Below are 57,671 nucleotides of genomic sequence, written 5' to 3'. Positions count from 1 at the left end.
GCCTCGGAGTGAGCGAGCTGCAGTTCCGCCCTGAGGTCTCCGACGGATTGTTCCTGCGGCTGGCGGTCACCAGCGTAGAGACATTGGCCTGTGCGTACGCCGCGGTTCTCGCAGAGGCGAAACGCTATGAGGAAGCGGCGAAACTGATCGACGGCGTCGAACCCCGACAGCCCGTCGACGAGGAACTGGTCAGCTACGTGCGCGGCGTGCTGTACTTCCGCACCGCCCGGTGGCCGGATGTGCTGAACCAATTCTCCGAGGGGAAGACCTGGCGGCAGCCCGAACTGAAGGCCGCGGGCGCCGCGATGGCCACCACGGCGCTGGCTTCGCTGGGTGTGTTCGAGGAGGCTTTGCGCCGGGGTCAGGAGGCCGTCGAAGGCGATCGGGTGCCGGGCGCGGCCAACATCGCGCTGTACACGCAGGGCATGTGCCTGCGGCACCTGGGCCGCGAGGAGGAGGCCGTCGAGCTGCTGCGCCGGGTGTACTCGCGGGACCCGAAGTTCACGCCGGCCCGCGAAGCGCTGGACAACCCCAACTTCCGCCTGGTCCTGACCGACCCCGAAACGATCGAGGCCCGGACCGACCCGTGGGACCCGGACAGCGCGCCGACCCGGGCCGAGACCGAGGCCGCGCGCCACGCCGAAGAGGCGGCGAAATACCTCGCCGAAGGTGACGCCGAGCTCAACGCCATGCTCGGCATGGAACGCGCCAAACGCGAGATCAAGCTCATCAAATCGACCACCAAGGTGAACCTGGCGCGCGCCAAGATGGGCCTTCCGGTGCCGGTCACGTCACGCCACACGCTGTTGCTCGGCCCGCCTGGCACCGGAAAAACCTCGGTGGCAAGGGCTTTCAGCAAGCAGCTGTGCGGCTTGACGGTGCTACGCAAGCCCGTGGTGGTCGAAACCAGCCGCACCAAGCTGCTGGGCCGATACATGGCGGACGCGGAGAAAAACACCGAGGAGATGCTCGAGGGCGCGTTGGGTGGCGCGGTCTTCTTCGACGAGATGCACACGTTGCACGAGAAGGGCTACCAGCAGGGTGACCCCTACGGCAACGCGATCATCAATACGTTGCTGCTGTACATGGAGAATCATCGCGACGAGCTGGTCGTGTTCGGAGCCGGGTACGCCAAGGCCATGGACAAGATGCTCGAAGTGAATCAGGGTCTGCGACGGCGTTTTTCGACCGTGATCGAGTTCTTCAGCTACACCCCGGACGAGCTGGTAGCGCTGACCCGATTGATGGGCCAGGAGAACGAAGACGTCATCACCGACGAGTCGGCTCAGGCTTTGCTGCCGTCGTACACAAAGTTCTATCTCGACGAAAGCTATTCGGAGGACGGCGATCTCATCCGCGGCATCGACACGCTCGGCAATGCCGGTTTCGTACGCAACGTGGTGGAGAAGGCCCGTGACCACCGCAGTTTCCGTCTGGACGACGAGGACCTGGACGCGGTGCTGGCCAGCGAGGTGACCGAGTTCAGCGAACGTCAACTGCTGCGTTTCAAGGAGCTCACCCAGGAGGATCTCGCCGAGGGCCTCAGCGCGGCGGTGGCCGAGAAAAAGTCGGACTGACCCGGCCGCCATCGGGGTCGCGCCCCCCTGCGGACGGTCGCCATCGCGGATGCCATCCGAGGTGAGGACGGGTCAACCGCTGGGAATGCGTTGTACGTCAGCTTGACTCAACGCAGTCCGAGTGCCACCATTGCCAATGCAAGCACCTCGCTAGGTGAGGCGTCTGCACGGACACAGGCCACTGACCTCGAACGTCGAAAGACGCCCAGGGTCAGGACAGCTCTTCCCGGATTAAGGGTTGAGCCCAAGTGGCTTCCGGCTTTTGGTTTAGCCGGATACGCCGTGTGGTGCCGAAGCTCTGACGAGAGGGGTGCCGCGGCCGGCCGTTTCGCCTGGTTGCCTTCCCCGCGTGCACTGTGTGGCACCCCCGCGTGCCCTGGCCTGGAGGAGGTGAGAGCGAATTAGTCCCGATGACACTCCGTACGCCAGATCGTTGACCACTTCGCTTCGATCCGGCCTCGGCATCATATTTTCCTGAATTGGCTTGCATTTAGCCACTTCTCGTAGCACGCGCACCATCGTCGCGTCGATGCGCGCACTCGGCACGTCCACACTGTGGCTTGCCGACCTTTCCGTGGGGAGATTTGTGATGAACTTCGTTATCGCACAGCCGGAATCATTGTCTGTGGCAGCCGGACTGCTGCATGAGATCGGCTCGGCGCTGACCGCCCAGAACTCGGCCACCGCCGCTCCGATGACCGGGGTGGTGCCTGCCGCCGCGGATGTCGTGTCGATGCTGACCGCGGCGCAATTCGCGAGGCACGGCCAGATGTTCCAGGCGCTGAGCGCCCAAGCCGCCGCAGTGCACGAGAACTTCGTGAACACCTTGCAGGCGAGTGCAGGATCGTACGCGGCCACCGAGGCCATCAACGCCGCCTCCGCACGCTGAACATTTTGGGGGATCGTCATGCTTGACTTCGCGGCGCTGCCGCCGGAAATCAACTCGGCCCGAATGTATGCCGGGCCCGGATCGGGACCGATGCTGGCCGCCGCTGCCGCGTGGAACACGATGGCCGCGGAGATGCGCTCGGCCGCAGCCTCTTACGGCTCAGTGGTAACGGAGTTGACCGGAGCGGGCTGGCTGGGGCCTTCGTCGATGTCGATGTTGGCCGCGGCCACGCCCTATTTGGCGTGGTTGGACGGCACCGCCACCCAGGCCGAGCAGGCCAGCGGACAAGCATTTTCGGCTGCCACCGCATACGAGTCGGCCTTCGCGATGACGGTGCCCCCGCCGGTGATTGCGGCCAACCGCGCTCAGCTGGCGATGCTGGTGGCGACCAACGTCTTCGGTCAGAACACCCCGGCGATCGCGGCGACTGAAACGCAGTATGCCGAAATGTGGGCGCAAGACGCGGGCGCAATGAACGGCTATGCCAGCGCCGCGAGCACCGCGTCGCAACTGGCACCCCTGGTGCCGCCCCCGTCGACCACGAATACCGACGGCATTGGCGCGCAGGCGAACACCGTGGCGCAGGTTGCCCAGACACCCGCTGGTTCGGTGCAATCGGCGCTGTCGTCCGCGAGCGGCGGCTCTTCGTCGCCCGGTTCGCTGTCGTCATCGCTGGCGGGCCTGCTGAGCGGCTCGGACAATTCGGCCTTCGGCACCTTCACGAACGGCAACTTCTTCAGTACCGCGGTGGTCAACGGCGCCCTAGCCGGTGGCCCGTTCAACCCGCAGTTCATCATTTCGTCCCTCCAGGGCGTCCTGGCGGCGCAGCACGCCACGACCCTGGGGGGCCTGGGCGACTTCGCCGCCGACGCCGAAGGCGCCGCGAGCGCCGACCTGGCGTCGAACACGGTGGGGTCGGCCGGCCCCGGCGGCGCATCTGCCGGGGTCGGCAACGCGCATCTGGTGGGGTCGATGTCGGTGCCGCAGGGCTGGGCGTCGGCGGCCAATGTCAGCCCGGGCCAGACGGCCGTGCCGGCCACCGGCGTCACCGGGCTCACTGACACCGGGGCAGCCCCCGCGGCAGGCGGACCCGGAGGCGTCGCGGGGCCGATGGGCGGCACCGGTAGGCGAGCACGCCGCGCCATTCCCAAATACGGGTTCCGGCCCGTCGTCATGCCACGTCCGCCGGCCGCCGGCTGAGAACCCTGGAGAAGATGTCATGTCGCTCTATGTCGGATTGCCGCCGGAAATCAACTCGGCCAGAATGTATTCCGGCCCAGGCTCGGAGTCCATGCTGGCCGCCGCGGCCGCGTGGAACGCCATTTCTGCTGAAATGCGCTCCGCTGCAATCAATTATGAATCGGTGATTGCGGCGCTTAGCAGCGAAGGCTGGCTTGGACCGTCCTCGACGAAAATGTCGGCTGCGGTGGCACCTTTCGTCGAGTGGCTCAACACCACGGCCGCGCAGGCCGAGCAGGCCGGCGTACAAGCCAACGCGGCCGCGGCCGCCTACGAGGCCGCGTTCGCCGCAACCGTGCCGCCGGCCGCGGTCGCGGCCAATCGCACCCAGCTGACGAACTTGGTGGCGAGCAACATCTTCGGCCAGAACGCCGGGTTGATCGCAGCCAACGAGGTCCAATACGGCGAGATGTGGGCTCAAGACGCGGCCGCGATGACCAACTACACCGCCGCCTCGCGCGCGGCCACCGAAATGACACCGTTCCAACAGCCGCAAGCCGACACGACCAGCGACGGGACGGCCCAACAAACCGCCGCTGTTGTCAACGCCGCCTCGAGCGGCTCGAGCACCTCCTCGGGAAACGGCCTGCTGGAGTGGCTTGGCCTCGCGCCCGATACGAATACCTCCACCACCGGGCTTGCCGGGCTGATGAACTACCTGGATGGGAGCAACGGCTCACTGCTCGGCAGCTTCCTCAACAACGCCTCGGTCGCCAATCTTTCCAACGCGTTCACCACCAGCGGGCTGCTGAACCCTACGTCGTTCATCGATGCGGCGGTCAACATGAACTCCATCTCCTCCCTGAACGCCGTCGACTCGACCACGTCGGGACTGGGAGTCTTGGCCGCCGGCCTCGGGGGTACCGCGAACCTGGCGTCGGTGACCGCGCCCGGCGCGGCAGCCGCGGCGGGCGCGGGGCAGGCGAGCCTGGTTGGGGCCCTGTCGGTTCCGCCGGCCTGGGGTGCAACCGGAGCGGCGATCACGCCGCTGGCGGCGACGACTCAGGTCGGCCTCGGGGCGTACCACGGCTTCGGTTCCGCCACCCCGATGGTGATGGAAGAGGCTCAGGCAGTGGGCATGCCGGGTGTGCCGCTGGCGGGCATCCCCGGTGGGCATGAGGAGGAGTTCTCCGAGCCGATGTACGGGTTCCGCCTCCGCATCATGGGTCGCCCGCCTGCGGCCGGTTAGGAAAAGGGAAGTCCAGACATGAGATTCCTACCGTTTCTGGCCAGCGCCGTTGCCGTGGTCGGCATGGCGCTACCTGCGCACGCCGATTCCGATGACGACGCGTTCCTCGCCGCACTCAGCAAGGCCGGCATCACCTACCCGAACCCCGACCGCGCGGTAAAGGCGGGCCAAAAGGTGTGCGACTTGGCCAATTCAGGTGCCACGGAACTGGACATCATCAGGGATGTCCACGAGCTCAACCCGGCATTCACCACGGCGAAGGCCGCCCTGTTCGTCCAGGCCGCCGCCGGGGTCTACTGCCCCGACCGTCTATCCACCAGCGATGGGGGAACAAACCCCCACACCCCCAACTGACGGGCTCACCGGGGCCGCAGAACCGGGCGACCGATCGAATTTCAGCCATGCACACCAGAAGACCCGGGCCGTTCGGCAACTTCTCACATGTGGTTTTTGGCGCGGTGAGGGTACTGGAAAAAGCTAGTGATCAGCGCATAACGCCTCCCAGGAAATTGTCAGTAGCTAATCAGTGCTAGAGCAGACTGGTCACGTCTACTCGTATGAGGAAACCTGAGGAGAACGGTGTGACGATGAATGGCCGGTTCGGCCGCAGAGATGCCCGCGGTGCTCTGATCCGCGGCCGGGGCTTGTCCTCGAAGGCCCAACGTCAGGCCACCGCTCGTGGTGTGGTGGCCGTTGCCGGCGGCCCTCGGAGCGCTGCCGCTCCGGTCGGCTGTGTCGAGGTCATCAACGGTGGTGGGCCACAAGTCCGCGCGATCGACAAGCACGTCAATTGCCACGGGCAGAAGGTTCGCCGGGACCTGGGATGCGATTACAACGAACCGTAAATTATCCGGCTCAGTAATTTTCTAAAACCGATATAGGAGGCTGTCAAGATTCGCGATCGGACGCAACAACGGTAGTTTCTGAACCAGTTTATAACGCCACAACTGGCGTCGGTTTGTCGCAGAACCCACCCAATTAGCGGGCCAACGGATGAATGACGTTTATCCGGGGCTCGACGCTGCTCACAAATACCTTTCCGGGTGATTCACGCCACTAATTCGACTGCAGCTACGCCCGGTTCTCACACAGCTCACGAAGTCGCGAACATATTTGTTTTACAAGAGTTTACCCAACGGCTACGAACGACGAAATAACTGAACGGCACCATCGGCAGTGCAAAAGCAACGTGGCTTGACTAGTCGTTCGTACGCCATTCAGGCGCCGATTCAGAGCTAGGAGCAGGATGGCGTTGTTGTCTGCAGCACATGGGATCCGCACATGTATCTCGTAGCGGATTTGATGAATTCCCTTAGAGCTGCGACTTTCTCGATGCCGGGGTCGCAAGTGCGTGCCTACCATGGCCGCCAGAAGAGGGACCGGAGGTTTTAGATGTTGGATTTCGGGGCTTATCCGCCGGAATACAACTCGGGGCGGATGTACATCGGGGCGGGGCCGGGGCCGCTGCTGGCCGCCGCGGCTGCATGGGACGAATTGGCCGCGGAGCTGCAGAGCACCGGGGCGTCGTACAGCTCGACAATCGAAACTCTCGCGACGGGTCCGTGGACGGGCCCCTCGTCCATCGCAATGGCCGCCGCGGCGGCGCCGTACGTGGCGTGGATCCACGCCACCGGCGCGCAAGCCGAGCGGGCGGGTACCCAGGCCAAACTCGCGGCCGGCGCTTACGAGACCGCGTTCGCGGCAACCGTTCCGCCGCCGGTGATCGCCGCCAACCGCTCGCTGCTCGCGATGTTGGTCGCCACCAACATCCTCGGCCAGAACACCCCGGCGATCGCCGCCACCGAAGCCCACTACATGGAGATGTGGGCGCAGGATGCCGCCGCAATGTATGCATACGCGGCGTCCTCGGCGAGCGCCTCTCAGCTGACCCCGTTCGCCGAGCCGCCGCAAACCACCAACGACTCGGCCGGTCCGTCGCAGGCGGCCGCCGTAAGCCAGAGCACTGCGCAGTCAAGCTCGAACACCGCCGCTCAGGTGTCTCAGGTCAGTACCGGGATGCAGTCGGCGGTACAAGCCGCGACAACAGCGGCTGATCCGTCATCGGGTAGCGGACTTACCGTGCCGAGTTTCATCACCAACTGGAACGAGTTCTGGTCGGTGTTCACCGGGCCCTTCTCGCCCCAGTCATGGAGCACCATCCCAGGCGGTCCGTTCCTGTCGTTCGGCCAGGCGTACGCGTGGGGACAGAACGGTCAGGGCGCAGCCGCGTATCTGGCTGGGCCCAAAGCCATCTCCGGGGCGTTGGCGCCGCTGGCCAGTGGCGCCAACGCCGTCAAGCCGATGCTCAGCTCCGCTGTCGGGGCTGGGCAGGTGTCGGGATCGATGGGCAAAGCCGCTCTGGTGGGCGGCATGTCGGTGCCCCAGGGGTGGGCGGAAGCCGCCCCGGCGATCCGAATACTCGCCCAGGGGCTGCCCGCGAACGTGGCGGCGGTGCCCGCCGCCATGGCCGGTGAGGAGGGCGTCTTCAACCAGATGGCCCTGTCCAGCCTGGCCGGACGCGCCGTCGCGGCCGCCGCAACCCGGCCGGTCAGCGGCACCGCCTCGGTGGCGGGTTCGCTGGGCGGTGTTGCCGCCGAGGCTGATCCGGCCGCGGCCACCATCATCGTGATCCCGTGCGTCGAGGAGTGACCGTGATGGCCAGAACCTATGGCAGCCAAGCGCTGTCGATCCAGGCAGCCAGGTAGGGGGTACGAGCGATGTTCTACGGAGCCTTTCCGCCGGAATTCAACTCGGGCCGCATGTACAGCGGCCCGGGAGCGGAGTCGTTGGTGGCGGCCGCAACGGCCTGGCAGAGCCTGGCCACCGAATTGCAGTCCACCGCAACGGCGTATTCGTCGGTCCTCTCGAGCCTGACGGCAGGGCCCTGGGTTGGTCCGTCCTCGATTGCCATGGCGAGCGCGGCAGCCCCTTACGTGGCCTGGATGCAGGAAACCGCCGTGCAGGCAGCACAATCCGCGGCCCAGGCCACCGAGGCGGCCAGCGCCTATGAGACGGCATTCGCCGCACACGTTCCCCCGGCAGTGATCGCGGAGAACCGCACCCTGCTCGCGCAGCTGGTCGCGACAAACCTATTCGGACAGAACACATCGGCGATTGCCGCGAATGAGGCGCAGTACAGCGAGTTTTGGGCTCAGGACGCCACGGCGATGGACACGTACTTCGCCTCGTCGGCGACCGCATCCAACAACCTGACCCAGTTCAGCCCGGCGCCCAAGACCACCAACGAGGCCGCCGAACCGATGCAAGCGGCCGCGGTGAGTTCGGCGGCGAGCAGCCCGGCCGCCGATGTCGCCAATACGGTGACGTCGGCGGCGACCACTACCTTGCCGTACAGCGGGCCGTTCTCCATCCCGGCCAACTTGGCCTATCTCTACCAAACTTTCATGACGGATCTGTTCAACACCGTCCCAGGCGGCGCCAGCTTCTACACGGCTATGTACAACGCCGTCAAGGTGCCGCTGGGTCTGACCACGCAGTTCAACGACGTCGGCTTGTTGATCAACTTCCCGTTGTCACAGTGGCTCAAGTTCGCCCCGCCCGTCGGGTACGGGGCGCTGCCGAAGGATGCGTTGGGCGCCGGGCTGGGTGCGCTGGGTTTTGGCCGCGGCACCTTGTACAGCTCGATCAGCCCGATCGCCGGCATGGGCAACGCCGGCACCCTGGTCGGCAAGCTGTCGATCCCGCCGAGCTGGGCCACGTCCACCCCGGCCATCAGGACCGTCGCGGCCGCGCTGTCGGCCGCCGGGTCGGAGGCGGTGCCCGCGGCCGCACTGGGCCAGGGGAGTCTGTTCAACTCGATGGGGCTGGCCGGGATGATGGGCAGCGCAGTGGGCTCCGGCGGGCCCACCGTGGCGCGCGCGGGTGTGCGTAACCGGATGACTCCGATCAAGGATCTCAAAGACAAGCAATCGCCCGAACAGTTGAAACGCCTTGTCGCACAGATCTCGGAGAAGCCCGAGACCGTGCAGCACCACAACGTCGATCAAGAGAACCTCGACGCCCTTCTCGAGCAGCTGGCCAAGAAGCCGGGCATCCACGCGGTGCATCTGAAGAAGGGCGACAAGTCGAAAGTCATTCCGGCCGACGCCCAATTCGGTTGAGGCGCAGTCGAATCGGTCCCGCCAAGCACTAGATGCGAAACCGCTCACCACGGAAAGGGTGGCAAAGATGAAACGGATACTGGCGCTACTCGGCGTTTCGGCGATGATCGGCCTCGCCGCACCGGCGCACTCAGCGCCGCCGCCTGCGCCGGACGGCGACGACGGGGGTTTCGTCGCCGCGTTGCAGCAAGCCGGTTTCAGCTTCAACAGCCCGGGTTCGGCTGTTGCCGCCGGCAGGGCGGTGTGCTCGTGCCTGAACAACGGTGAGTCGGGCCTGGAGGTGGTACACGACGTGAAGACCCACAATCCCGGGATGGACATGGAGATGGCGTCGAACTTCGCCGTGCTTTCCGCGAAGTACTACTGCCCGCAGCAGCTCTCCAAGGCCTGAGCCGAGCCGACGCGGTGGTGACCGTGCTGGCGGCCCGACTCGGATGCTCAGGTGCTCAACGCATCTGCGGAACGCCGCTCGCCGCTGCGAACAACGCCGCGACATGGCACGATCACATGTTATGAAACTCCTGCTGGCGCTCGGGGTTGGCGTGTCGGCCGCGATCGCAATGGCCCCGCTCGCGCAGGCCGACCCGGTGACGCCCGGCGGCGACGAGGCAGGCTTCCTTGCCTCGCTGCGAAGTGCGGGCATCACCTACTCGACCCCCGAGGCGGCGATCACGTTCGCCAAATCGGTGTGCGTGTCAATGGGTGACGGTGAAGTCGGCCCCCAGATGGTTGACGAACTGAAGAGCCAAAACCCTGCGCTGACCAATGATCACGCGACGTCGTTCTTGGCGATCGCGGCGAAATACTATTGCCCGCAGCAACTTAACCGAAGGTAGCCTCGGGTCGGTCAGCATGACCGCCCGCCAGGTGGCTGGGGCGCAACCAATCGACGGCGCGCAGGTGTCGCGAATGTGGCGGCCCCGCGCCCGATTTGGCTCGGGTCCATCTCCCGTTCACCTGCGGGTGTTTAGCTGCACCGGACGGCACCACGCCGGCGCCGCAACCGTTGTCGCCCGGTGGGGCCGGGGATACTCGACAGCGAGGGGAAGGAGTTGAGTCGTTGGAGACGCTGAGCGCTCTCGATTTCGTGCTCCGGCTGGGGGTCGGCGTGGGCTGCGGCGCCCTCATCGGCCTGGAACGGCAATGGCGCGCCCGGCGGGCCGGCCTGCGCACCAACGCACTGGTCGCCGGCGGCGCGACGCTGTTCGTCCTCTATGCCGCGGCCACCTCCGATACCAGCCCCACCCGGGTCGCTTCTTACGTCGTGTCCGGCATCGGGTTCCTCGGCGGTGGGGTGATCCTTCGGGAGGGCGTCAACGTCCGGGGCCTGAACACCGCCGCCACCCTGTGGTGCTCGGCGGCGATCGGCGTGCTGGCGGCTTCCGGTCACCTGGTGTTCGCGCTGATCGGCACCGGAACCGTCATTGGCATCCATCTGCTGGGGCGCCCGCTCGGCCGGCTGATCGACCGCGACAACAGTGCCGAAGAAGACGAGAGCCTCTTGCCCTACCTCGTGCAGGTGGTCTGCCGCGCCAAGCACGAGAAGTACGCGCGGGCGCAGATCGTGCAGCACGCCGGCAGCAACGACATCACACTTCGCGGAATCCACACCGGCAACCCGTCCGGCGATGAGGTCACCCTGACCGCGCACCTGCTGATGAACGGCGACGCCCCGGCCCGTTTGGAGCGGCTGGTGGCCGAATTGTCGGCGCTTCCCGGCGTCCGCGCGGTCCAGTGGTATGCCGGCGACGAAGCGCAGTCCGACGATCGGCGCTGAGCGCGAACCGGCCCGCGGGCGGGCGTCGTAGTCTTACCTGTGTGAGTGCCCTCTCCGGCTTCCTGTCCGCGCTCCCGCCGCAGATGCGCGATCCCGTGCTGTTCGCCATCCCGTTCTTCCTGCTGCTGTTGACCCTCGAGTGGACCGCGGCCCGAAAGCTGGAACACCTCACGGCCGAGGCGGCCGACACGGCGAGACCGCCGTCGGGGGCGCACTTCACCCGCGACTCGGTGGCCAGCATCTCGATGGGACTGGTTTCGGTCGCGACCACCGCCGGATGGAAGACCGTGGCGCTGCTGGGCTACGCCGCGATCTACGCGTACCTGGCGCCCTGGCACCTGTCGGCGACGCACTGGTACACCTGGGTCATCGCGATTCTCGGGGTGGACTTGCTCTATTACGCCTATCACCGGATCGCGCACCGGGTCCGGTTGATCTGGGCGACGCACCAGGCCCATCACTCCAGCGAGTACTACAACTTCGCCACCGCGCTACGCCAGAAGTGGAACAACAGCGGTGAGATCCTGATGTGGATTCCGTTGCCGCTGTTGGGGATTCCACCGTGGATGGTGTTCTTCAGTTTCTCCTTGAACTTGATTTACCAGTTCTGGATCCACACCGAGCGGATCGACAAGCTACCGCGACCGTTCGAGTTCCTTTTCAATACGCCGTCGCATCACCGGGTGCACCACGGGATGGACCAGGTGTATCTCGACAAAAACTACGGCGGCATCTTCATCGTCTGGGACCGGCTCTTCGGAACCTTCCAGGCCCAGCTGTTCCGGCCGCATTACGGCCTCACGAAACGCGTCGATACCTTCAACATCTGGACGTTGCAGACGCGCGAGTACGTCGCGATCGCCCATGACTGGCGATCGGCGAGCCGCCTGCGTGATCGATTGGGTTACGTGTTCGGTCCGCCCGGCTGGCTGCCGCGAGCGGCCCGTCAAACCGACGCCACCACGCCGGTCGTGACCTCGCTGTAACATTTGCGCAGGCCGGCCCGAAAAGCTGAGCGGGGAGGACGGTTACGCCGTGACCTCGGCCTCCCGTCGGTATCGGCCCGATGGATCGGAGTTCAAGGTGCATCGTCGTCTGGCACGGCGCGCTTTTGCCGCGTCGACAACCCTCGCAGCGCTGGCCTCCCTGATGCCGGGTGCGCCGGCCCATGCCGACGTCGTCGTGTACCCGGGTATGGAAATACGTCAGGGCAACCGCGTGTGCACGCTGGGATACGTCGATCCCGCCCTGAAGATCGCGTTCACCGCGGGACACTGCCGGGGCGGCACCGGGGTGGTGACGGACCGCGGCGGCACTGTGATCGGCCAGATGGCGGCTTTCCGCGACAGCACCCCTTCCGGAACGACCGTGTCAACGACCCAGACGATCAGCGATTACGAGGCGATCGTGCTGGACAACAGCGTCATGGCGAACAACGTCCTGCCGGGCGGTCGTCCGCTGGTCTCGGACCCCGGCCTGGCGCTGGCGCCGGGTGAGCCGGTCTGCCATTTCGGCGTGATCACGGGGGAAACCTGCGGGACGGTGGAGAGTGTGAACAATGGCTGGTTCACCATGTCGCATGGCGTGCAGAGCCACAACGGCGACTCGGGTGGACCGGTCTACCTGGCGCCCAACGGCGGCCCCGGGCAGCTCGTCGGCATCTTCAACAGTGTGTGGGGTGATTTCCCGGCCGCGGTGTCGTGGGGAGCCACGACGCAGGAGGCTCGCGAGGATCTGGGAGTGCGCGACAACGCCCACTAGGCGCGGTCAGCCCGCAGTGCCCACCGGCGTCAGGGCGAACACCGGGATCGAAGGTGCGGCGGCGCGGAATTGCTCGTCGGTGCTGTCGGGCGTCAACCCGGCGACATAGCCCTTGACCTGCCAATACCACTTGGCCAGATAACGTCGCAGCACCTCGGGCTTGGCCGCATCGTCGATCTCACTTGCCCGCATGTGCCGCCGGCGCCAGCGGGGACCCACCTCGACGACGGATGCGGCCCGGACATTGCGCGCCCACTGGGTGTTGCCGCGCGGGGACACCAGGTAGTCCACGCCGTCAACGGTCAGCAAGTTGATCACCACCGCGCGTTGCTTCCCGGTTTTGCGGCCGCGGACGCGCAGCGCCCGTGTTCCGGCGATGCTGATCCCCGCTTCGGCGAGCCAGCGGATAACCCCGTTGGCGGCGCGGGCGGCCCGGTTCGGTTCTTCGTATCGGGTGGACATGATGCGGCCTCTCAGCGAATACTGGTCGAACATTCGAGAGCGGTGCTCTCTGATTTGAACACGCTGCCACACCCCGCGGCGGAAAGCAAGAGCGGTGTTCTCGCTTGTGTCAGACTGACCGCGTGGGCAAACGCCAGGAATCGCGTGAGCAGATTGAGGCACGCATCGTCGAACTCGGTCGCCGCCAGCTGGTGGAGCGCGGGGCGGCCGGGTTGTCGGTGCGGGCTATCGCCCGCGACCTCGGCATGGTGTCCTCGGCGGTGTACCGCTACGTGTCCAGCCGCGACGAATTGCTGACCCTGCTGCTGGTCGACGCCTATTCCGACCTGGCCGACACGGTGGATCGCGCCCGCGAGACGGTCGGAGACCTGTGGAGCGACGATGTCGTCGCCATCGCGCGGGCGGCCCGTGGCTGGGCCGTCGCACACCCGGCCGGCTGGGCCCTGCTGTATGGCAGTCCCGTTCCCGGGTACCACGCGCCTCCGGAGCGAACGGTCGCGGTGGGCACCCGGGTTGTCGCGGTGCTGTTCGACGCGGTGGCGGCCGGAATCGCCACAGGCGATATCCGGCTGACGAACGATCTTGCCCCGCAACCGATGTCATCCGACTTCGAACGGATCCGCGATGAATTCGGATTCCCCGGGGATGACCAGGTCCTGGCCAAGTGCTTCTTGCTGTGGGCGGGCGTGCTGGGCGCGATCAGCCTCGAGGTGTTCGGCCAATACGGCGCCGATACCCTGACCGATCCGGAATCCCTCTTCGAGGCCCAGCTGCGACTGCTGGTCGGCGTTCTAAGCCAGCATTGACGCCTTGCGGTGGCCTTGGGCAAACCGGAATTAGAACATGTTCACCCGCCGATCCGCCGACCGGACGAGCTCGCCACGGCAAAGTCGAATAGGCCCTTTCTGGCCGCGCCGAGAGTGGACTATTCTGCGAGACGATGACGCTCCCCGTTGAATCACCGACGCAGATCGCCTGGGTCACCGCCGACCTCGATGCCACCGAAACGGCCCTCACCGGCCTGTTAGGCGTGCGGAAGTGGATTCGCATACCCGACGTGCACTTTGCTCCGGACGCATGCAGCTACCAGGGCCGGCCCGCGGACTTCTTTGCCAGCATCTCGCTGAGCTACCTCGGCGACATGCAACTGGAACTGATCCAACCGGTACGCGGCGAGAACATCTATAGTAACTTTTTGGCCGATCATGGGCCGGGCTTGCACCACATTTGCATGGAGGTCGACAGCCCCGCGCAACTCGAGGCGGCGGTGACCGAGGCCGCCGAGCGCGGCGCCGCGGTCGTACAGCGAGGCGTGATGCCAGGCGGCATCCAATTCGCCTACGTGTCAGCGCCGCAGGCGGGCGTGCCGTACGTCGAGCTTGCGTACGTTTCGCCCGAGATGCGGGCGTTTTACGACTACATCAAACAGGAGCAGCGGTGAAGCGCGCCAGCGCCGATACACGCCAAGGAAGCGATGCGAAGACACGCCCCCACAAGTGGGAGGTACCCCCACCCGCGTGCAGGGGAGAGGAGTTGCGCCAGTGAGCACAGAGATACCGGCAACAGTCGGTGCGGACGAGGTGACCACGTGGTCCGATGAGGTCGACGTCGTGGTGATCGGGTTCGGCATCGCGGGCGGCTGCGCTGCGGTCAGCGCGGCAGCCGCCGGCGCGCGGGTGCTGGTGCTCGAACGCGCGGCCGCCGCGGGTGGCACCACTTCGCTTGCCGGGGGCCACTTTTACCTCGGTGGCGGGACCGCGGTGCAGCAGGCGACCGGTCAAGACGATTCCGTCGAGGAGATGTACTCCTACCTCGTCGAGGTGTCGCGTGAACCCGAACTCGACAAGATCCGCGCCTACTGCGAGGGCAGCGTCGAGCACTTCAACTGGCTGGAAGACTTGGGCTTTCAGTTCGAACGCAGCTACTACCCCGGCAAGGTCGTCGTTCCGCCGGGCACCGAGGGTCTGAGCTACACCGGCAATGAAAAGGTCTGGCCCTTCTGCGAGCGTGCCAAGCCGGCGGCGCGCGGGCACTCGGTGCCGGTGCCCGGCGAATTGGGCGGGGCGAGCATGGTCGTCGACCTGTTGCTCAAACGGGCCGACGCGCTGGGCGTGCAAATCCGCTACGAGACCGGGGTCACCAACCTGGTCCTGAACGACGACGGGACCGTGGTCGGCGTCGCGTGGAAGCACTTCACCGACACCGGAGCGATCAAGGCCAAGTCCGTCATCATCGCGGCGGGCGGATTCGCGATGAACCCGGAGATGGTCGCCGAGCACACGCCCGCGCTGGGTCAGGAGCGACGCACCAAGCATCACGGCGTCGTGGCGCCCTACATCCTGGGCAACCCGAACGACGACGGACTGGGCATCCGGATGGGCGTCTCGGCCGGCGGCGCGACGAAGAACATGGACGAGCTGTTCATCACCGCCGCGGCGTATCCGCCCGAGGTCTTGCTGACCGGTGTGATCGTCAACAAGGAGGGCCGGCGTTTCGTCACCGAGGACTCCTACCACTCGCGCACTTCGGCTTTCGTGTTGGAGCAGCCCGACCAGACGGCGTATCTGATCGTCGATGAGGCGCACACCGAGATGCCGGCCATGCCGTTGATCCGCTTCCTCGACGGGTACGAGACCATCGCGGAAATGGAGGCCGCGCTTGGCATTCCGGCGGGCAACCTCGCTGCCACGCTGGACCGCTACAACAAGCACGCCGCCGCGGGCGAAGACCCGGATTTCCATAAGCAGCCGGAATTCCTTGCGCCACAAGACAACGGTCCCTGGGCGGTGTTCGATCTGTCCCTGGGGCGCGCGATGTATTCGGGATTCACCATCGGCGGCCTCGCGGTGACACTCGATGGCGAGGTGCAGCGCGCCGACGGCACCGTGGTGCCCGGTTTATATGCGGCGGGCGCGTGCGCGTCCAACCTCGCCCAGGACGGCAAGGGCTACGCGAGCGGAACGCAGCTGGGCGAGGGGTCGTTCTTCGGGCGGCGCGCCGGGGCGCACGCGGCCGCACGGGCCGCCGGAGCGTAGGCGGCGCTACACCGGCGCAGGTTCCTTGTCGACCGGACCCAGCTGCCATGGGCCGCCGCCGAGCAGGTGCAGCTCCTGCTCGTGGTGCTGCTCGACGGTGGGCCGGTGGCTCACGCTGACCATGACGCACTCCGGCAGCTCGCCCCGAACCATCTGATAGAGCGCGAATTCCAGGCCTTCGTCCAGCGCGGAGGTGGCCTCGTCGAGGAAGACCGCCTTCGGTTTGGTGAGCAGAATACGCGCGAAGGCGACCCGCTGTTGCTCGCCGGGGGAGAGCACCTTGGCCCAATCGTGGTCTTCGTCCAGCCGGTTGATCAACGGCGCCAGCGCCACCTTGGTGAGCACGTCATGCAGCTGCTCATCGGAAACGTCGTCCGGTGAATTCGGATAGGCCACCACGGTGCGCAGGTTGCCGAGCGGCACATACGGCAGCTGGGACAGGAACATCGTCGCGTTGTCGCCTTCCGGGCGGCACAGGGTTCCCGAGGCGTACGGCCACAGTTCGGCCAGGCTGCGCAGCAGCGTCGTCTTGCCGGCCCCGGAACGGCCGGTGATCACCAGGGTGTCGCCGTGGTCGAGCTGAATGTCCAGTGAGTCGACCAGTTGGTCGCCCTCCGGCGTGCGCACCTCGATGCCGCGAAGTTCGACCGCCGTCTCTTCACTGGGTTTGACGAGAATGCTCGGCAGCGCGCGGCCCTTGCTGTTGGCGTCCACCAGCCCGTGCAATCGGATGATGGCGGCCCGAAAGGAGGCGAACGCGTCGTAGTTGTTTCGGAAGAACGACAACGACTCCTCGATCTGGCCGAAGGCCACCGCGGTCTGGGTGACATCGCCGAAATGAATCCGGCCGGCGAACAACCGCGGTGCCTGGATCACCCAGGGCAGCGGCACGATCGCCTGAGTCATCGACCAGTTCCATCCGTTGAAGATGATGGTTCGGCGAACGAACTTGCGGTAGTTGTCGATGATCGGCGTGAACCGGCGCCACAGCTGTCGGCGCTCGACTCGTTCACCGCGGTAGAAGCCCACCGCCTCGGCTGCATCGCGCAAGCGGACCAGGGCGTAGCGGAATGCCGCATTGAGCTTTTCGTTGTTAAAGCTCAGCCAGATCAACGGACGCCCCAGCCAGAACGCCACCACCGTGGCCACCAGCACGTAGATCAACACCACCCAGAACATGGCACGCGGCAGGTTGACGCCGGCAATGGTCAGGTCGCCGGACAGATTCCAGAGGATCGCGGCGAATGAGATCACCGAGGCCATCGCGTTGACGGCTCCGAAGAGCAACGTGTTGGTCGTACCGTTGGTCGGCGCGTTCGGAGTGCCGCCGGCGTTGGCGGTGAAGATGTCGATGTCCTGCTGGATGCGCTGGTCGGGGTTGTCGATGGTGTTGTCGATGAAGAGGTCCCGGTAGTACGCCCTGCCGCCGAGCCAGTCGTCGGTGAGGTTGCCGGTCAGCCAGACACGCCAGGCGATGACGAAGCGCTGGGTCAGGTAGATGTCCGCCATGACCCGGATGACAAACAGCGTCGCGAGCAGGACGAAGATCGCGATCGACATCCAAAAGCCGTGAACGCCAGACTGTTTGACGCTCTCCTCGCCCGCCGCCATGCCTTGCACCGCTATCTGTACCGCCGTGCTCAAGTCGTTGGACTGATAGCTGAGCAATACATTGAGACGCACGGACAGCACAACCGAGAACAGCAGCACGCCGAGCATCAGCCACACCTTGATGCTCGCCGAGCCGACGAAGTACCCGCGGGTGATCCGCCAGAACTGCTGACCCCATGGGGTGAGGTAGCGCAGGGCTACCAGCACGACCAGAAGGCAAACCGCGCCGATCGCCCACGCTATGGCGAGCCACCGCAACGAATCCATGAGTGCCGCCGACCAGTCGATCGATGGCGTGAACGGCTTCGAGCCCACGGTCGTGCCTCCTTAACCGGCGGTGGTCGGACTCTCCTCGACTTCAAATCCTTCGGCGAAGGTACCCGACGGATCTGGCTAGGCTGCGGTCATGACTACCGACGCCGTCCCCGCACAAACATTGCACGCCGGCCGGCTTGTCGCGCGTCGCTTGCGGGCGAGCGGTATCGACACCGTCTTCACGCTGTCCGGCGGTCACCTGTTCTCCATCTACGACGGATGCCGCGCCGAGGGGGTCCGGCTGATCGACACCCGCCATGAGCAGACCGCCACGTTCGCCGCCGAGGGCTGGTCGAAAGTGACGAGGTCGCCGGGCGTGGCCGCGCTGACCGCCGGGCCGGGCGTCACCAACGGGATGAGCGCGATGGCCGCGGCGCAGCAGAACCAGTCGCCGCTGGTGGTGCTGGGCGGCCGGGCCCCGGCGCAGCGCTGGGGCATGGGCTCGTTGCAGGAGATCGACCACGTGCCGTTCGTGGCGCCACTGGCCCGTTTCGCCGCCACCGCTCAGTCGGCGGACGAGGCCGGCCGGCTCGTCGACGACGCACTGCGCGCGGCGGTCGGTGCGCCGTCGGGCGTGAGTTTCGTCGACTTCCCGATGGACCACGTGTTCTCCATGTCCGACGATGACGGCCGGCCCGGCGCACTCGCCGACCTGCCGCCGGGGCCCGCCCCCGACGGCGACTCCCTGAGCCGCGCCGCCGCCCTGCTGTCCGCGGCGAAGCGGCCGGTGATCATGGCGGGCACCAACGTCTGGTGGGGGCGCGGCGAAGCGGCCCTACTACGCCTTGCCGAAGAACTCCAGATCCCGGTGCTGATGAACGGAATGGCCCGCGGCGCGGTGCCCGCCGATCACCCGTTGGCGTTCTCCCGGGTTCGCGGAAAAGCGTTGGGGGAGGCCGACGTCGCGTTGATTGTCGGCGTGCCCATGGATTTCCGGCTCGGCTTCGGCGCGGTGTTCGGGGCTCAGACCCAGCTCATCGTGGCGGACCGGGTCGAACCCGAACGGCGCCATCCGCGACCCGTGCAGGCCGAGCTCTACGGTGACCTGTTGACGATTCTCGCGGCGCTGGCGCCCGCCTCGGGCACCGGGCATCGGGATTGGATCGGCGAGCTGCGAACCGCCGAGACCGAGTCACGCGCCAAGGAGAGGGCCGAACTCGCCGACGACCGCAGCCCGCTGCACCCGATGCGGGTGTATGCGGAGCTCGCACCCATGCTGGATCGCGACGCCATCGTCGTGATCGACGCCGGTGATTTCGGGTCGTACGCGGGACGTGTGATCGACAGCTATCAACCGGGTTGCTGGCTGGACAGCGGCCCCTTCGGGTGCCTGGGCTCGGGCCCCGGCTACGCGCTGGCTGCCAAGCTGGCCTGTCCCGACCGCCAGGTGGTGCTGCTGCAGGGCGACGGCGCGTTCGGCTTCAGCGGCATGGAGTGGGACACACTGGTTCGGCACAACGTGCCGGTGGTGTCCGTGATCGGCAACAACGGAATCTGGGGTCTGGAGAAACATCCCATGGAGGCCTTGTACGGCTATTCGGTGGTGGCGGAGCTGCGCCCGGGAACGCGTTACGACGAGGTGGCGCGCGCCCTGGGCGGCCACGGCGAACTGGTCGCGGCGCCCGCTGAACTGCGGCCGGCGCTGGAACGCGCCTTCGCCAGCGGGCGGCCCGCTGTCGTGAATGTGCTCACCGATCCCGACGTCGCCTATCCGCGCCGCTCCAACCTCGCCTGATGAGTCGGGTCGCCGCTTCGGGGCTGGCCGGTTCCGCCAGCGCGGCCTGCATCGCCACCGACTGGCCTGAGTCCGCGCGGCGGCCCACCGCGTACCGTTGACCTGTGCCTAAGACGACCCGTGCCCAACCCGGCAAGTTGAGCAGCCGCTTTTGGAAGATGCTCGGCGCCAGCACCGAAAAGGATCGCAACCGCTCTCTCACCCAGGTCAACGACTCGTCGGAGTATGACGACGAGGCGGCCGGACTGACCGACGAGCAGCTACGCAAGGCGGCCGGGCTGCTCGATCTCGATGACCTGGCGGATTCCGCGGACATCCCGCAGTTCCTTGCCATCGCCCGGGAGGCCGCCGAGCGGGCGAGTGGGTTGCGCCCGTTCGACGTTCAGCTGCTGGGCGCGCTGCGCATGCTCGCGGGCGACGTCATCGAGATGGCCACCGGTGAGGGCAAGACGCTCGCGGGCGCGATCGCGGCGGCCGGCTACGCGCTGGCCGGGCGGCACGTACACGTCGTAACCATCAACGACTACCTGGCCCGCCGCGACGCGGAATGGATGGGCCCCGTCATCGAAGCGATGGGCTTGACCGTCGGCTGGATCACCGCGGAGTCGACCAGCGACGAACGCCGGGCCGCGTACGCCTGCGACGTGACGTACGCGTCGGTCAACGAGATCGGCTTCGACGTGCTGCGCGATCAGCTGGTGACCGACGTCGCCGACCTGGTGTCGCCGAATCCCGATGTGGCCCTGATCGATGAGGCCGACTCGGTGCTGGTCGACGAGGCGCTGGTGCCGCTCGTGCTGGCCGGCACCACGCACCGGGAGACGCCGCGGCTGGAGATCATCGAGCTGGCCGGCCAGCTGGAGGCGGGCACCGATTACGACACGGACGCCGACAGCCGCAATGTCCACCTGACCGAGGTCGGTGCCCGCAAGGTCGAAAAGGCGCTCGGCGGAATCGACCTGTACTCCGAGGAACATGTCGTCACCACGCTGACCGAGATCAACGTCGCGCTGCACGCGCACGTGCTGCTGCAGCGCGACGTGCACTACATCGTCCGCGACGACGCGGTACACCTGATCAATGCCGCACGCGGGCGCATCGCGCAATTGCAGCGCTGGCCCGACGGCCTGCAGGCTGCCGTGGAGGCCAAGGAGGGCATCGAGACCACCGAGACCGGTGAGGTGCTGGACACCATCACCGTGCAGGCGCTGATCAACCGCTACGCGACGGTCTGCGGCATGACGGGCACCGCACTGGCCGCCGGTGAGCAGCTGCGCCAGTTCTACAAGCTCGGTGTGTCACCGATTCCGCCGAACGAGCCCAACATTCGGGAAGACGAATCCGACCGGGTCTACATCACCGCCGCGGCCAAGAACGACGCGATCGTCGCCCACATCGCGGAGGTGAACGAGACCGGGCAGCCGGTACTGGTGGGCACCCGCGACGTGGCCGAATCCGAGGACCTGCACGAGCGGCTGCTGCGCCGCGGCGTACCCGCGGTGGTGCTGAACGCCAAAAACGATGCCGAGGAAGCCCAGGTGATCGCCGAGGCCGGCAAGTTCGGCGTCGTCACCGTCTCGACGCAGATGGCCGGGCGCGGCACCGACATCCGCCTCGGCGGCTCCGACGAAGCAGATCACGACCGGGTCGCCGAGCTGGGCGGGCTGCACGTCGTCGGGACCGGCCGGCACCACACCCAGCGTCTGGACAACCAGCTGCGGGGGCGCGCCGGGCGGCAGGGCGATCCGGGGTCCTCGGTGTTCTTCTCGAGTTGGGAAGACGACGTGGTGGCCGCCAACCTCGACCACAACAAGCTGCCCACCGAAACCGACGAGGACGGCAAGATCGTCAGCCCCAAGGCGGCGGGCCTGCTCGACCACGCGCAGCGCGTGGCCGAGGGCCGCATGCTGGACGTCCACGCGAACACCTGGCGCTACAACCAGTTGATCGCCCAGCAGCGCGCCATCATCGTCGATCGGCGTAACACGTTGCTGCGCAACCCGACCGCGCGTGAGGAACTCGCCGAGCTGGCGCCGAAGCGCTACGAGGAGCTGGCCAAGACCGAAGGAATCTCCGAACAGCGCCTGGAGACGATCTGCCGCCAGATCATGCTCTATCACCTCGACCGCGGCTGGGCCGACCATCTGGCGTACCTGGCCGACATCCGGGAGAGCATCCATCTGCGAGCGCTGGGCCGGCAGAATCCACTGGACGAGTTCCACCGGTTGGCCGTGGACGCGTTCGCGTCGCTGGCCGCGGACGCGATCGAGGCGGCCCAGCAGACGTTCGAAACCGCGAACGTGCTCGAGGAGGAGCCCGGGCTGGACCTGTCCAAGCTGGCGCGGCCGACGTCGACGTGGACGTACATGGTCAACGACAACCCGCTGTCGGACGACACGCTGTCCACCCTGAGCCTGCCCGGGGTCTTCCGCTAATCCGTGCTGCGCGCCGCATCCCTTCCGCGTTAAGGTCACGGCTCATGGAGCCGGTGCTTCCGCCCAACCGGGTGCTGACGGTGCCCAACGCGCTCAGCGCTGTCCGCCTGGCGCTGATCCCGGTGTTCGTTTACGCCCTGGTGGTCGCGCACGCCAACGGATGGGCGGTCGCGATCCTGATGTTCAGCGGCGCCTCGGACTGGGCCGACGGCAAGATCGCCCGGCTACTCAACCAGTCCTCGCGACTGGGTGTGCTGCTCGACCCGGCCGTCGACCGCCTCTACATGGTCGCGGTGCCCGTCGTGCTGGCCTTCGACGGGATAGTGCCGTGGTGGTTCGTCGTCGTCCTGCTCGCGCGCGACGGTCTGTTGGCAACCACGCTGCCGCTGCTGTGGAGTCGGGGGCTGTCCGCGTTGCCGGTGACCTACATCGGCAAGGCCGCGACATTCGCGCTGATGTCCGGCTTCCCGCTGGTGCTGCTGGGCACCTGGCACGCGCTGTGGAGCCGCGTGATCGGGGCCTGCGGGTGGGCCTTCCTGATCTGGGGTCTGTACGCCTACCTGTGGGCGTTCGTGCAGTATGCGGTGCAGATGATTCTCGTGCTGCGACGCATGCCCAAGGTCGACCGTGGTTCTCGCCCGTCGGCCGCGGCGAAGTTGGCTGACCATGGCTGACGCGGACCGTCTGCTCGGCGGATATGACCCCAATGCCGGTCACGGTGCCCATGTGGCGTCGCGGCCCAAACGGATCCCAGTGCCGTCGCTGTTGCGGGCGCTGCTGTCCGAGCACCTCGATCCCGGCTATGCCGCGGCGGCGGCCAGACGAGGCATCGCCGACACGCCACGCAGCGGACGCCAGCGGGCGGTGGGTTGGCTCTGGCAGGCCGCGGCGGCACTGCTGATCGCGACAGTTTTCGCCGCCGCCGTCGCGCAGGCCCGCTCGGTGGCGCCCGGCGTGCGCTCCGCCCAGCAACTGCTGTTGGGCAATGTGCGATCCACGGAATCCTCCGCGGCCAAGCTGAACCAGCGCCGCGGCGAGCTGGCGACGCGCGTCGACGCCGTGCAGCGCCATGCCCTGGCAGAAGACGCCGAGGGGCGGCGGCTATTGAAACGGCTTGACGCGCTCAGCCTGGCCGCCGCCAGCACCGCGATCATCGGGCCGGGCCTGAAGGTGACCGTCACCGACCCCGGCGCCGGCCCGAACCTCTCCGACGTGTCCAAGCAGCGGGTCACCGGCAGCAGACAGATCATCCTGGACCGCGATCTGCAGCTGCTGGTCAACTCGTTGTGGGCGAGCGGTGCCGAGGCCATTTCCGTCGGCGGTGTGCGGATCGGGCCGAATGTGACCATCCGGCAGGCCGGCGGGGCGATCCTGGTCGACAACAACCCGACGAGCAGTCCGTACACGGTCCTGGCGATCGGGCCGGCGCGGGCGATGCGCGATGTGCTCGACAACAGCGCGGGCATGCAGCGGCTGAGGCTGTTGCAGATCTCCTACGGCGTCGTGGTTACGGTGGACGCCGCCGACGGTCTGACGCTCCCTGCCGGATCGATCCGGGATGTCAAGTTCGCCAAGCAGATTGGGCCACAGTGAGAAAAGTCCTCAACAGACACGTTCCCCTGTGCGAAGCGCGGACGGGAATCAGGGCATGATCGGCATCGCAGCACTGGCGATCGGCATCGTGCTCGGCCTGGTTCTTCACCCCGCGGTGCCAGAGGTCGTGCAGCCGTACCTACCGATCGCGGTGGTCGCGGCGATGGACGCGGTGTTCGGCGGGTTACGTGCATATCTGGAACGGATTTTCGACCCGAAGGTCTTCGTGATTTCCTTCGTGTTCAACGTGTTCGTGGCCGCCCTGATCGTCTATGTCGGCGATCAACTGGGCGTGGGCACGCAGTTGTCGACGGCCATCATTGTCGTGCTGGGTATCCGCATCTTCGGCAACGCCGCCGCCCTGCGCCGTAGGCTGTTCGGGGCGTGAAGCAGTTGGGGTCAACGTGAGCCAGGATCCGCCAGACCGCGCCGCCGGCCAACGTGCCGGCGGCGGTCGAAGTGGCGACGGGCCAACCGAGCCCGGTCGCTCGGGGACCGGCGCGACGCCGGAACCGGGTGTGCCGCGCGGCCGCCACGAATTGGCCGCCAACAGTCCGCGCCCCGACATCGGCGCGGTGCACCGGACCGGGCTGTCCGGCATGGTGCGCGGCGGACGGTCCCGCATGGCCTTCGGAACGCTGGCCGCCATGCTGTGCCTGCTGCTGGGCCTAGCGATCGTCACCCAGGTTCGCCAGACCGAGTCGGGTGATTCACTCGAGACGGCCCGGCCCGCAGACCTTCTGGTGCTGCTGGATTCGTTGCGACAGCGCGAAGGCACGCTCAACGCCGAGGTGAACGAGCTGCAGAACACGCTGAATTCCTTGCAGGCGTCCGGAAACAACGACCAGGCCGCCATCCAGTCCGCGCAGTCCCGGCTCGCGGCGCTGTCCATTCTGGTCGGGGCGGTCGGCACCACCGGGCCCGGCGTCACCGTCACCATCGACGACCCCGCACCCGGTGTGTCGCCCGAGGCGATGCTTGACGTGATCAACGAGTTGCGGGCCGCCGGCGCCGAGGCGATCGAAGTCAACGATGCGCACCAATCGGTGCGAGTAGGTGTCGACACGTGGGTGGTGGGTACGCCTGGGTCGCTGATCATCGACACCAAAACACTGTCGCCGTCGTATTCGATTCTGGCGATTGGCGATCCACCCACCCTGGCGGCGGCCATGAACATTCCCGGCGGCGCGCAGGACACGGTCAAGCGCGTCGGTGCGCGAATGTCCGTCCAGCAGGCCGACCGCGTGGACGTGACCACCTTGCGGCAACCAAAACCGCACCAATACGCTCAGCCCGTCAAGTGAGCACCGCCCGAACAGAACAGGATCACCCGTGAGCGATATCCCGCCCGACCTGCGCTACACCGCCGAACATGAATGGGTTCGCCGAAGCGGGGATGACACCGTGCGAGTGGGCATTACCGACTTTGCGCAGTCGGCGTTGGGCGATGTCGTTTTCGTTCAGTTGCCCGACGTGGGTACCGAACTGACCGCGGGCGAATCGTTCGGCGAGGTCGAGTCGACGAAATCGGTGTCGGACCTGTACGCCCCGGTGTCGGGCAAAGTGTCTGCGGTGAACACCGATCTGGACGGCAGTCCGCAACTGGTGAACTCCGACCCGTACGGCGGCGGCTGGTTGCTGGATGTACAGGTCTCGGAAGTCGGCGAATTGGAGTCGGCCATTTCTTCGCTGCTGGACGCTGAGGCCTACCGCGGAACGCTGACCGAATGACGATTGCTAATGTCCCTGCAGCCCCGCACCGCGAGCGAGCGGTGCAGCCAGGGTACGGGGGAGTCGAAGTTTCGGATCGTCAGGTGGTGGGCGCATTGCAAGCCGGTGCGCGGTACCGTCGACACATCGACCTTTGAATACCTTCGGAGATCGCTGAGAGACACGTGAAAGACACTTGCAAGTAGAAGACGGCAGTAATCGGCATACCGGGCAAAGAAACCTGGTGCGAAAGCCGGCCGAGCGGCCCGGTCAGACAACGCCACAGCAGCCAGTGAGGAGCAGCGCGTGACGGACATGGACTCAGGAAGTCCTCAAGACCAGAATTCGGACGAAGTCACGGTGGAGACGACTTCTGTCTTTCGTGCCGACTTCCTCAACGAGCTGGACGCTCCCGCGCAAGCGGGAACCGAGAGTGCGGTATCCGGAGTCGAGGGACTCCCCGCGGGCTCGGCGTTGCTGGTCGTCAAGCGGGGACCGAACGCGGGCTCTCGGTTTTTGCTGGACCAGCCCACCACGTCCGCCGGTCGGCACCCCGACAGCGACATTTTCCTCGACGACGTGACCGTGAGCCGTCGGCACGCCGAATTCAGGTTGGAAAACAACGAATTCAGCGTGGTTGACGTTGGTAGTCTCAACGGCACTTACGTCAACCGTGAGCCCGTGGACTCCGCGGTGCTCGCCAACGGTGACGAAGTGCAGATCGGCAAGTTCCGCTTGGTGTTTCTGACCGGACCCAAGCAGGGTGAGGATGGAGGATCTTCAGGCGAGTGAGCGCACCCGATAGCTCGGCATTGGCCGGGATGTCGATTGGGGCGGTCCTGGAACTGCTGAGGCCGGACTTCCCCGATGTCACCATCTCCAAGATCCGCTTCTTGGAGGCCGAAGGTCTGGTGACGCCGCAGCGGGCCGCGTCGGGGTATCGAAGGTTCACCGCGTATGACTGCGCGCGATTGCGGTTCATCCTTACCGCGCAACGTGATCACTATCTACCGCTGAAGGTCATCAGGGCGCAATTGGACGCCCAACCCGACGGTGAGCTGCCGCCCGTCCGAACGTCTTATTCCGCCCCGCGCCTGGTGTCGGTGGCGGGAACCGGCGCGGACACCGGCTCCGACGCCTCCGCGGTGGCGCCCACCCACGTCCGGCTGAGCCGCGAGGAGTTGCTGAACCGCGCGGGAGTGGACGACGACCTGCTTACCGCGCTACTCAAGGCCGGAGTCATCACCACCGGCCCCGGCGGTTTCTTCGACGAGCACGCCGTCGTCATCCTGCAATGTGCGCGGGCGTTATCGGATTACGGTGTCGAGCCGCGGCATCTGCGCGCGTTCCGCTCGGCCGCCGACCGGCAGTCGGACCTGATCGCGCAAATAGCCGGTCCGGTAGTCAAAGCCGGCAAGGCCGGCGCGCGCGACCGCGCCGACGATTTGGCACGCGAAGTCGCGGCGCTCGCCATCACGTTGCACACGTCGTTGATCAAATCCGCCGTTCGCGACGTTCTGGATCGCTGAGGACTAGACTTCGGTCGACAGCTTGGTTTTCGGCGGTAGGGCGGACTTTTCACCTCGCCGTCCCCGGCGATTACCAATGCATCCGGCGCCACTAATGCGGAGGGCAGACACAAATGGGTGAAGTTCGTGTTGTCGGCATTCGCGTCGAGCAGCCGCAAAACCAGCCGGTGCTGTTACTGCGCGAAACGAACGGTGACCGTTACCTCCCGATCTGGATCGGTCAGTCGGAGGCCGCCGCCATCGCGCTCGAGCAGCAGGGCGTTGAGCCCCCGCGCCCGTTGACCCACGATCTGATCAGGGATGTCATTGCCGCGCTTGGGCATTCGCTGAAAGAGGTGCGGATCGTCGATCTGCAAGAGGGCACTTTCTACGCTGACCTGGTTTTCGACCGCAACATCACCGTGTCGGCCCGCCCGTCCGACTCGGTGGCGATCGCGTTGCGGGTAGGCGTTCCGATCTACGTCGAAGAAGGCGTGCTGGCCCAGGCCGGGCTCCTGATCCCCGACGAGAGCGACGAGGAAGGGGGCACCGCCGTCCGGGAAGACGAGGTGGAGAAGTTCAAAGAATTTCTCGATAGCGTATCTCCGGACGATTTCAAAGCCACCTAGCGCAAACCTGCCAGGACCAGCACTTGGGAACGGCGGGGCGGCTGGTTTAGCCTGGAAAGCGACATCACGGATCCGTCTCAACCCACACCATGATGTCGACACGCTGGTGGATAGCCCGCCCACTTGGCCTCGCGGCGGCCATACTTTGTTCGCGACTACAGGCGCGGCGGCTATCGGAAAGCGTAAGCTCTACTAGCACTCGGGCCTGAGCAAACGTGGCTGCACTGCAGCCAGGGACGCAGCTAACGACGAGAGCGCGATCGCGGAGAGGAACCACCGTGAGCGAGCAGCCACGCCAAGAGCAGCTCAACTTGACCGAGAGCGGCAGCCCGGCGACCAGTGACCGCAGCGTCACCGTAGCCAGCGCACCCGTGCAGCCCGGCCTATTCCCGGACGACTCCGTTCCCGACGAGCTGGTCGGCTACCGCGGTCCGAGCGCCTGCCAGATCGCCGGCATCACGTACCGGCAGCTGGACTACTGGGCACGCACCTCGCTGGTGGTCCCGTCGATCCGCAGCGCGGCCGGCTCCGGCAGCCAGCGGCTCTATTCGTTCAAGGACATCCTGGTCCTCAAGATCGTCAAGCGGTTGCTCGATACCGGGATCTCGCTGCACAACATCCGCGTCGCCGTCGATCACCTGCGTCAGCGCGGTGTCCAGGACCTGGCCAACATCACCCTTTTCTCCGACGGCACCACCGTTTACGAGTGCACGTCGGCCGAAGAGGTCGTCGACCTGCTGCAGGGCGGACAGGGCGTCTTCGGCATCGCCGTGTCGGGCGCCATGCGCGAGCTGACCGGTGTCATCGCGGACTTCCCCGGCGAGCGAGCCGACGGCGGCGAGTCGATCGCCGAGCCCGAGGACGAACTGGCGTCCCGGCGCAAGCACCGCGACCGCAAGATCGGCTGACGGCGCGCCCGCGACCGGGCCTCGCGCGGCCGGGTAAACTGGGCGGCGCATCGCATTCGAGCGGGAGAGTTTCGTGGCTGCCAGTCACGGACGCCGAAGGAGCAACACCTCTCCGTCAACCTCTCAGGCACCCGGACCGCACGAGATCATGATGCCTCTGGAAAGCGGTGTGGGCCCCTGTGGCCCGCACCCGCCGATGGGGAAAGGCGCGCAGGCAGCATCGGGCGCCGAATCTCTCAGGCGCCCGGCGAACGGGTGAAGACAGAGGGGGAGGGCCGCTAGTCCTCTGCCCCGATACGTCTTCGTCCGCCCACTCAGGAGCTCCAGTGTCTGATCAATTCGCTTTCGCTGCTCGGCACATCGGTCCGGACAGCCAGGCGGTCGCCGCAATGCTGGCCGTCATCGGTGTGGACTCGCTGGACGAGCTCGCCGCCAAGGCGGTTCCGGCCGGGATCCTCGACCGCCTGACCGACGGTGGCGCCGCGCCGGGGCTCGACCGGCTGCCGCCGCCGGCCAGTGAGGCCGAGGCGCTTTCCGAGCTGCGGTCGCTGGCGGAGGCCAACACAGTGGCCGTGTCCATGATCGGGCAGGGCTACTACGACACGCTCACGCCTCCGGTGTTGCTGCGCAACATCTTGGAGAACCCGGCCTGGTACACCGCCTACACGCCGTACCAGCCGGAGATCAGCCAGGGCCGGCTCGAGGCGCTGCTGAACTTTCAGACGATGGTGGCCGACCTCACGGGTCTCGAGGTCGCGAATGCGTCGATGCTCGATGAGGGCACCGCGGCGGCCGAGGCCATGACGTTGATGCACCGCGCGGCGCGCGGCAAGTCCAACCGCCTGGCGGTGGACGCCGACGTCTTCGCCCAGACCGCGGCCATCCTGGCCACCCGGGCCAAGCCGCTGGGCATCGAGATCGTCACCGCCGACCTGCGCAGCGGTGTTCCCGACGGCGACTTCTTTGGCGTCATCGCCCAGCTGCCCGGGGCCAGCGGCCGGGTCACCGACTGGTCGGGCCTGGTTCAGCAGGCGCGCGACCGGGGCGCACTGATCGCCATCGGCGCCGACCTGCTCGCCATGACGCTGATAACCCCTCCCGGCGAGATCGGCGCGGACGTCGCCTTCGGAACCACCCAAAGATTTGGTGTGCCAATGGGATTCGGCGGGCCACACGCCGGCTATCTGGCGGTGCACGCCAACCACGCGCGCCAGCTGCCAGGCCGGCTGGTCGGTGTGTCGCTGGATGCCGACGGGTCGCCCGCCTACCGGCTGGCGTTGCAGACCCGCGAGCAGCACATCCGCCGCGATAAGGCGACCAGCAACATCTGTACCGCGCAGGTGCTGCTGGCGGTGATGGCCGCGATGTACGCCAGCTACCACGGCGCCGAGGGCCTGACCGCGATGGCGCGCCGCGTGCACGGTCACGCCGAGGCGATCGCCGCCGCGCTCGGCGATGCGCTGGTGCACGACAAGTACTTCGACACCGTGCTGGCCCGGGTGCCCGGACGCGCCGCCGAGGTGATAGCCGCGGCCAAGGCCAAGGGCATCAACCTCTGGCGGGTCGACGACGACCACGTGTCCGTGGCCTGCGACGAGGTCACCACCGACGACCATGTCGCCGCCGTCCTCGAGGCCTTCGGGATCGCGGCCGCCGAGCCCGTCTGCGCCGGCATCGTCAGCCGTACCTCGGAGTTCCTCACCCATCCGGCGTTCACGCAGTACCGCACCGAGACGGCGATGATGCGTTACCTGCGCACGCTGGCCGACAAAGATATTGCCTTGGACCGCAGCATGATTCCGCTCGGGTCCTGCACCATGAAGCTGAACGCCGCCGCGGAGATGGAACCGATCACCTGGCCGGAATTCGCCCGCCAGCATCCGTTCGCGCCCGCGTCGGACACCCCCGGCCTGCGGCGTCTGATCGCCGATCTGGAGACCTGGCTGGTGCAGATCACCGGTTACGACGCCGTTTCGCTGCAACCCAACGCCGGCTCCCAGGGCGAGTATGCCGGGCTGCTGGCCATTCACGATTACCACGCCAGCCGTGGCGAACCGCACCGCGACATCTGCCTCATTCCATCCAGTGCGCACGGCACCAACGCGGCGTCGGCGGCGCTGGCCGGGATGAGGGTCGTCGTGGTGGCCTGCCACACCAATGGCGACGTGGATCTCGACGACCTGCGCGCCAAAGTCAGCGAGCACCGCGACCGCCTCTCGACGCTGATGATCACGTATCCGTCCACGCACGGCGTCTACGAGCACGACATCGCCGAGATCTGTGCGGCCGTACACGACGCCGGGGGTCAGGTCTACGTCGACGGCGCCAACCTCAATGCGCTGGTCGGGCTGGCGCGGCCAGGCAAGTTCGGCGGCGATGTCAGCCATCTGAATCTGCACAAGACGTTCTGCATTCCGCACGGCGGCGGCGGACCCGGCGTCGGGCCGGTAGCGGTGCGCTCGCATCTGGCGCCGTTCCTCCCGGGACATCCGCACGCCCCCGAGCTTCCCGGCGGCCACCCGGTGTCGGCGGCGCCCTACGGCTCGGCCTCGATCCTCCCGATCAGCTGGGCCTACATCAGGATGATGGGCGCCGAGGGCTTGCGCGCGGCATCGCTGACGGCGATCACATCGGCCAATTACATCGCGCGGCGCCTCGACGAGTACTTCCCGGTGCTCTACACCGGCGAGAACGGCATGGTCGCCCACGAATGCATCCTGGACCTGCGGGGCATCACCAAGTCCACCGGAGTCACCGTTGACGATGTGGCAAAGCGCTTGGCGGACTACGGTTTTCATGCTCCGACGATGAGTTTTCCGGTGGCGGGCACGCTGATGGTGGAGCCCACCGAGAGCGAGACCCTGACCGAAGTCGACGCGTTCTGCGACGCCATGATCGCCATCCGCGGCGAGATCGATCGGGTTGGCGCGGGGGAGTGGCCCGCCGACGACAACCCGTTGCGGGGCGCGCCGCACACGGCCGAGTGCCTGGTGATCGGCGACTGGGACCACCCTTACACCCGGGAGCAGGCCGCCTATCCGCTGGGTAAGGAGTTTCGGCCCAAGGTGTGGCCGCCGGTGCGTCGCATCGACGGCGCCTACGGCGATCGCAATCTGGTCTGCTCGTGCCCGCCGGTGGAGGCCTTTGCCTGACCGGTCCCGCCGGTCGAGCTGCCCCGGGTGTGTCGTTTCAGGGCCGCAGCGAGGCCTGCGAACGCCGTCAGCTCAGAAAGGTGTTGACCGCCGCGGCGAGGTCGGGGGACGCCGACGTCGCGAGGTTTTGATAACTACCGCCACTGAGTTGGGAGACCGCTTCCCAGGTCGCCCGGTCGGAGTCGGCTCCGAAATCGATGACATTCACCGCGATCGGCTTGGCCGGATCAGCGCTCTTACGGATGAAGTCCTGCAGCCCCGGCCCGTCCAGCGTTTGGTCGGTGTGCGGACCGGCGGTGATCAATAAAATCGAATTCGTTTGGCCGGCATGGTAATTGGTTTGCATATCCTGATATAGCATCCGCAGTGTGGTGAATGACACCGCACCGCCGCCCGACGAGTATTGCTTGTCCAGGGCGGCGGCCAGTGCCGCCGAACGCGGCTGGCCGTTGACGGCGTCCGACAGCGGCCCGCTCGCCACTTCCGAACGGCCCTCGTGCCCGTCGAACGTCCACAGGCCGACGACCGCGGTGGGGGGCAGCGCTTTGATCTTGTCCTGTAACGCCCCGACCACGTTGGCCAGCCTGGATTTTCCGCCTTCCTGCGCGGGCATCGACTGGTCGAGCATGATGGTCGTGGCCTGCCCGCTCGACGGGCTCGCCATCGCCTCGGCGAGGGTGGCCCGCAGCGGCTCGTCGCCCACCGACAGCGCGGCGGGCAGCGCCGGGAAGTTCGTGACCGGGCTGCTGGGCGGTGTGACCCCGTTGACGCGGAAGCCCGCCTTCGCCAGCTTGGCCAGCTGCTCCGACTTCTGCATGAAGCGGGAGAACTCGCTGGCGGCCGACGCCTGCTCTCGGCTCAGCCACGAGCCGCTGAGCAGGACGGCGGGGTAGTCGGCCACCGCCGCTGACCCCGGTGGAAGCCAGAAACCCAAGGCGCCCTTGGCGTCTGACAACGATTGACCACGCTGGAACAGCTGCTGCTCGGTGGTGACGACCGCGTGCACGGGGGCGGTTGCTGGGTCACCGGGCTTCAACAGCGAGTTCATCGCCTCGGTCAGGGAGTTGTCGGCCAGTTTCGGTTGTGCGCTCAGCAGGCTACGCACTGCGCCGGTGCCTTGCGTCGGCGGGGCGCCGGGCGGTACCGAGGCGGCGGCCACCGCCTCGCCGGCCAGAAACGATGCGTCCCCGTTGCCGGTCATCGGCAGCGCCAAACGCAGCGAGCCCCAGCCGGGTAAGTTCAACCCGGCCAAGGCATTCGGGTTGGTTTGCAGGCCGGGCAGCGCGGCCCAGTTCTGGTTGGCCAGGGCCGGCGCGAGTTGGGGGCGGATGGCCAGCACCACCGGCGAGGTGACCAGCGAATGGCTCTCGGTGACGGTCTTTTGGGCCGTCGCCCCGGCGAGCCGCGCGGCCGAGATCGAACTGCTCGGAATCCACAGCGCCGGCTGGCCGCCCAGTTCCGCGGGCCACTTGCCGATGAATCCGTTCAGCACGGCATCGGAGTTGGCCGGCTTGACGCTCACCACCATGCAGTGGTCGCCGACCGGCCCGGCGGATTTGTTGTAGCTTTCGGCCAATTGCTGAACGGAATCGGCGATCGACGGGTCGGCGACGACCGCCACCGTCTCCTGGCCTCCCGAACAGCGCCCGGCCGCCGTGTGCGAGCGCTTGGACAACGCATCCCCGAAGAAGCTCCACAGGATCACCGCTCCCACCACGACGACGACCGCGACCAGTGCCACGATCACGCCGATGCTGACGCCGCGGCGGCCGGCCTCGCTGCGATGACCGCCCAGCCGGTCGGCCAGCCCACGATGCCCGCCACGGAAGAGCGACGGCGACGAGGCCGGTGGCTCCGGACTCGCCGGGGCCGTGCGCCGGGACGGAAACTCCGGGTAGTCATCGGCGGTGCCGTCTACGAATGAATCCTCGGCAGCGTAGAGGTCGTCGTCATCCGCCGCGAGGCCCTCGTCATCGGGATGCCGACGATCGTCGCGGTGGTAGTCACCCTCGTCCGAATAGTCACCCCCGTCCGAGTAGAGATCGGCCTCCTCGTCGTGGCCGGCATCCCGGCGGCGATATCCTGCCTCGTCACCTCGAGACGGCTCGTCGACGACATCGTCGTGAAAAGGCTCGTCGACGAAGTCGTCAGGGTCGGGCGCACTGTGCCTACCCATAGCAGTGCCCGCGGCCTTTCCGTCGATCCATCGTTAACTCGGCGCCGATTTTAGTCATCGCCGGCACTATTACACGTTCGAACCCGATTTGAGCGCAGGCTCAATTCGACTGCGCGGCGTGTGCCTTGGCCTCACGCCGGCGGCGATGCAGGATCGGCTCGGTGTAACCGTTGGGTTGCTGCGTACCGGTCAGGATCAGATCCTGGGCGGCCAGGAACGCGATGCTGTCGTCGAAGTCGGGAGCCATCGGCTTGTAGGCCGCGTCCTTGGCGTTCTGCTCGTCGACCAGCGGGGCCATCCGCTCCAGGCTGGCCCGCACGTCCTCCTCGGTGATCACGCCGTGGCGCAGCCAGTTGGCCAGCAGCTGGCTCGAAATGCGCAGCGTGGCACGGTCTTCCATGAGTGCCACATCGTGAATGTCGGGCACCTTCGAGCAGCCGACGCCCTGCGCGACCCAGCGCACCACGTAGCCCAGAATGGACTGGCAGTTGTTGTCGACCTCCTCGCGGATCTCCTCTGGAGCCCAGGCCAGTTCCTTGGCCAGCGGAATGGTCAGCAACTCCTCGATCTTGGTGCGCTTCTTGCCGGCGAGCTCCTCCTGCACGGCGCCCACATCGACGTAGTGGTAGTGCATCGCGTGCAGGGTGGCCGCCGTCGGCGACGGCACCCACGCGGTGGTCGCGCCCGCCTTCGGCTGGCCGATCTTCTGCTCGACCATGTCGGCCATCAGCTCGGTCATTGCCCACATACCCTTACCGATCTGGGCCTTGCCCTTGAAGCCGGCCGCCAGGCCGATGTCGACGTTGGCGTCCTCATAGGCCTTGATCCACGCGGTGCTCTTCATCGCGCCCTTGCGGATCATCGGCCCGGCCTCCATCGAGGTGTGGATCTCGTCGCCGGTGCGGTCCAGGAAGCCGGTGTTGATGAACACGACGCGGTCGGCGGCGGCCTTGATGCACGCCTTGAGGTTGACGGTGGTGCGCCGTTCCTCATCCATGATGCCGACCTTGAGGGTGCCCTGGGGCAGGCCGAGGACGTCCTCGACCCGGCTGAACAGCTCGCAGGTGTAGGCGACCTCGTCGGGGCCGTGCATCTTGGGCTTGACGATGTAGATGGACCCCGTGCGGCTGTTGGCCAGTGGCCCGTTCGCGTCGCCGGTCTTCAGGCCGTGGATCGCGGTCAGGCCGGTGAACAGGGCATCCATGATGCCCTCAAACACCTCGTTACCCTCGGCGTCGACGATCGCGTCGTTGGTCATCAGGTGACCGACGTTGCGGACGAACAGCAGGCTGCGGCCGGGCAACGTCAACTCGCCCTCGCCGTCGGGTGTGGTGTAGGTGCGGTCCTCGTTGAGCACCCGGGTGAAGGTCTTGCCGTCCTTGTTGACCTCTTCGGACAGGTCGCCCTTGTTCAGCCCGAGCCAGTTGCGGTAGCCGAGCACCTTGTCGTCGGCGTCGACGGCGGCCACCGAGTCCTCGAAGTCCATGATCGTGGTGATGGCCGACTCGAGGACCACGTCCTTGATGCCCGCGGAGTCGGTCTTGCCGACCGGTGATTGCGGGTCGATCAGGATCTCGATGTGCAGGCCGTGGTTGGCCAGCAACACCGACCAGTTGGGGGAGCCGAGCTCACCGCTGTAGCCGGCGAACTGCTTCGCGTCGGCCAGGCCGACGGAGCCGTCGCCCGTCGCGATCTTGAGCTGGCCGTCCTCGACACTGAGCCCCGTGGCGTCGGCCCATGACCCGGATTCCAGCGGCACGGCCTCGTCGAGGAACTTGCGCGCGTAGGCGATCACCTTGTCGCCGCGGACCTTGTTGTAGCTAGTGCCCTTCTCGGCGCCGTCGCTCTCGGGGATGACGTCGGTGCCATAGAGGGCGTCATAGAGCGAGCCCCAGCGCGCGTTGGCGGCGTTCAGCGCGAACCGCGCGTTCAGCACCGGCACCACCAGCTGCGGGCCGGCGGTCGTGGTGATCTCGTCGTCCACACCGGAGGTCGTGATGGTGAAGTCCGCGGGTTCGGGTAGCAGGTAACCGATTTCGGCGAGGAACTCGCGGTACGCCTCGATGTCGAGCGGCTCGATGACTCGCTGGCGATGCCACTTGTCGATCTGTGCCTGCAGCTCGTCACGCCGGCGCAGCAAATCCTGGTTCTTGGGGCTGAGGTCCGTGACCACCTTGTCGACGCCCGCCCAGAAGCTGTCCGGATCGATGTCGGTGCCGGGCAAGGCCTCGTTGTTCACGAAGTCATAGAGCACTCGGGCGACGCGCAAGTTCCCCGCCGACACGCGATCAGTCATGATTCTCCTCCATCACGGGCCGCACCGGACCATCGTCGGGCCAGATTGGCAATGTCATAAGCCTACCGAGCGCAGCCTCGTGAGCGTTATCCGCACGATCCGCCACAGCAGGTCAGGCCGCGCTGGCAGCCCCAAGAACGACGCTGCGGGCGAGCACCGGGATGTATTTCCAGCAACGCATGTTCCGCGTGCAGACGGTGCTGCGCCCTCCAGCACTTTCTTAACTGGTAGCCGTGAAGATCATACGGGCTGCGCGCAGTCGACCCGGCCGGCCAGTGTCCTACGCCTCCCGCATGGTGCCGACCAGGTCTTCAACCAGGTCTTCCATCGCCACCATGGCCACCACGCCTCCGGTTTCGTCGGTCACCAGGGCCAGATGGCTGTTGCTGCGCCGCATCCGCGACAGGGCGTCGGCCAGGGGCAGTGATCGCGACAGCCGCGGCAGCGGCCGCACCTTCGCCAGATCGATCACAGTCCGCGGATCGTCGCCCAGCGTCAGCACGTCCTTGATGTGCAGGTATCCGAGGAAGGCGCCGCCGACGCTCGCCACCGGGAATCGGGAGTAACCGGTCCGGGCCAGCGCTTGCTCGACAGCCCCGACCGTCGGGCCCGAGCCCGCCGCGGCGACCGGTACCGCATGCACGCTGGCGAGGGGGACCGCGACGTCACCGACTACGCGGTGGCGTATTTGCAGCGCCCGGGTCAGCCGGGTGCGTTCCTCCCGGTCCAGCAGGCCTTCGGATTCCGATTCGGCGATCATCTCGCTGAGCTCGACGGGTGAGACTGTGATCTCCAGTTCGTCCTTGGGTTCGACGCCGAACGCGCGCACCACCGCACTGGCGCACTTGTTGTAGAACACGATGAACGGCCGGACGGCCCGCACATAGGCCAGATAGGGCGGGACCAGCAGCATCGCGGTGCGCTCGGGGCCGGCCAGTGCGATGTTCTTCGGCACCATCTCGCCCAGCAACACGTGCAGTGTCACCACGATGGCCAGCGCGATCGCGAACGACAGCGTGTGCAGCAGTGTCGGGTGAATTCCGGTGAGCCCCAACGCCGTTCGCAGCACGTTGGACACAGCCGACTCGCCGATCCGCCCGAGCAGCAGCGACGCGGCCGTCACGCCCAATTGGGCACCGGCCAGCATGGAGGGCAGCTGCTCACCGGCGCGTATCACCGTGACCGCGGCCGCCCTGCCCTGCTCGGCCAGGGCCTCGAGGCGGTCGCGGCGCGCCGAGATCAGCGAGAACTCCGCGCCGACGAAGAACGCGTTCACCCCGATCAGCACGCAGGCCAGCGCCAGGCCCAAGGTGTCGCTCATCGGCGTGCCCCCACCGCGGGGATTTCACCGTGACTGCTCAGTTCGACGAGTTCGACCAGGTCGATCCTGCGTCCGTCCATCCGGATCACCGTTGCCTGCCAACGCGTCACCGCGTCCAGCAAGCCGTCCGAATCCAACGCGGGCAGCGTGACCGTGTCCCCGGCCACCGGAATGTGACCGATCTCGCGCAGCACCAGCCCGCCGATGGTCTCATACGGGCCTTCGGGCGCCCGGAAACCGATGGCGGTGGCCACCTCGTCGATGCGCAGCAGGCCCGACACCCGCCAGCCGGTGCCGGCGGGCACCACGTCCGGAGTCGCGTCGTCGTGCTCGTCGCGGACGTCGCCGACGATCTCTTCGATCAGGTCCTCGACGGTCACCATGCCGGCGGTGCCGCCGTATTCGTCGACGACCAACGCGGTCTGCAGGTTGTTGGCCCGGATCTCGGCCATCACCGCGTCGCCGTCCAGCGTTGACGGCACCTTCGGGACGGGTTGGGCCACCGTGATCAGCCTGGTGCGGCCGCGTTCGTTGCGCGGGATGGCGAACACCTGCTTGACGTGCACGATGCCGACCGTCTCGTCGAGGTCGCCGTCGACGATGGGGAAGCGGGAGAATCCGGACTCGGCGGCCGCGGACACCAGGTCCGCGACCGTATCGTCGGTCTGCAGCGCCACGATCTTGGACCGGGGTGTCATCAGCTCCTCGGCGCTCAGGGCGCCGAACTGTAGCGATCGCCGCACCAGGGCGGCCGTGGCGGCGTCCAGGGCGCCACTGCGCGCCGACGAGCGCACCAGCGACATCAGCTCTTGCGGGGATCGAGCGGACCGCAGCTCTTCGGCCGGTTCAACGCCGAGCCGGCGCACGATCCAGTTCGCGGCCCCGTTGGTCAGCCGGATCGCCGGAGTGAGCAGGAGCGAGAACAACATCTGGGCGCTCACGACGGTGCGGGCCGTCGACAACGGACGCGCCACCGCCAAATATTTGGGGACGAGCTCGCCGAACACCATCGACATCGACGTCACGATCACCAACACGAGGAAGGCCATGACGGCGTCACCGACCTTGTCGGGTACGCCAATGGCATCCAGCCACGGGTGCGGCAAGTCTCCCACCATCGGATCGGTCAGGTAACCGGCCGCCAGCGTGGTGATCGAGATGCCCAACTGTGCACCCGACAGCTGAAACGACAGCCGGTGGTGGGCGCGGCGAATCCAGCGGTCGCGGCGCCCACCGCCGCGGGCGTTCGCCTCGACGGCGCTGCGGTCCAACGTGGTCAGCGAGAACTCCGCGGCGACGAAAACTGCGTTGCCGAAGATGAGCACCGCGATCGCCACGATGCTGACAACGGTGACGGTGACGTTCATGGGCGGCGCCGCCAGCCGGCCGGGTTATCGGTTTCGCTGAGCAGAGAGGGCCCCGGAGGAGGCTCCCCACCGGGCGATTCGTCTGACGGCCCGTGCGCCCGCGAGCCGATGGCTGGCACGGGTGCCTGCGGCACGTCGATCCTTTCGCTGCCCGGTGGTGGAGTGGTCGCGGTTGCTTCCGTCTTTGCTGTCTTATGCTAGCCCGCGCGCCGGCGCCGGGCCCGGGCCACGCCGGTCGGCGGTCACCAGCCCTGCGGCAGCGGATGCCCCTCGGCGAAACCCGCGGTCGACTGCACCCCGACCACGACCCGCTCGTACAGCTGCGCCAGGTCCGCGGCGCCGACATAGGTGCAGGTGCTGCGCACGCCCGAGGTGATGTGGTCGAGCAAATCCTCGACGCCGCCACGGGCCGGATCCAGCCCCATCCGGGATGTCGAGATGCCTTCCTCGAACAACGCCTTGCGGGCTCGATCGAAGGCGGTTTCCGCGCCGCTGCGCGCGACCACCGCCCGCTTGGAGGCCATGCCGTAGCTCTCCTTGTACGGCTGGTCGTCGCGGTCGCGCATCAGGTCCCCGGGCGACTCGTACGTGCCGGCGAACCACGAGCCGATCATCACGTTGGACGCCCCGGCGGCCAGCGCGAGCGCCACGTCGCGCGGATGCCGAATCCCGCCGTCGGCCCACACGTGTCCGCCCAATTCCCTTGCCGCCGATGCACATTCAACGACGGCGGAGAACTGGGGGCGGCCTACGCCGGTCATCATTCTGGTGGTGCACATCGCGCCCGGGCCGACGCCGACCTTGACGATATTGGCGCCGGCGCCCAGCAGATCGCGGGTACCCTCCGCCGAGACCACGTTGCCGGCGGCCAGCGGCACACCCAGCCGCAGCGCCGCGACCATCCGGATCGCCTCCATGGTCTTCACCTGATGCCCGTGCGCGGTGTCGATGACCAACAGGTCGATGCCGGCCTCGACCAGCGATCGCGCCTTGGCCCCGACGTCGCCGTTGATGCCGACGGCCGCACCGACGCGCAGCCGGCCCCGCGCGTCGACTGCCGGGGTGTACAGGCCCGCGCGGATGGCACCGGTGCGGGTCAGCACGCCGGCCAGCGTTCCGTCGGCATTCGTCATGACGGCGACGCCGATCGCTGACTGCTCGAGCAGATCGAACACCTTGCGGGGCTCGGTTCCCACCGGGGCCGTGACGAAGTCGGTGATCGCGACGTCGCGCACCCGGGTGAAGCGATCCACGCCCAGGCACGAGGATTCGCTCACCAGACCGAGGGGACGGCCCTCGAAGGTGACCACGGCGACACCGTGGGCACGCTTGTGGATCAGTGCAGTCGCGTCGGACACCGAGTCGTCGGGCCCGAGCACCACCGGCGTGTCGAGCACCAGGTCGCGGCTCTTGACGAACTCCACCGTCTGCTGCACCGCGGTGATCGGCAGATCCTGCGGCAAGATCACCAGCCCGCCGCGACGCGCGATGGTTTCGGCCATCCGGCGCCCCGCCACCGCGGTCATGTTGGCGACGATGACCGGGATCGTCGTGCCCGAGCCGTCACTGGTGGACAGGTCGACGTCAAAGCGGGACGCGACCTCTGAGCGGTTCGGCATCACGAACACGTCGTTGTAGGTCAAATCGTATGCGGGCCTGTGCCCGTCGAGAAACCTCATCGCAGTCTCCCCGCCAACTCAAGCCCCCTTTATGCCCTCTGGTGTTGCCCGGCTACGCGGGCACTTCGGTGCGATCGCCGCTCCACAGTGTGTGGAAGCGCTTCTCCGGGTCGTCGTCGATCCGGCCGTAGGTGTGTGCGCCGAAGAAGTCGCGCAGGCCCTGGGTGAGCGCTGCGGGCAGTCGCTCGGTGCGCAGCGCGTCGTAGTAGGACAGGGCCGAGGCGAAGCCGGGGATCGGAATGCCGAGTTCGGTGGCCTTCACCACGACCCGGCGCCAGCTGTCGATGGATTCCTCGATGGCGCTGCGGAAGTAGGGCGCGACGACCAGGCTCGGCAGGTCGGCGTCGGCGTCGAACGCCTCCTTGATCCGGTTGAGGAACTTCGCGCGGATGATGCAGCCGCCGCGCCAGATCGTCGCCATGTCGCCCGGGGTGATTCCCCAGTCGTACTCGGCGCTGCCCGCCTGGATCTGGTTGAAACCCTGGGCGTAGGCGATGATCTTCGAGGCGTACAACGCCTTGCTCACGTCGTCGATGAACTGTGTTGCGTCGCTTGGCTTCTCGCCCAGTTTGCCGGAGGCGAGGCCGGTGGTGGCCTTGCGCTGGGCGACCGAGCCGGACAGGGCACGGGCGAACACCGCCTCGGCGATACCGGTCACCGGCACACCGAGATCGAGTGCCGACTTCACGGTCCAGCGTCCGGTGCCCTTCTGCTCGGCCTCGTCGAGGATGAGGTCGACCAGCGGCTTGCCGGTCTTGGCGTCGGTCTGGCGCAGCACCTCGGCGGTGATCTCGATCAGGAAGCTGTCCAGGTCGCCCTTGTTCCACTCGGCGAACACGTCGGCGATCTCGGGTGCGGTCTTGCCCAGGCCGTCGCGCAACAACTGGTAGGCCTCGCCGATGAGCTGCATATCGGAGTACTCGATGCCGTTGTGCACCATCTTGACGAAGTGGCCCGCGCCGTCGGGGCCGATGTGGGTGCAGCATGGCACGCCGTCGACGTGGGCGGAGATCTCTTCGAGCAGCGGGCCCAGCGATGTGTAGGACTCCGCGGGGCCGCCCGGCATGATCGACGGCCCGTTGAGCGCTCCCTCCTCGCCACCGGAGATGCCGGCGCCGACGAAGTGCAGGCCCCGTTCGCGCATCGCCTTCTCCCGGCGGATGGTGTCGGTGTACAGGGCGTTGCCGCCGTCGATGATGATGTCGCCTTCTTCCATCGCGTCGGCGAGCTCGTTGATGACGGCATCGGTGGGGTCGCCGGCCTTGACCATGATCAGCACCCGACGCGGCTTCTCCAGCGCGTCCAGGAATTCCGCAATGGTTTCCGAGCGCACGAACGTACCCTCGTCGCCGTGCTCTTCGAGCAGCGCATCGGTTTTGGCGATCGAGCGGTTGTGCAACGCCACGGTGTAGCCGTGCCGGGCGAAGTTACGGGCGATGTTGGAACCCATCACGGCCAGTCCCGTGACGCCGATCTGCGCGGTGCCGGTCTTCGCATCCGACGAACTCATCATTTCGCCTCTCAATTAGGAGAACTTGTCCGAAAAGCTTTCGGTGCCACTGTGGCACAGCGAACAGTTGAGCGCCCGGGGTGATCGGCTCTCGGCGGCGTCAGAGGTTGAACAAGCGTTCCAGTTCGGTGAGCCACGGGACGGCCAGCGCGACCGTGGGCCCGACGAATATCACCGCCGCGGCCAGGTATGCGGCGGCAGACAACAGCGGGCTGTTGCCGCGTCCGCCCAGCCGGCGCACCCTCAGCACCGTACTGGGGCCGCCTGCCGCGAGCGCGCCCGACGGGGTCCGCCCCGATGCGCATGCGACCAGCGCCCGGGCCAGGGGAGCGCGACCCGCGGCACGGACCGCCGCGTCGTCGGCGAGCAGCTCGACCAGAAGCTGGACCGCGCCGAGCGCGTTGGCGCTGCGGACCAGCCGCGGGAACGCCGCGTGCACGGCGGTGAAAGCCTCCAGCACCAGGTCATGTCGCGCCCGCAGATGGGCGCGCTCGTGCGTGAGGATCGCCTCGACTTCGGGGTCCGCGAGCGTGCTCAGCGTCCCCTCGCTGACCACCACGCGGCTGCGCACGCCGGGCAGGCAGTAGGCGAGCGGTTGGGAGACCTCCAGCACGCGAAGGTCGCGGGTGCGGGCGCAGGCCTGGGATTTCGCCGCGCCATGGCCGACTCCGACCAGGTCGACCACCATCCGGTGGTGGGCCCGCCGCTTCCGGTTGGCGATGGCCACCCGGATGACCGCGACCATCAGCCGGGCACCGACCAGGACGGTCAGGGCGAAAACGCTGACGTAGAGCGTCCACAGCGGCCAGCCGAGGCGGTCGGCGGCGCCGACGACGCTGGTCGTGGGCCGGCCGTCGCGGCCGGGCACAAGCAACCGGGTGGCGATCGCGATGCCTGCGCTGAATGCCGATAGGACCGCGGCCAGCGCAACAGCTTGCCAGAGCACCATTGCCGCGCGCGGGGCGCGCAGCGGCCAGCGCGCGCGTGCCAACATAGCCGGCACCGGGCCGGTCAGTAGCACCGCGATAATGGTGAAAGCCAGCGCGGACACACTGTTAGTGTCCCTCAGCCCTCCGGGCCAGCGCCAGCAGATGTCGAGTTCTTGCGCTGATTGGCTTCCAGTTCGGCAAGTGCGCGCCGCAGCGCCTCCGCCTCGTCGGCGCCGACACGTTCGACGAAGTGCACCAGCGCAGCCTGCCTGCCGCCGGGATCTTCGGCCTGGGCCAGCGCATCCACCATCAGCCCGGCGACCAGTTCGTCACGCCCGTGCACGGGTGCGTACCGGTGTGCCCGGTCGTCGCGGATCTGGGAAACGAGGTTCTTCTTAGCCAACCGCTGCAGCACGGTCATGATCGTCGTGTAGGCCAGGTCGCGCTGTGCCGACAATGCCTCATGGACCTGGCGAACGGTCTGAGGCTCGGGCATGGACCATAGGTGGTCCATAACGGCCCGTTCCAGATCCCCCAGCCGTGTCAGTTTGGCCATAGTTCGTTCATCTCCTGAGCGTCGAATCAAGACTACTCCGGCTTACTACCGACGGTCGTACGGAAGCCTGACAAATCACTGTGCCGGTAGTCGTGCGCTCCCACCGCGGACGAAGAGCAGCATAACGCTTGCAAAGTTAGGGCAGCCTTGCCTATGCTGATCGGGTCGAGCGATACGGACCGTGTGAGTGTCCTGAGGGCTGCAGCGACCCCCGGTCCACTCGATCGGCGAGCCCCGTGCCCACAAGGCACGGGGCTCCGCCGTTTTCCCACCAGCTTCCGCCGCCGGCCCTGCTCGCCGGGGCCATGGTGTAGACACATGGACGTGCCAGAGTCGCAGAAAACGATCCTCCCGCCGGACTTCGCCGCACCCTTCGATCGCGAGATTGGGCTGCAATTCACCGAACTCAGCCCCGACGGGGCTCGCGCACAGCTCGAGGTGACGCCCAAGCTGTTGCAGCCGATGGGTTTGGTTCACGGCGGCGTTTACTGCTCGATGATCGAGAGCATGGCCAGTGTGGCCGCCTACACCTGGCTGGCCACTCGCGGCGGCGGAAATGTGGTGGGCGTCAACAACAACACCGACTTCCTGCGTTCCATCGGCTCGGGAATGGTGTACGGCACCGTCGAGCCCATCCACCGCGGCCGAAGCCAGCAATTGTGGCTGGTCACCATCACCGACGGCGACGACCGGGTCGTCGCCCGTGGTCAGGTGCGACTGCAGAATCTCGAGATTCGCGAAGCCTGATCGGCGCCGCGGTAACCGGTCTTCGATGGAATACGCTGTCCGGCAACCTCATTGGAAGAGGACTGGGGCGGGCTAGCTGGCCCGCCTGCCGCCGGCCGTTTGGTCTCGGCCGCGAGCACGGCCAACTGTTCCAGCCGGGTGCGGGCGAATGCCTGCTGCTCGGTGATGGTGAGCTGGCCGCGCCGAGTGCTCAGGAACGTGACCGTCCAGGACAGCAGCGTGCTGATCTTGGTCTTGAAGCCGACCAGGTAGACCAGGTGCAGCACCAGCCACGCGAACCAGGCGAACAGGCCGCTGAACTCGACCGGCCCGATCTTGGCGACCGCGGAGAACCGCGACACCGTGGCCATCGAGCCCTTGTCGAAGTACTGGAACGGCTCCCGTTCGGCCGGGTTGGCGCCACCGAGCTCGGCCTTGATGGCGCTCGCGACGTACTTGGCGCCCTGGATGGCACCCTGGGCCACTCCCGGCACGCCTTCAACGGCGGCCAGGTCGCCGATGACGAATACGTTCGGGTGACCGGGGACGGACAGGTCCGGCAGCACCTTGACCCGGCCGGCCCGGTCCAGCTCGACGGACGACTGATCGGCTAGATCCCGGCCCAGCGGGCTGGCTGCCACTCCGGCGGACCAGACCTTGCAGGCCGATTCGATGCGCCGGACCGTGCCGTCGGAATCCTTGACGGTGATTCCGTTGCGGTCGACGTCGGTCACCATCGCGCCCAATTGGATCTCCACGCCCATCTTCTCCAGCCGGGCCGCCGCGCGCTGACCCAGCTTGTCGCCGAACGGTGGCAGCACGGCGGGCGCGGCGTCGAGCAGGATCACCCGCGCTCTCGTCGAGTCGATGTGCCGGAAGGAGCCCTTCAGCGTGTAGGACGCCAATTCCGCGATCTGCCCGGCCATTTCGACGCCGGTGGGGCCCGCCCCGATCACGGTGAACGTCAGCAGCTTGGCGCGGCGCTCCGGGTCGCGAGACCGCTCGGCCTGCTCGAACGCGCTCAGGATCCGGCCGCGCACCTCGAGTGCATCGTCGATCGACTTCATGCCGGGTGCGAACTCGGCGAAATGATCGTTGCCGAAATACGACTGGCCGGCGCCGGCGGCGATGATCAAGCTGTCGTAGGGAGTGTCGTAGGTATGCCCGAGCAAGTCGGACACCACGAACTTGCCCTCCAGGTCGATGTGCGTGACGTCACCGAGCAGCACCTGAACATTGCGCTGGCGGCGCAGGACGACACGGGTGGGCGGCGCGATATCGCCTTCGGACACAATGCCCGTCGCCACCTGGTACAGCAGGGGCTGGAACAAGTGATGGGTGGTGCGGGCGATCAGTTTGATGTCGACGTTAGCGTGCTTGAGTTTCTTTGCCGCGTTGAGTCCACCGAATCCGGAGCCGATGATGACGACCTGGTGACGGCGCTCCGGTCCAGCTGGGATTTCTGGCTGGGGGCTCATGTTTCAGCTGCTCCTGACGGGGGCTTCTGGACGCGCGACTGCAATTAACCACCACGCTAGTAACGCGGATACCCAGAGACCTAGCTGATACGCATGTGTTGTTTGCAACACTAACGGTGGTGCGCAAGTGAAATACCTGGTGGGCGGCGGTCGTTGTGGCGCAGTTATCAGCCTATCGACGCGACGCCGACGTCACTGACTGGAGCCTTCTCCCGCGCAGTGATCGTGGCCTGGCTGCACCGTTCCGCCGGGGGCGCGCCCCAGGGCCGCCGCCTCCGCTTCTTCGCGCGTGGGACCCCAGCCACCGAAGTACCTGGATTTGGCCGCGTTCAGGACCAGGGCCATGCACCCGCCCTGCCCGCTGGCCAGCAGACGGCAGTCGCTGATGGTCTTGCGGCACGTCTCCATCACCGCCTTCTCGGCCGCGCCCTGGCTGGATGCTCCGTCGGCGATGTTGATGCGGCCGGTGGAGTCCGATATCGCCATGGCGATCCAATCGTTGTCGGCGAGCGCGATGGGAGCCGGGACCAACGCCACGCCTACCGCGATCGCCACCAAGGCTGCATTCTTCATGGCGGTCCCGGCCCTTTGCTTCTGCGCTGCGCCGTTGTGGCACAGGTGAACGCTGCTACACGGAAGTATTACCGCGCTATGGCCGATCCGCGACTTCACACGACCGTCTACAGGCCCACGAGCGGGCGCAACGCCTCGCCGGCCGCCTCGATGACGCCGGGTGTGTAGAAGGGCAGATTGATGATCACGCCGTCGACGCCCGCATCGATCACTTTGGTCTTGAGCTGATCGGCGACCGAATCCGGCGTGCCGACCACCATCCGCTGCGTCATCTCGGCGGGGATCTGATCGAGGCTCGCGTTTTCGTCGATCATCACGGTGGTCAGTGTGCTGGTTTCCAGGGTGGCGGGGTCGCGGCCCACCTCTTCGCAGGACCGGCGCACCGCGTCCAGCTTGCGCGGCAGCTCGTCGAAACCGGCGATCACGTTGAGGTGGTCGAAATGCCGTGCGGCGAGCGGGATTGTCTTCTTTTCGCCGCTGCCGCCGATCATCAGCGGAATGTGTTCCCGGAAGCGGGGATTGGCGAACGCCTCGCTGGTTCGGTACCACTTGCCCGAGAAGGTGGCCCGCTCGCCCTTGATCATCGGCAGGATGATCTGCAGGGCTTCGTCGAGCCGGTTGAACCGATCGGTGAAGGTGCCGAATTCGAAGCCGAGCTGATCGTGCTCGAGCTGAAACCATCCGGTGCCCATCCCCAGAATCGCGCGGCCCTGGCTCACCACGTCCAGTGTGGTGATGGTCTTCGCGAGCAGGCTCGGGTTTCGGTACGAATTGCCGGTCACCAAAGTGCCCAGCTGCACCCGCTCGGTGGCAGTGGCCAGCGCCCCCAGGGCAGTGTAGGCCTCCAGCATCGGCTGGTCGGGCGATCCCAGCATCGGCAGTTGGTAGAAGTGGTCCATCACGAAAACCGAATCGAATCCGGCGGATTCGGCTTCGCGGGCTTGGGCGATGACGGTGGGGAACAGTTGCTCCACCCCGGTGCCGTAGGAGAAATTGGGGATCTGCAGACCGAGTCGAATAGCCACGAGAATCACCGTAGCGATCGGCCCGGCGCGGGAGAAGGGTGCGCGCTACGCCTCAGGCGAAACGAGCGAGCGCGCCGTGGCTCACGTGCAAGGTCTGGCCGGTGATGTGGCGAGCCGCCGGGGTGGTCAAGAACAACGCCAATCGGGCGGCCTCGGCGGCCACCGGCGCAGGCGTGCGGGAGAGCCCGTCGTAGCCGGCCTCGGCGCTGCGGCCACTCGCGATGACGTTGACCGTGATTCCGCGCGTGCCGAAAATGCCCGCCTGGCCCGCGGTCCAGTTCGACAAGGTCGCCTTGATCGCGGCGTCGGCGCTTCCCGCCGGCGGGTTCTCGGGCACCACGGTGATGATGGAGCCGCCCGAGCGCAGGTGGTCGCCCACGGCCTGCACGGTCAACACCGCCGAAAGCACCGTCGCGTCAAGGGCGTTGCGCCAGGCGTTGGCCGTATCGGCGATCGAATAGGTGCGCGGGTCTCCGGCGTCCCAGGTGGGTGCCGGCACGTTGACGATGGTGTCCAGATGGTGCGGGAACAGGGGACGGGCCTCTTCGAGGCTGACCGGGTCGGTGGTGTCGCAGACGATCGCGTCGACCTCGAGCTCCTTGGCGGCGATCTCCAGCTCGCTTTTGCGCGCTCCCACGAGGGTCACTTTGTGGCCGTCATCGCGGAAGCCCTCGGCTACCGTGCGCCCCAGGTCCGTGTCTCCGCCGGTAACCAGCACCTCCATGCCATGACCTCCTCGTGTTCACGCGTTATGGCATCGGTCCGACACATGTTACTGGACAGTAGCTAGTCGGCGAAACTTTACCCAGTGCGACGCGCGGCTCGTTTGGGTAACTATTTGGTCGCTACTTTCTTGCGGCGATTCAACCGCCGAGGCCGCCGCATCATCGGCGGGCTAGGGTTCATCCATGCGCCGGATCGGGATCCTCACCGCTGTGGTTTCGGCAGTGCTGACGGCGGGACTGATCGGGTGCGGTCCGAAGTCATCCCCGTCGCAGACCGCACCGGCATCCGGCAAGGTCATGGTGTTCGCCGCGGCATCCCTCAAGCCGGCGTTCACCGAGATCAGCCAGCAGTTCAAGAACCAAAATCCCGGCGTCACCGTGGACTTCGAGTTCGCCGGTTCGTCCGACCTGGCCACTCAGTTGACACAGGGCGCGATCGCGGACGTTTTCGCCTCGGCGGACACGGCCCAGATGGACAAGGTCAGCAAGGCCGGCTTGTTGACCGGCACCCCGACGAACTTCGCATCGAACACGTTGGTCATCGTCACCGCCCCGGGTGACCCGAAGGCGGTCAGCTCGTTCGCCGACCTGGCGCGGCCGGGCCTCAGCGTGGTGATCTGTCAGCAACCGGTGCCGTGCGGGGCCGCGACCCAGCGCATCGAGGACAGCACCGGGGTGCGCCTCAACCCGGTCAGCGAGGAACTCAACGTGACGGATGCCCTCAACAAGGTCACCAGCGGCCAGGCCGACGCCGCGCTGGTATATGTCACCGACGCCAAGTCCGCCGGCAACAAGGTCGCGACCGTGAACTTCCCAGAAGCCGCCGGGGCGGTGAACGTCTATCCCATCGGGGTGCTCAAGAAGGCGCCGCTGGCCGCGCAAGCGCAGAAGTTCGTCGACCTGGTGACGTCACCGACCGGGGGGCGGATCCTGGCCCAGGCCGGCTTCGCGAAGCCCTGAGGCCGCGGATGCACCGGCCGACGCATCTGCCCCGGTGGGTGTATGTCCCGGCGGCGGTTGGGACCCTCTTCGTGGTGCTGCCGCTGGTGGCCATCGCGGTCAAGGTCGATTGGCCGCACTTCTGGTCGCTGATCACCAGCTCGTCGTCAAGTACGGCGTTGTTCCTGAGCCTGAAGACCGCCGCCGCCAGCACCGTGCTGTGCGTGGCGCTGGGGGTGCCGATGGCGCTGGTGCTGGCCCGCAGCACCGCACGAATAATCCGGTTGCTTCGGCCCCTGATTCTGCTGCCCCTGGTGTTGCCGCCGGTGGTGGGCGGAATCGCGCTGCTCTACGCGTTCGGCCGGCTCGGTTTACTCGGGCGCTACCTCGAAGCCGCCGGTGTCAGCATCGCGTTCAGCACCACCGCCGTGGTACTCGCACAGACCTTCGTCTCGCTGCCGTTCCTGGTGATTTCTTTGGAGGGCGCAGCGCGCACCGCGGGCGCCGATTTCGAGGTGGTGGCCGCGACGCTGGGGGCCCCTCCGAGCGTCGTCTGGTGGCGCGTCACCCTGCCGCTGCTGTTGCCGGGCCTGATGTCGGGGGCGGTGTTGGCCTTCGCCCGCTCGCTGGGCGAGTTCGGCGCCACGCTGACGTTTGCGGGGTCCCGGCAGGGGGTGACCCGCACGCTGCCGCTGGAGATCTACCTGCAACGCGTGACCGACGCCAATGCCGCTGTGGCGCTGTCGATCCTGCTGGTCGTGGTGGCGGCCCTGGTGGTGGTGGGCCTGGGCACTCGCCGGCTAGCCGGAAACGACACCGGGTAACCATGAGCGAATTGCAGCTGCGCGCGGTCGTCGCGGACCGCCATGTGGACGTGGAATTCTCCGTGGCCGCGGGCGAGGTGCTCGCGGTGCTCGGGGCGAATGGCGCCGGCAAATCGACACTGCTACATGTCATCGCCGGGCTGCTGCGTCCCGATGACGGGTTGGTGCGGCTGGGGAACCGGGATCTGACCGACACCGCGGCCGGGATCGACGTGGCGACGTGTGACCGCAGGGTGGGGCTGCTGCTACAGGACGCGTTGCTGTTTCCGCACCTGAGCGTCGCCGCAAACGTCGCGTTCGGACCGCGCAGCCGGCGCCCGAGGCTACGCCCGGCGCGCGCCGCCCAGACGGCGACGGCGCTGCGCTGGCTGCGTGAGGTGGATGCCGAGCGCTTCGCCGACCGAAAACCGCGACAGCTTTCCGGTGGACAGGCCCAGCGCGTCGCCATCGCGCGGGCGCTGGCGGCCGAACCCGACGTGTTGCTGCTCGACGAACCGCTCGCCGGCCTCGACGTCGCCGCGGCCGCCGCGATCCGGGCGGTGTTGCGCAACGTCATCACCCGCTTGGGCTGCGCGGCGATCCTGGTCACCCACGACCTGCTGGACGTGTTCACCCTTGCCGATCGCGTCATGGTGCTGGAATCCGGCAAAATCGCCGAAATCGGCCCGGTGCCCAAGGTTCTCAGCACGCCGCGCAGTCATTTCGCGGCCCGCATCGCGGGCATCAACCTGGTCAACGGAACCATCGCCCGCGACGGCTCGCTGTGTGCGCAGGCCGGCGACCGCTGGTATGCGGCGGGTGCGGCGAGCGGCGAACCGATTTCGCCGGAGCAGCATGCGATCGCGGTGTTCCCACCGACGGCGGTGGCCGTCTATCGCGATCGCCCGCACGGTAGCCCCCGCAACACCGTTGAGGTCACCGTGGCCGAGATGGATGTCCGCGGCCCGGCGGTGTGGGTGCGTGGCGCGCAGCAACCTGATGGCGCCCCGGGCCTCGCCGCGGAGATCACCGTCGATGCCGCTTCGGAGCTGCAATTGGTGCCCGGGGATCGAGTCTGGTTCTCGGTCAAGGCTCGTGAGGTGTCGCTGCATCCTGCACCCCGCTGAAAGGGCCCGGCGCGCAACCTCGGGGCCGTTCGATGGATTGCACATTGGCAACATCGGTAAATCCGCGCCGCATTTGTCCGCAATGCACCCTTGCGTCACAGCGGTAACACGGTAGGTTCGTCGCCATGGAACAGGTGGACCCGACCTCGACCCGTCGCAAAGGACTGTGGACGACGCTGGCGATCACCACGGTGACCGGTGCCAGCGCTGTCGCCATCGCGTTGCCGGCGACTTCCAACGCCGATCCCGAGGTGCCGACGCCGGTGCCGCCGTCCACGGCCACGGCCCCGCCGGGGGCGCCGGCGACCAACGCTCCGCCGGCCGCCCCGGCGCCGAATGGGCAACCGGCACCGGGTGATCCCAACGCGGTCCCGCCGCCGCTCAACCCCAACGGGGCGCCGCCCCCGCCGGTCGACCCGAATGCACCGCCGCCACCGCCAGCCGACCCGAACGCCGGGCGGATCACCAACGCGGTCGGTGGATTCAGCTACGTCCTGCCCGCCGGCTGGGTGGAGTCGGACGCGTCGCACCTCGACTACGGCTCGGCGCTGCTCAGCAAGGTCACCGGCCCGGCGCCGGCGCCCGACCAGGCCCCACCCGTCGCCAATGACACCCGCATAGTGATGGGCCGCCTGGACCAGAAGCTCTACGCCAGTGCGGAAGCCAACAACGCCAAGGCCGCAGTGCGGCTGGGGTCGGACATGGGCGAGTTCTTCATGCCCTACCCCGGCACCCGGATCAACCAGGACGCCACCCCGCTCAACGGAAGCAACGGCAGCACCGGGAGCGCGTCGTATTACGAAGTCAAGTTCAGCGACGCGTCCAAGCCGAATGGCCAGATCTGGACGGGCGTCGTCGGTTCGGCTAACGGCGGGACCGCCCAACGCTGGTTCGTGGTGTGGCTCGGAACCTCGAACGACCCGGTGGACAGGGGCGCGGCCAAGGCGCTCGCCGAGTCGATCCAGGCGTGGACACCGTCCGCGGCTCCGGGAGCACCGGCGGCGCCGGGAGCGCCCGCACCGGGTGCACCCGCGGCCCCGGGAGCACCGGCACCCGGAACACCCCCTGCGCCGGGCGCGCCCGCACCGGCGCCAGCGGCCCCGGGGGCTCCTGGCGCCCCCGCACCGGCGCCCGCGGCCCCGGGGGCTCCTGGCGCACCCGCGCCGGTTCCCGGTGGCGCGCCCGCCTCCGAGGTCAGCCCGACCCCCACACCGACACCGCAGCAGACGCTCTCGGCCTGACCGCGACGCTTTACCGGCACTGAACCGACTGGTCAACCGTCTCCAATTCGGCACCCATTTCGTAACCCGGACTGGGTATACCGAAATGACTGCCCAGCAAATCGCTGGGCTTTGCCAGCGATTGCAAGGAGACATTCATGACCGTCATGGCAGCTACCGAATTTCTTGCCCGCTCCAGCACTTTGACCAGCGTCGGCTGGATCGGTTACATCATCATCGGCGGTCTCGCCGGCGCCCTCGCCAGCAGGATCATCAGGGGTAGCGGAGCCGGCATCGTGATGGACATAGTCATCGGTATCGTGGGCGCCCTGATCGGTGGCTTCATCCTGAGCTTCTTCGTCAACACCGCTGGTGGCGGCATCATCTTCACCTTCTTCACAGCGCTGCTCGGCGCCCTGCTCCTGCTCTGGGTCGTCGGCATGGCCCGCAGGACATAATCGGCCTAACGCGTTGCGACCGTGGTGGTTAGCGGCATGATGGATTGATGCCTCCGCCGGCGACCACCACGGCGATGCGCGCCTGGCGCGTACGCCGACCCGGGCCGATGAACACCGGCCCGCTGGAACAGGTCACCACCGAGGTACCGCGCCCAGGACCGTCCGAACTCCTGGTGGCCGTGCGCGCGTGCGGGGTCTGTCGCACCGACTTGCACGTCACCGAGGGTGACCTGCCGGTGCACCGCGACCGGGTCACGCCGGGCCACGAAGTTGTTGGTGAGGTCATCGAAATGGGACCGGAGGCCGGCGGCGAATTCCGGGTGGGGGACCGGGTAGGCATCGCCTGGCTGCGCCACACCTGCGGCGAATGCAAATACTGCCGTCGTGGCGACGAGAACCTATGCCCCCACTCCCGTTACACCGGATGGGACGCCGACGGCGGCTACGCCGAATTCGCCACCGTCCCGGCCGCTTTCGCGCATCCCCTGCCGATCGGCTACAGCGATAGCGAGCTGGCGCCATTGTTGTGCGCGGGCATCATCGGCTATCGCTCGCTGCTGCGCGCCGAGTTGCCGCCCGGCGGGCGCCTGGGCCTGTACGGCTTCGGAGGCAGCGCCCACATCACCGCCCAGGTGGCGCTGGCGCAAGGCGCCGAGGTGCACGTGATGACCCGCGGGTCCCAGGCGCAAGAACTGGCGTTGCAGCTCGGCGCGGCGTCGGCGCAAGGCGCCGCCGATCCGCCCCCGGTGCCGCTGGACGCCGCGATCCTGTTTGCCCCGGTGGGTGATCTGGTGCTGCCCGCGCTGGAAGCGCTGGACCGCGGCGGCACCCTGGCGATCGCCGGAATTCACCTCTCCGATATCCCGACCCTGAACTACCAGCGCCACCTGTTCCAGGAACGCCAGGTCCGATCGGTCACATCCAATACCCGGGCGGACGCGCGGGCCTTCCTTGACTTCGCAAGTCACCATCACATTGAGGTAACGACGCCGGAATATCCGCTGGGACAAGCGGATCGGGCGCTGGCGGATCTGAGCGCCGGCCGCATTGCCGGCGCGGCGGTGTTGCTAGTCTGATTCGGCGTCAGGTGGACAGATGCCACACCAACGCGGCGGCCAGCGCACCGAGCCCGTTCAACGACCAGTGCAACGCGATGGGCGCGATCAGGCTGCCGCTGCGCCGGCGCAGCCAGCTGAAGACGAATCCGGCGGCCCCGGTCGCGAGCACCGCCCCGGTGACGCCGATCATCATGCCCACCAGCCCGCCGCCGAACAGCCGGGTGAAACCCACGTTGCTGCTGGTCAGCCCGAACGACGTCGCGACGTGCCACAACCCGAACAACAACGAACCGGCCAGGGCGACGCCGCGAAAACCCCAGGCCCGGTTGAGTGCGCCGTGCAGAACGCCCCGAAAGGCCAGCTCCTCGGGAATGACGGTCTGCAGCGGGATGACGACCATCGAGGCGACCATTGCTCCGGAGATCGTGGCGTACCGGTTGTTCATGAACATCGGCCGGGTCGCCGGCAGCAGCACGCCCAGCGCGATCACCGAAGCCACGACCGCCACGGCGGCCAGTGCGTAACCGAAGCCGGGCTTCCAGTGCTCGCGTCCGAGACCGAGGTCCGCCCAGCCCAGGCCCCGCCAGCGCATCAAGATGACCAGCCCGATGGCCGCGGCCGGGACGGTGGCGATGCTCGCCCACGGGGTGGTGAAGTGTGCAATCAGGTTGGTCAGCACCAGGACAACCACGACGACGGCGAGGTCGAGGTGGATCCGGAATCTGTGCAGCGCCGCGGGCTGGGAAACCGCGAGCTGACTGTCGGCTGTCCCGGCGGCGTCAAGCATCCGACCAGTTTACCGGCGCCGGACGGCCCGACAGTTCGCCGAGATTTACGGATGTGCGACGCCCTGCGGACTGACCCGACGGCGTCCTCGCCGTCAGGTCACTCGGACGCCCAGGTCCAACCGGCGATCCGCGGGTCGTCCTCGCCGTGCTCGCGGGTGTACATCCGGGCCGCGAGGCGCGCGTCGACCATGCGCTGACGCAGCATGGCGGCGCGACTGGCCAGCCCGTCCACCCGGTCGATGACGTCCATCACCAGGTGGAAGCGGTCCAAATCGTTGAGCATCACCATGTCGAAGGGCGTGGTCGTGGTGCCGCGTTCCTTGAAGCCGCGCACGTGCAGGTGGGCGTGGTTGGTGCGGCTGTAGGTGAGCCGGTGGATCAGCCAGGGATAGCCGTGGTAGGCGAAGATGACCGGCTTGTCGCGGGTGAACAGCGCGTCGAACTCGCGGTCCGGCAGGCCGTGCGGGTGCTCGGAGTCCGGCTGCAGCCGCATCAAGTCGACGATGTTGATCACCCGGACGCCCAGCTCGGGCAGTTCGCGGCGCAGGATGTCGGCGGCGGCCAGCGTCTCGAGGGTGGGGATGTCGCCGGCGCAGGCCAGCACCACGTCGGGCTCGTCGGTGGCCGTGCTCGCCCAGGGCCAGATGCCCAGCCCGCGAGTGCAGTGCGCGATCGCGGCGTCCATGTCGAGGTAGGCCAGCGCGGGTTGCTTGCCGGCGACGATGACGTTGATGTAGTCCCGGCTGCGCAGGCAGTGATCGGCCACCGAGAGCAGCGTGTTGCCGTCCGGCGGCAGGTACACGCGGGTCAGCTCCGGTCGCTTGTTGGCGACCAGGTCGATGAAGCCGGGGTCCTGGTGGGACGCGCCATTGTGGTCCTGGCGCCAGACGTGCGAGCTGAGCAGGTAGTTGAGCGACGCGATCGGCCTGCGCCACGGCAAATCCCGGCTGGTGGCAAGCCATTTCGCGTGCTGGTTCAGCATCGAGTCGACGATGTGCACGAACGCTTCGTAGCAGTTGAACAACCCGTGCCGGCCCGTCAGCAGGTAGCCCTCCAGCCAGCCCTGGCACAGGTGCTCGGAAAGCACCTCCATCACGCGGCCGTCGGGCGCCAGGTGCTCGTCGTCCGGCTCCACCTCCGAAAGCCACACTTTGTCGGTGGACCCGAAGACCGCGTCGAGCCGATTGGACGCCGTCTCGTCGGGCCCCATCAGCCGGAAGCGGTCGCGGTTGCGGGCGATCACGTCGCGCAAGAATGCGCCGAGCACCCGGGTGGCCTCGTGCGTGGTGGCCGCCGGCCGCTCGACGGCCACGGCGTAATCGCGAAAGTCCGGCAGGTCCAGATCGTGCAGCAACAGCCCGCCGTTGGCGTGGGGGTTCGCGCTCATCCGGCGGTCGCCGGTGGGTGCCAGCGCCCGCAATTCGTCACGCAGCCTGCCGTTTTCGTCGAAAAGCTGATCGGGCGCGTAGCTGCGCAGCCATTCCTCGAGCTGGGCGCGGTGCTCGGGATTGTCGTGCGTCTCGGACAGCGGCACCTGATGCGAACGCCACGTTCCCTCCACCTTTTTGCCGTCCACCACCTTGGGCCCGGTCCAGCCCTTGGGCGTGCGCAGCACGATCATCGGCCACACGGGTCGCTCGGCCTCACGGCCGCCCCGGGCCGCGGCCTGGATGGCCGCGATGTCGTCGAAGGCGTCGTCGAGGGCGGCGGCCAGTTGCTGATGCACGTCGGCCGGGTCATCACCGGCGACCGTGATCGGGCGGTAGCCGTAGCCCCGCAGCAGCGCTTCCAGCTCGTCGTGCGGGATGCGGGCCAGCACCGTCGGGTTGGCGATCTTGTAGCCGTTGAGCGCCAGGATGGGCAGCACGGCGCCGTCGGTCACCGGGTTGAGGAACTTGTTGGAATGCCAGCTGGCGGCCAGCGGCCCGGTTTCGGCCTCGCCGTCACCGACAACGCAGGCCACCACGAGGTACGGATTGTCCAGGGCCGCGCCGTAGGCGTGCACCAGCGCGTAGCCGAGCTCACCACCCTCGTGGATGGAGCCCGGCGTCTGGGCCGCCACGTGGCTGGGGATGCCGCCGGGGAAGGAGAACTGCCGGAACAGCTTGCGCAGCCCCTCGGCGTCCTCCTCGATGCCGGTGTACACCTCGCTGTAGGTGCCCTCCAGATAGGCGTTGGCGACCAGCCCGGGGCCGCCGTGACCCGGCCCGGTCACGTAGATGACGTCGGCGTCGCGGTTGCGGATGATCCGGTTGAGGTGCGCGTAGACCAGGTTGAGCCCGGGCGTGGTGCCCCAGTGCCCCAGCAACCGCGGTTTGACGTGCTCGGTCGACAGCGGCTCCTGCAGCAGTGGGTTGTCCAGCAGATAGATCTGCCCGACCGACAGATAGTTGGCGGCGCGCCAGTACTTGTCGAGGAGGGCGAGTTCGTCGTCGGAGAGCGGAGATAGCGCGGGCGCGGGGGTTCGGGTTTCTAGGCTCACTCGGCCGATTGTCCGCGTCTTCGGTGAACAATGCTCGTGCGCGATTACTCTTCGCCGCGGGCGCGGGCCTCGTACGCCTGGCGCTTCGCGACGTCGACGTCGTCGGTGAAGACGCGGTCACCGCCGAGCATTCGGTTGAGCGCCTCGGCGATTCGGCGCGGCCAGAACTTCTGGGATACCACCATTGCGCCCGCCGCTTTGGTGACCCGCACCCGGGGCTTGGGGTCGGCCACCAGGTTGACGATGGCGTCGGCGATCTCGGCGGGCTCCGCGTTGCGGAAGCCCTTCATGCCCGGCGTCCCGGCAACCAGCTCGGTGTTGACGAACGTGGGCAACACCGTCGAGAACTTGACCCCGGCCGAACGGTATTCGAGCCGGGCCGAGTCGGTGAACGCGACCACCGCGTGCTTGCTGGCGCAGTAGGTGGCCAGGCCGACGATGTAGAGCTCACCGGCCAGCGAGGCGACGTTGATGACGTGCCCCTTGGCCCGCGGGACCATGCGCTGGGCGGCCAGCTTGCTGCCCAGGATCACGCCGTAGACGTTGATGTCCAGGATTCGGCGGGTGACCGCGTCCGGCTCGTCGACGATTCTGCCGACGGGCATGATGCCGGCGTTGTTGATCAGCACGTCGATCGGGCCGAGCTGGCGTTCGACCTCGTCCAGGAAATCGGAGAACGACTGCGGATCGGTGACGTCGAGCTTGCCGTAGACGTCGAGGCCCAGGTCGGCGCCCGACTCCTTCACCCGCACCTCGTCGACATCGCCGATGGCGACCCTGGCACCCAGC

At 67.2% G+C, this 57,671-nt stretch carries 51 protein-coding genes, 2 pseudogenes and 3 riboswitches (1 of these 56 running past the window's edge); of the genes and pseudogenes, 36 read left to right on the top strand and 17 right to left on the bottom strand.

Annotation, left to right across the window (positions count from 1 at the left end; all coding sequences use genetic code 11):
* From eccA5 to AC5Y4H_RS23360, 13 genes are all read left to right on the top strand, one after another.
* Window positions 1-1,577, top strand: the 3' portion of a protein-coding gene (gene eccA5 / locus AC5Y4H_RS23420; RefSeq protein ID WP_499985713.1) for a type VII secretion system ESX-5 AAA family ATPase EccA5. It extends 256 nt beyond the left edge of the window; only the last 1,577 of its 1,833 coding nucleotides appear in the window; its start codon lies beyond the left edge, outside the window; its stop codon occupies window positions 1,575-1,577.
* 139 nt (window positions 1,578-1,716) lie between these two features.
* Window positions 1,717-1,894: riboswitch (M-box (ykoK) riboswitch) on the top strand.
* A gap of 272 nt (window positions 1,895-2,166) precedes the next feature.
* Entirely contained in the window at window positions 2,167-2,466 is a 300-nt protein-coding gene (locus tag AC5Y4H_RS23415) for a PE family protein (RefSeq protein ID WP_499985712.1), read from the top strand.
* Window positions 2,467-2,484: 18 nt separating this feature from the next.
* A complete protein-coding gene (locus AC5Y4H_RS23410) occupies window positions 2,485-3,666 on the top strand; it encodes a PPE family protein (RefSeq protein ID WP_499985711.1) in 1,182 nt (393 codons plus the stop codon).
* Between the two features lie 19 nt (window positions 3,667-3,685).
* On the top strand, window positions 3,686-4,894 hold the full coding sequence (locus AC5Y4H_RS23405; RefSeq protein ID WP_499985709.1) for a PPE family protein: 1,209 nt from the start codon (window positions 3,686-3,688) through the stop codon (window positions 4,892-4,894).
* A gap of 18 nt (window positions 4,895-4,912) precedes the next feature.
* On the top strand, window positions 4,913-5,248 hold the full coding sequence (locus AC5Y4H_RS23400) for a DUF732 domain-containing protein (RefSeq protein WP_499985706.1): 336 nt from the start codon (window positions 4,913-4,915) through the stop codon (window positions 5,246-5,248).
* Window positions 5,249-5,475: 227 nt separating this feature from the next.
* Window positions 5,476-5,739, top strand: a complete 264-nt coding sequence (locus tag AC5Y4H_RS23395) for a hypothetical protein (RefSeq protein ID WP_499985704.1) — start codon at window positions 5,476-5,478, stop codon at window positions 5,737-5,739.
* A 547-nt stretch (window positions 5,740-6,286) separates the two neighbouring features.
* Complete coding sequence (locus AC5Y4H_RS23390) at window positions 6,287-7,543, top strand: PPE family protein (RefSeq protein WP_499985702.1); 1,257 nt, start codon at window positions 6,287-6,289, stop codon at window positions 7,541-7,543.
* A gap of 68 nt (window positions 7,544-7,611) precedes the next feature.
* Complete coding sequence (locus AC5Y4H_RS23385) at window positions 7,612-9,015, top strand: PPE family protein (RefSeq protein ID WP_499985700.1); 1,404 nt, start codon at window positions 7,612-7,614, stop codon at window positions 9,013-9,015.
* A gap of 67 nt (window positions 9,016-9,082) precedes the next feature.
* Window positions 9,083-9,406, top strand: coding sequence for a DUF732 domain-containing protein (locus tag AC5Y4H_RS23380; protein WP_499985698.1), 324 nt, complete (start codon window positions 9,083-9,085; stop codon window positions 9,404-9,406).
* Window positions 9,407-9,527: 121 nt separating this feature from the next.
* Complete coding sequence (locus AC5Y4H_RS23375) at window positions 9,528-9,851, top strand: DUF732 domain-containing protein (protein ID WP_499985696.1); 324 nt, start codon at window positions 9,528-9,530, stop codon at window positions 9,849-9,851.
* A 224-nt stretch (window positions 9,852-10,075) separates the two neighbouring features.
* Window positions 10,076-10,792: an MgtC/SapB family protein gene (locus tag AC5Y4H_RS23370; protein ID WP_499985694.1), complete on the top strand. Its 717-nt coding sequence runs from the start codon at window positions 10,076-10,078 to the stop codon at window positions 10,790-10,792.
* Window positions 10,793-10,833: 41 nt separating this feature from the next.
* Window positions 10,834-11,778: a sterol desaturase family protein gene (locus AC5Y4H_RS23365; RefSeq protein ID WP_499985692.1), complete on the top strand. Its 945-nt coding sequence runs from the start codon at window positions 10,834-10,836 to the stop codon at window positions 11,776-11,778.
* A 97-nt stretch (window positions 11,779-11,875) separates the two neighbouring features.
* Window positions 11,876-12,553, top strand: coding sequence for an Rv1815 family serine proteinase (locus AC5Y4H_RS23360; RefSeq protein WP_499985727.1), 678 nt, complete (start codon window positions 11,876-11,878; stop codon window positions 12,551-12,553).
* 6 nt (window positions 12,554-12,559) lie between these two features.
* Here AC5Y4H_RS23360 and AC5Y4H_RS23355 read toward each other — a convergent pair whose 3' ends face one another.
* Entirely contained in the window at window positions 12,560-13,015 is a 456-nt protein-coding gene (locus AC5Y4H_RS23355; RefSeq protein WP_499985688.1) for a nitroreductase/quinone reductase family protein, read from the bottom strand.
* A 122-nt stretch (window positions 13,016-13,137) separates the two neighbouring features.
* Here AC5Y4H_RS23355 and AC5Y4H_RS23350 point away from each other — a divergent pair, with 122 nt between their 5' ends.
* The 3 genes from AC5Y4H_RS23350 to AC5Y4H_RS23340 all read left to right on the top strand — a co-directional run bounded on the left by AC5Y4H_RS23350 (window position 13,138) and on the right by AC5Y4H_RS23340 (window position 16,050).
* Complete coding sequence (locus AC5Y4H_RS23350; protein WP_499985687.1) at window positions 13,138-13,821, top strand: TetR/AcrR family transcriptional regulator; 684 nt, start codon at window positions 13,138-13,140, stop codon at window positions 13,819-13,821.
* A 134-nt stretch (window positions 13,822-13,955) separates the two neighbouring features.
* The gene (locus AC5Y4H_RS23345; RefSeq protein ID WP_499985686.1) at window positions 13,956-14,456 is read left to right on the top strand and encodes a VOC family protein; all 501 of its coding nucleotides are present in this window, start codon (window positions 13,956-13,958) and stop codon (window positions 14,454-14,456) included.
* 100 nt (window positions 14,457-14,556) lie between these two features.
* A complete protein-coding gene (locus AC5Y4H_RS23340) occupies window positions 14,557-16,050 on the top strand; it encodes an FAD-binding protein (RefSeq protein WP_499985683.1) in 1,494 nt (497 codons plus the stop codon).
* A gap of 6 nt (window positions 16,051-16,056) precedes the next feature.
* Here AC5Y4H_RS23340 and bacA read toward each other — a convergent pair whose 3' ends face one another.
* The gene (gene bacA / locus AC5Y4H_RS23335) at window positions 16,057-17,976 is read right to left on the bottom strand and encodes a vitamin B12 ABC transporter pemease/ATP-binding protein BacA (protein WP_499985680.1); all 1,920 of its coding nucleotides are present in this window, start codon (window positions 17,974-17,976) and stop codon (window positions 16,057-16,059) included.
* Between the two features lie 91 nt (window positions 17,977-18,067).
* On the opposite strand from bacA, the gene AC5Y4H_RS23330 reads away from it, so the two are divergent.
* From AC5Y4H_RS23330 to gcvP, 12 genes are all read left to right on the top strand, one after another.
* Window positions 18,068-19,711, top strand: a complete 1,644-nt coding sequence (locus AC5Y4H_RS23330; protein ID WP_499985677.1) for an acetolactate synthase — start codon at window positions 18,068-18,070, stop codon at window positions 19,709-19,711.
* Window positions 19,712-19,815: 104 nt separating this feature from the next.
* Window positions 19,816-22,146, top strand: a complete 2,331-nt coding sequence (secA2, locus tag AC5Y4H_RS23325; RefSeq protein ID WP_499985675.1) for an accessory Sec system translocase SecA2 — start codon at window positions 19,816-19,818, stop codon at window positions 22,144-22,146.
* A gap of 44 nt (window positions 22,147-22,190) precedes the next feature.
* Window positions 22,191-22,820 carry a CDP-alcohol phosphatidyltransferase family protein gene (locus AC5Y4H_RS23320; RefSeq protein WP_499985673.1) on the top strand — a complete coding sequence of 210 codons (630 nt, stop codon included), beginning with the start codon at window positions 22,191-22,193 and terminating at the stop codon, window positions 22,818-22,820.
* A complete protein-coding gene (locus tag AC5Y4H_RS23315; protein ID WP_499985671.1) occupies window positions 22,813-23,739 on the top strand; it encodes a DUF881 domain-containing protein in 927 nt (308 codons plus the stop codon). Before AC5Y4H_RS23320 ends, AC5Y4H_RS23315 begins: the two co-directional genes overlap by 8 nt.
* 55 nt (window positions 23,740-23,794) lie before the next feature.
* Entirely contained in the window at window positions 23,795-24,127 is a 333-nt protein-coding gene (locus AC5Y4H_RS23310; RefSeq protein WP_499985668.1) for a small basic family protein, read from the top strand.
* Between the two features lie 130 nt (window positions 24,128-24,257).
* Window positions 24,258-25,043, top strand: coding sequence for a DUF881 domain-containing protein (locus AC5Y4H_RS23305; protein ID WP_499985724.1), 786 nt, complete (start codon window positions 24,258-24,260; stop codon window positions 25,041-25,043).
* Between the two features lie 28 nt (window positions 25,044-25,071).
* On the top strand, window positions 25,072-25,470 hold the full coding sequence (gcvH, locus tag AC5Y4H_RS23300) for a glycine cleavage system protein GcvH (RefSeq protein ID WP_499985666.1): 399 nt from the start codon (window positions 25,072-25,074) through the stop codon (window positions 25,468-25,470).
* A gap of 294 nt (window positions 25,471-25,764) precedes the next feature.
* Window positions 25,765-26,241 carry a glycogen accumulation regulator GarA gene (gene garA, locus AC5Y4H_RS23295; protein ID WP_499985722.1) on the top strand — a complete coding sequence of 159 codons (477 nt, stop codon included), beginning with the start codon at window positions 25,765-25,767 and terminating at the stop codon, window positions 26,239-26,241.
* Entirely contained in the window at window positions 26,238-26,978 is a 741-nt protein-coding gene (gene ftsR, locus AC5Y4H_RS23290) for a transcriptional regulator FtsR (RefSeq protein ID WP_499985663.1), read from the top strand. The genes garA and ftsR overlap by 4 nt, the downstream gene beginning before the upstream one ends.
* Window positions 26,979-27,091: 113 nt before the next feature.
* Window positions 27,092-27,586, top strand: coding sequence for a bifunctional nuclease family protein (locus tag AC5Y4H_RS23285; protein WP_007771374.1), 495 nt, complete (start codon window positions 27,092-27,094; stop codon window positions 27,584-27,586).
* 278 nt (window positions 27,587-27,864) lie between these two features.
* Complete coding sequence (locus AC5Y4H_RS23280; protein WP_499985657.1) at window positions 27,865-28,494, top strand: MerR family transcriptional regulator; 630 nt, start codon at window positions 27,865-27,867, stop codon at window positions 28,492-28,494.
* A 51-nt stretch (window positions 28,495-28,545) separates the two neighbouring features.
* Window positions 28,546-28,643, top strand: a riboswitch (glycine riboswitch).
* A riboswitch (glycine riboswitch) is annotated at window positions 28,644-28,769 on the top strand.
* A 51-nt stretch (window positions 28,770-28,820) separates the two neighbouring features.
* Window positions 28,821-31,646, top strand: coding sequence for an aminomethyl-transferring glycine dehydrogenase (gene gcvP / locus AC5Y4H_RS23275; RefSeq protein ID WP_499985654.1), 2,826 nt, complete (start codon window positions 28,821-28,823; stop codon window positions 31,644-31,646).
* A 67-nt stretch (window positions 31,647-31,713) separates the two neighbouring features.
* On the opposite strand, the gene AC5Y4H_RS23270 is transcribed toward gcvP, so the two are convergent.
* The 8 genes from AC5Y4H_RS23270 to AC5Y4H_RS23235 all read right to left on the bottom strand — a co-directional run bounded on the left by AC5Y4H_RS23270 (window position 31,714) and on the right by AC5Y4H_RS23235 (window position 43,480).
* Window positions 31,714-33,822: a substrate-binding domain-containing protein gene (locus AC5Y4H_RS23270; protein WP_499985651.1), complete on the bottom strand. Its 2,109-nt coding sequence runs from the start codon at window positions 33,820-33,822 to the stop codon at window positions 31,714-31,716.
* Between the two features lie 100 nt (window positions 33,823-33,922).
* Entirely contained in the window at window positions 33,923-36,118 is a 2,196-nt protein-coding gene (locus AC5Y4H_RS23265) for a malate synthase G (protein WP_499985649.1), read from the bottom strand.
* 280 nt (window positions 36,119-36,398) lie between these two features.
* A complete protein-coding gene (locus tag AC5Y4H_RS23260) occupies window positions 36,399-37,439 on the bottom strand; it encodes a hemolysin family protein (protein WP_499985647.1) in 1,041 nt (346 codons plus the stop codon).
* The gene (locus AC5Y4H_RS23255; RefSeq protein ID WP_499985644.1) at window positions 37,436-38,806 is read right to left on the bottom strand and encodes a hemolysin family protein; all 1,371 of its coding nucleotides are present in this window, start codon (window positions 38,804-38,806) and stop codon (window positions 37,436-37,438) included. The genes AC5Y4H_RS23260 and AC5Y4H_RS23255 overlap by 4 nt, the downstream gene beginning before the upstream one ends.
* A 242-nt stretch (window positions 38,807-39,048) precedes the next feature.
* Window positions 39,049-40,485, bottom strand: coding sequence for a GuaB1 family IMP dehydrogenase-related protein (locus AC5Y4H_RS23250; RefSeq protein WP_499985642.1), 1,437 nt, complete (start codon window positions 40,483-40,485; stop codon window positions 39,049-39,051).
* Window positions 40,486-40,537: 52 nt separating this feature from the next.
* Window positions 40,538-41,995, bottom strand: a complete 1,458-nt coding sequence (gene gnd, locus AC5Y4H_RS23245; RefSeq protein ID WP_499985640.1) for an NADP-dependent phosphogluconate dehydrogenase — start codon at window positions 41,993-41,995, stop codon at window positions 40,538-40,540.
* A gap of 100 nt (window positions 41,996-42,095) precedes the next feature.
* Window positions 42,096-43,046, bottom strand: coding sequence for a M56 family metallopeptidase (locus tag AC5Y4H_RS23240; RefSeq protein WP_499985637.1), 951 nt, complete (start codon window positions 43,044-43,046; stop codon window positions 42,096-42,098).
* A gap of 14 nt (window positions 43,047-43,060) precedes the next feature.
* Entirely contained in the window at window positions 43,061-43,480 is a 420-nt protein-coding gene (locus AC5Y4H_RS23235) for a BlaI/MecI/CopY family transcriptional regulator (RefSeq protein ID WP_499985634.1), read from the bottom strand.
* A gap of 318 nt (window positions 43,481-43,798) precedes the next feature.
* On the opposite strand from AC5Y4H_RS23235, the gene AC5Y4H_RS23230 reads away from it, so the two are divergent.
* A complete protein-coding gene (locus AC5Y4H_RS23230; RefSeq protein WP_499985632.1) occupies window positions 43,799-44,227 on the top strand; it encodes a PaaI family thioesterase in 429 nt (142 codons plus the stop codon).
* On the opposite strand, the gene AC5Y4H_RS23225 is transcribed toward AC5Y4H_RS23230, so the two are convergent.
* The 4 genes from AC5Y4H_RS23225 to AC5Y4H_RS23210 form a co-directional block, all read right to left on the bottom strand.
* The gene (locus AC5Y4H_RS23225; RefSeq protein ID WP_499985630.1) at window positions 44,188-45,684 is read right to left on the bottom strand and encodes an NAD(P)/FAD-dependent oxidoreductase; all 1,497 of its coding nucleotides are present in this window, start codon (window positions 45,682-45,684) and stop codon (window positions 44,188-44,190) included. The two genes, AC5Y4H_RS23230 and AC5Y4H_RS23225, sit on opposite strands and share 40 nt — an antisense overlap.
* Before the next feature lie 192 nt (window positions 45,685-45,876).
* Window positions 45,877-46,257, bottom strand: coding sequence for a DUF4189 domain-containing protein (locus AC5Y4H_RS23220; protein WP_499985627.1), 381 nt, complete (start codon window positions 46,255-46,257; stop codon window positions 45,877-45,879).
* 107 nt (window positions 46,258-46,364) lie between these two features.
* Window positions 46,365-47,282: an LLM class F420-dependent oxidoreductase gene (locus AC5Y4H_RS23215; RefSeq protein ID WP_499985624.1), complete on the bottom strand. Its 918-nt coding sequence runs from the start codon at window positions 47,280-47,282 to the stop codon at window positions 46,365-46,367.
* A 52-nt stretch (window positions 47,283-47,334) separates the two neighbouring features.
* Window positions 47,335-48,006, bottom strand: coding sequence for an SDR family oxidoreductase (locus AC5Y4H_RS23210; RefSeq protein WP_499985622.1), 672 nt, complete (start codon window positions 48,004-48,006; stop codon window positions 47,335-47,337).
* Window positions 48,007-48,190: 184 nt separating this feature from the next.
* Here AC5Y4H_RS23210 and modA point away from each other — a divergent pair, with 184 nt between their 5' ends.
* The 7 genes and pseudogenes from modA (at window position 48,191) to AC5Y4H_RS23175 (ending at window position 53,630) form a co-directional block, all read left to right on the top strand.
* Window positions 48,191-48,967 carry a molybdate ABC transporter substrate-binding protein gene (modA, locus tag AC5Y4H_RS23205; RefSeq protein ID WP_499985620.1) on the top strand — a complete coding sequence of 259 codons (777 nt, stop codon included), beginning with the start codon at window positions 48,191-48,193 and terminating at the stop codon, window positions 48,965-48,967.
* A gap of 8 nt (window positions 48,968-48,975) precedes the next feature.
* A complete protein-coding gene (locus AC5Y4H_RS23200; protein WP_499985616.1) occupies window positions 48,976-49,770 on the top strand; it encodes an ABC transporter permease in 795 nt (264 codons plus the stop codon).
* A gap of 2 nt (window positions 49,771-49,772) precedes the next feature.
* Complete coding sequence (locus AC5Y4H_RS23195; RefSeq protein WP_499985614.1) at window positions 49,773-50,876, top strand: sulfate/molybdate ABC transporter ATP-binding protein; 1,104 nt, start codon at window positions 49,773-49,775, stop codon at window positions 50,874-50,876.
* Between the two features lie 125 nt (window positions 50,877-51,001).
* A pseudogene (locus AC5Y4H_RS23190) lies at window positions 51,002-51,865 on the top strand (alanine and proline-rich secreted protein Apa); the annotation flags it as partial.
* A 72-nt stretch (window positions 51,866-51,937) separates the two neighbouring features.
* Window positions 51,938-52,051, top strand: a pseudogene (locus AC5Y4H_RS23185) (hypothetical protein); the annotation flags it as partial.
* A 203-nt stretch (window positions 52,052-52,254) separates the two neighbouring features.
* A complete protein-coding gene (locus AC5Y4H_RS23180; protein WP_499985612.1) occupies window positions 52,255-52,554 on the top strand; it encodes a GlsB/YeaQ/YmgE family stress response membrane protein in 300 nt (99 codons plus the stop codon).
* A gap of 47 nt (window positions 52,555-52,601) precedes the next feature.
* Window positions 52,602-53,630 (top strand): zinc-binding alcohol dehydrogenase family protein, encoded by a 1,029-nt coding sequence (locus AC5Y4H_RS23175; RefSeq protein WP_499985608.1) that lies wholly within the window; start codon window positions 52,602-52,604, stop codon window positions 53,628-53,630.
* A 7-nt stretch (window positions 53,631-53,637) separates the two neighbouring features.
* On the opposite strand, the gene AC5Y4H_RS23170 is transcribed toward AC5Y4H_RS23175, so the two are convergent.
* The 3 genes from AC5Y4H_RS23170 to AC5Y4H_RS23160 all read right to left on the bottom strand — a co-directional run.
* Window positions 53,638-54,399 (bottom strand): CPBP family intramembrane glutamic endopeptidase, encoded by a 762-nt coding sequence (locus AC5Y4H_RS23170; protein WP_499985603.1) that lies wholly within the window; start codon window positions 54,397-54,399, stop codon window positions 53,638-53,640.
* Between the two features lie 98 nt (window positions 54,400-54,497).
* Complete coding sequence (locus tag AC5Y4H_RS23165; protein WP_499985600.1) at window positions 54,498-56,882, bottom strand: phosphoketolase family protein; 2,385 nt, start codon at window positions 56,880-56,882, stop codon at window positions 54,498-54,500.
* Window positions 56,883-56,926: 44 nt separating this feature from the next.
* Window positions 56,927-57,671: SDR family oxidoreductase (locus AC5Y4H_RS23160; RefSeq protein ID WP_499985597.1), on the bottom strand; the 745-nt coding region annotated here is incomplete at its 5' end.

This window comes from Mycobacterium sp. NGS58, assembly GCF_059812385.1.
Note: the sequence above shows the minus strand (reverse complement) of the source record. Positions and strands in the feature narration are given on the sequence as shown.

Excerpts from the sequence above, each read along its gene's own strand:
- AC5Y4H_RS23390 (WP_499985702.1), top strand. The coding sequence starts at position 6,287 with ATGTTGGATTTCGGGGCTTATCCGCCGGAATACAACTCGGGGCGGATG.
- AC5Y4H_RS23330 (WP_499985677.1), top strand. The coding sequence starts at position 18,068 with ATGACTACCGACGCCGTCCCCGCACAAACATTGCACGCCGGCCGGCTT.
- modA (WP_499985620.1), top strand. The coding sequence starts at position 48,191 with ATGCGCCGGATCGGGATCCTCACCGCTGTGGTTTCGGCAGTGCTGACG.
- AC5Y4H_RS23345 (WP_499985686.1), top strand. The coding sequence starts at position 13,956 with ATGACGCTCCCCGTTGAATCACCGACGCAGATCGCCTGGGTCACCGCC.
- AC5Y4H_RS23265 (WP_499985649.1), bottom strand. The coding sequence starts at position 36,118 with ATGACTGATCGCGTGTCGGCGGGGAACTTGCGCGTCGCCCGAGTGCTC.
- AC5Y4H_RS23405 (WP_499985709.1), top strand. The coding sequence starts at position 3,686 with ATGTCGCTCTATGTCGGATTGCCGCCGGAAATCAACTCGGCCAGAATG.
- AC5Y4H_RS23385 (WP_499985700.1), top strand. The coding sequence starts at position 7,612 with ATGTTCTACGGAGCCTTTCCGCCGGAATTCAACTCGGGCCGCATGTAC.
- AC5Y4H_RS23315 (WP_499985671.1), top strand. The coding sequence starts at position 22,813 with ATGGCTGACGCGGACCGTCTGCTCGGCGGATATGACCCCAATGCCGGT.
- AC5Y4H_RS23255 (WP_499985644.1), bottom strand. The coding sequence starts at position 38,806 with ATGAACGTCACCGTCACCGTTGTCAGCATCGTGGCGATCGCGGTGCTC.
- AC5Y4H_RS23320 (WP_499985673.1), top strand. The coding sequence starts at position 22,191 with ATGGAGCCGGTGCTTCCGCCCAACCGGGTGCTGACGGTGCCCAACGCG.
- AC5Y4H_RS23230 (WP_499985632.1), top strand. The coding sequence starts at position 43,799 with ATGGACGTGCCAGAGTCGCAGAAAACGATCCTCCCGCCGGACTTCGCC.
- AC5Y4H_RS23180 (WP_499985612.1), top strand. The coding sequence starts at position 52,255 with ATGACCGTCATGGCAGCTACCGAATTTCTTGCCCGCTCCAGCACTTTG.
- AC5Y4H_RS23285 (WP_007771374.1), top strand. The coding sequence starts at position 27,092 with ATGGGTGAAGTTCGTGTTGTCGGCATTCGCGTCGAGCAGCCGCAAAAC.
- AC5Y4H_RS23210 (WP_499985622.1), bottom strand. The coding sequence starts at position 48,006 with ATGGAGGTGCTGGTTACCGGCGGAGACACGGACCTGGGGCGCACGGTA.
- AC5Y4H_RS23170 (WP_499985603.1), bottom strand. The coding sequence starts at position 54,399 with ATGCTTGACGCCGCCGGGACAGCCGACAGTCAGCTCGCGGTTTCCCAG.
- AC5Y4H_RS23415 (WP_499985712.1), top strand. The coding sequence starts at position 2,167 with ATGAACTTCGTTATCGCACAGCCGGAATCATTGTCTGTGGCAGCCGGA.
- AC5Y4H_RS23270 (WP_499985651.1), bottom strand. The coding sequence starts at position 33,822 with ATGGGTAGGCACAGTGCGCCCGACCCTGACGACTTCGTCGACGAGCCT.
- AC5Y4H_RS23195 (WP_499985614.1), top strand. The coding sequence starts at position 49,773 with ATGAGCGAATTGCAGCTGCGCGCGGTCGTCGCGGACCGCCATGTGGAC.
- AC5Y4H_RS23410 (WP_499985711.1), top strand. The coding sequence starts at position 2,485 with ATGCTTGACTTCGCGGCGCTGCCGCCGGAAATCAACTCGGCCCGAATG.
- AC5Y4H_RS23400 (WP_499985706.1), top strand. The coding sequence starts at position 4,913 with ATGAGATTCCTACCGTTTCTGGCCAGCGCCGTTGCCGTGGTCGGCATG.
- AC5Y4H_RS23220 (WP_499985627.1), bottom strand. The coding sequence starts at position 46,257 with ATGAAGAATGCAGCCTTGGTGGCGATCGCGGTAGGCGTGGCGTTGGTC.
- AC5Y4H_RS23200 (WP_499985616.1), top strand. The coding sequence starts at position 48,976 with ATGCACCGGCCGACGCATCTGCCCCGGTGGGTGTATGTCCCGGCGGCG.
- garA (WP_499985722.1), top strand. The coding sequence starts at position 25,765 with ATGGACTCAGGAAGTCCTCAAGACCAGAATTCGGACGAAGTCACGGTG.
- AC5Y4H_RS23175 (WP_499985608.1), top strand. The coding sequence starts at position 52,602 with ATGCCTCCGCCGGCGACCACCACGGCGATGCGCGCCTGGCGCGTACGC.
- AC5Y4H_RS23250 (WP_499985642.1), bottom strand. The coding sequence starts at position 40,485 with ATGAGGTTTCTCGACGGGCACAGGCCCGCATACGATTTGACCTACAAC.
- AC5Y4H_RS23235 (WP_499985634.1), bottom strand. The coding sequence starts at position 43,480 with ATGGCCAAACTGACACGGCTGGGGGATCTGGAACGGGCCGTTATGGAC.
- AC5Y4H_RS23375 (WP_499985696.1), top strand. The coding sequence starts at position 9,528 with ATGAAACTCCTGCTGGCGCTCGGGGTTGGCGTGTCGGCCGCGATCGCA.
- AC5Y4H_RS23260 (WP_499985647.1), bottom strand. The coding sequence starts at position 37,439 with ATGAGCGACACCTTGGGCCTGGCGCTGGCCTGCGTGCTGATCGGGGTG.
- gnd (WP_499985640.1), bottom strand. The coding sequence starts at position 41,995 with ATGAGTTCGTCGGATGCGAAGACCGGCACCGCGCAGATCGGCGTCACG.
- AC5Y4H_RS23380 (WP_499985698.1), top strand. The coding sequence starts at position 9,083 with ATGAAACGGATACTGGCGCTACTCGGCGTTTCGGCGATGATCGGCCTC.
- AC5Y4H_RS23225 (WP_499985630.1), bottom strand. The coding sequence starts at position 45,684 with ATGAGCCCCCAGCCAGAAATCCCAGCTGGACCGGAGCGCCGTCACCAG.
- AC5Y4H_RS23355 (WP_499985688.1), bottom strand. The coding sequence starts at position 13,015 with ATGTCCACCCGATACGAAGAACCGAACCGGGCCGCCCGCGCCGCCAAC.
- AC5Y4H_RS23310 (WP_499985668.1), top strand. The coding sequence starts at position 23,795 with ATGATCGGCATCGCAGCACTGGCGATCGGCATCGTGCTCGGCCTGGTT.